Annotated in this window: 41 protein-coding genes and 1 pseudogene (1 of these 42 only partly in view); 30 read left to right on the forward strand and 12 right to left on the reverse strand. The window is 58.2% G+C overall.

The window, feature by feature from the left end; all coding sequences use genetic code 11:
• Positions 1 to 1,144, forward strand: partial view of an ABC-F family ATP-binding cassette domain-containing protein gene (locus tag HMPREF2920_RS05985; RefSeq protein ID WP_070438569.1) — the 3' portion only. The gene continues 584 nt to the left of window position 1, outside the view; the window shows 1,144 of its 1,728 coding nt (coding positions 585-1,728); its start codon lies off the left edge, out of view; the stop codon is at positions 1,142 to 1,144.
• A gap of 163 nt (positions 1,145 to 1,307) precedes the next feature.
• Here the strand turns inward: HMPREF2920_RS05985 and HMPREF2920_RS05990 are convergent, their stop codons facing one another.
• Both HMPREF2920_RS05990 and HMPREF2920_RS05995 read right to left on the reverse strand, forming a co-directional pair.
• On the reverse strand, positions 1,308 to 1,754 hold the full coding sequence (locus HMPREF2920_RS05990; protein WP_049170236.1) for an aa3-type cytochrome oxidase subunit IV: 447 nt from the start codon (positions 1,752 to 1,754) through the stop codon (positions 1,308 to 1,310).
• A 35-nt stretch (positions 1,755 to 1,789) separates the two neighbouring features.
• Complete coding sequence (locus HMPREF2920_RS05995) at positions 1,790 to 2,965, reverse strand: aa3-type cytochrome oxidase subunit II (RefSeq protein ID WP_049170235.1); 1,176 nt, start codon at positions 2,963 to 2,965, stop codon at positions 1,790 to 1,792.
• 498 nt (positions 2,966 to 3,463) lie between these two features.
• On the opposite strand from HMPREF2920_RS05995, the gene asnB reads away from it, so the two are divergent.
• Positions 3,464 to 5,389 carry an asparagine synthase (glutamine-hydrolyzing) gene (asnB, locus tag HMPREF2920_RS06000; RefSeq protein WP_070600873.1) on the forward strand — a complete coding sequence of 642 codons (1,926 nt, stop codon included), beginning with the start codon at positions 3,464 to 3,466 and terminating at the stop codon, positions 5,387 to 5,389.
• A 186-nt stretch (positions 5,390 to 5,575) separates the two neighbouring features.
• On the opposite strand, the gene HMPREF2920_RS06005 is transcribed toward asnB, so the two are convergent.
• Positions 5,576 to 5,917, reverse strand: coding sequence for a HesB/IscA family protein (locus tag HMPREF2920_RS06005; protein ID WP_005512007.1), 342 nt, complete (start codon positions 5,915 to 5,917; stop codon positions 5,576 to 5,578).
• Positions 5,918 to 6,226: 309 nt separating this feature from the next.
• Between HMPREF2920_RS06005 and HMPREF2920_RS06010 the strand changes: the two genes are divergently transcribed.
• The 4 genes from HMPREF2920_RS06010 (at position 6,227) to HMPREF2920_RS06025 (ending at position 9,614) form a co-directional block, all read left to right on the forward strand.
• A complete protein-coding gene (locus tag HMPREF2920_RS06010) occupies positions 6,227 to 6,991 on the forward strand; it encodes a DUF3043 domain-containing protein (RefSeq protein WP_016423034.1) in 765 nt (254 codons plus the stop codon).
• Between the two features lie 11 nt (positions 6,992 to 7,002).
• Positions 7,003 to 7,596 (forward strand): bifunctional adenosylcobinamide kinase/adenosylcobinamide-phosphate guanylyltransferase, encoded by a 594-nt coding sequence (locus HMPREF2920_RS06015; protein WP_049190511.1) that lies wholly within the window; start codon positions 7,003 to 7,005, stop codon positions 7,594 to 7,596.
• 102 nt (positions 7,597 to 7,698) lie between these two features.
• Positions 7,699 to 8,736: a nicotinate-nucleotide--dimethylbenzimidazole phosphoribosyltransferase gene (gene cobT, locus HMPREF2920_RS06020; protein ID WP_049190512.1), complete on the forward strand. Its 1,038-nt coding sequence runs from the start codon at positions 7,699 to 7,701 to the stop codon at positions 8,734 to 8,736.
• A 5-nt stretch (positions 8,737 to 8,741) separates the two neighbouring features.
• The gene (locus HMPREF2920_RS06025) at positions 8,742 to 9,614 is read left to right on the forward strand and encodes an adenosylcobinamide-GDP ribazoletransferase (protein ID WP_070549814.1); all 873 of its coding nucleotides are present in this window, start codon (positions 8,742 to 8,744) and stop codon (positions 9,612 to 9,614) included.
• Between the two features lie 548 nt (positions 9,615 to 10,162).
• Here the strand turns inward: HMPREF2920_RS06025 and HMPREF2920_RS06030 are convergent.
• A complete protein-coding gene (locus HMPREF2920_RS06030) occupies positions 10,163 to 12,265 on the reverse strand; it encodes a vWA domain-containing protein (RefSeq protein WP_080969607.1) in 2,103 nt (700 codons plus the stop codon).
• Positions 12,266 to 12,529: 264 nt separating this feature from the next.
• Positions 12,530 to 13,645 (reverse strand): branched-chain amino acid aminotransferase, encoded by a 1,116-nt coding sequence (locus HMPREF2920_RS06035; protein ID WP_049190520.1) that lies wholly within the window; start codon positions 13,643 to 13,645, stop codon positions 12,530 to 12,532.
• Between the two features lie 222 nt (positions 13,646 to 13,867).
• Between HMPREF2920_RS06035 and HMPREF2920_RS06040 the strand changes: the two genes are divergently transcribed.
• From HMPREF2920_RS06040 to HMPREF2920_RS06070, 7 genes are all read left to right on the forward strand, one after another.
• A complete protein-coding gene (locus HMPREF2920_RS06040; RefSeq protein WP_083308199.1) occupies positions 13,868 to 15,406 on the forward strand; it encodes a leucyl aminopeptidase in 1,539 nt (512 codons plus the stop codon).
• 173 nt (positions 15,407 to 15,579) lie between these two features.
• Positions 15,580 to 17,610 carry a 2-oxoglutarate dehydrogenase, E2 component, dihydrolipoamide succinyltransferase gene (gene sucB, locus HMPREF2920_RS06045; RefSeq protein ID WP_070854088.1) on the forward strand — a complete coding sequence of 677 codons (2,031 nt, stop codon included), beginning with the start codon at positions 15,580 to 15,582 and terminating at the stop codon, positions 17,608 to 17,610.
• A gap of 569 nt (positions 17,611 to 18,179) precedes the next feature.
• Positions 18,180 to 19,805 carry an inorganic phosphate transporter gene (locus HMPREF2920_RS06050; protein WP_016423042.1) on the forward strand — a complete coding sequence of 542 codons (1,626 nt, stop codon included), beginning with the start codon at positions 18,180 to 18,182 and terminating at the stop codon, positions 19,803 to 19,805.
• A 152-nt stretch (positions 19,806 to 19,957) separates the two neighbouring features.
• Entirely contained in the window at positions 19,958 to 20,761 is an 804-nt protein-coding gene (gene lipB, locus HMPREF2920_RS06055) for a lipoyl(octanoyl) transferase LipB (protein ID WP_049170215.1), read from the forward strand.
• 9 nt (positions 20,762 to 20,770) lie between these two features.
• On the forward strand, positions 20,771 to 21,829 hold the full coding sequence (gene lipA, locus HMPREF2920_RS06060; RefSeq protein WP_049189578.1) for a lipoyl synthase: 1,059 nt from the start codon (positions 20,771 to 20,773) through the stop codon (positions 21,827 to 21,829).
• Positions 21,830 to 21,922: 93 nt separating this feature from the next.
• Positions 21,923 to 22,702 (forward strand): DUF4191 domain-containing protein, encoded by a 780-nt coding sequence (locus HMPREF2920_RS06065; RefSeq protein WP_049170211.1) that lies wholly within the window; start codon positions 21,923 to 21,925, stop codon positions 22,700 to 22,702.
• Positions 22,703 to 22,969: 267 nt separating this feature from the next.
• Entirely contained in the window at positions 22,970 to 24,589 is a 1,620-nt protein-coding gene (locus HMPREF2920_RS06070; protein ID WP_172954657.1) for an aspartate:alanine exchanger family transporter, read from the forward strand.
• 2 nt (positions 24,590 to 24,591) lie between these two features.
• Here HMPREF2920_RS06070 and HMPREF2920_RS06075 read toward each other — a convergent pair whose 3' ends face one another.
• Positions 24,592 to 25,110 (reverse strand): RDD family protein, encoded by a 519-nt coding sequence (locus tag HMPREF2920_RS06075; RefSeq protein WP_016423046.1) that lies wholly within the window; start codon positions 25,108 to 25,110, stop codon positions 24,592 to 24,594.
• A 404-nt stretch (positions 25,111 to 25,514) separates the two neighbouring features.
• Between HMPREF2920_RS06075 and glnA (HMPREF2920_RS06080) the strand changes: the two genes are divergently transcribed.
• From glnA (HMPREF2920_RS06080) to HMPREF2920_RS06105, 6 genes are all read left to right on the forward strand, one after another.
• Positions 25,515 to 26,951 (forward strand): type I glutamate--ammonia ligase, encoded by a 1,437-nt coding sequence (glnA, locus tag HMPREF2920_RS06080; protein ID WP_048732575.1) that lies wholly within the window; start codon positions 25,515 to 25,517, stop codon positions 26,949 to 26,951.
• A 945-nt stretch (positions 26,952 to 27,896) separates the two neighbouring features.
• The gene (locus HMPREF2920_RS06085) at positions 27,897 to 29,069 is read left to right on the forward strand and encodes an ornithine cyclodeaminase family protein (RefSeq protein ID WP_048732577.1); all 1,173 of its coding nucleotides are present in this window, start codon (positions 27,897 to 27,899) and stop codon (positions 29,067 to 29,069) included.
• 72 nt (positions 29,070 to 29,141) lie between these two features.
• Entirely contained in the window at positions 29,142 to 30,599 is a 1,458-nt protein-coding gene (gene glnA, locus HMPREF2920_RS06090) for a type I glutamate--ammonia ligase (RefSeq protein ID WP_048732579.1), read from the forward strand.
• A gap of 160 nt (positions 30,600 to 30,759) precedes the next feature.
• The gene (locus HMPREF2920_RS06095; RefSeq protein WP_048732581.1) at positions 30,760 to 30,954 is read left to right on the forward strand and encodes a PspC domain-containing protein; all 195 of its coding nucleotides are present in this window, start codon (positions 30,760 to 30,762) and stop codon (positions 30,952 to 30,954) included.
• A gap of 52 nt (positions 30,955 to 31,006) precedes the next feature.
• Positions 31,007 to 31,297: a PspC domain-containing protein gene (locus HMPREF2920_RS06100; protein ID WP_070600876.1), complete on the forward strand. Its 291-nt coding sequence runs from the start codon at positions 31,007 to 31,009 to the stop codon at positions 31,295 to 31,297.
• A gap of 309 nt (positions 31,298 to 31,606) precedes the next feature.
• A complete protein-coding gene (locus HMPREF2920_RS06105) occupies positions 31,607 to 32,233 on the forward strand; it encodes a hypothetical protein (RefSeq protein WP_049192899.1) in 627 nt (208 codons plus the stop codon).
• 83 nt (positions 32,234 to 32,316) lie between these two features.
• Here the strand turns inward: HMPREF2920_RS06105 and HMPREF2920_RS06110 are convergent, their stop codons facing one another.
• Both HMPREF2920_RS06110 and HMPREF2920_RS06115 read right to left on the reverse strand, forming a co-directional pair.
• Positions 32,317 to 32,934 carry a DNA-3-methyladenine glycosylase I gene (locus HMPREF2920_RS06110; RefSeq protein ID WP_016423053.1) on the reverse strand — a complete coding sequence of 206 codons (618 nt, stop codon included), beginning with the start codon at positions 32,932 to 32,934 and terminating at the stop codon, positions 32,317 to 32,319.
• Between the two features lie 52 nt (positions 32,935 to 32,986).
• Positions 32,987 to 33,904: a 2-dehydropantoate 2-reductase gene (locus tag HMPREF2920_RS06115; RefSeq protein WP_070566896.1), complete on the reverse strand. Its 918-nt coding sequence runs from the start codon at positions 33,902 to 33,904 to the stop codon at positions 32,987 to 32,989.
• A 261-nt stretch (positions 33,905 to 34,165) separates the two neighbouring features.
• On the opposite strand from HMPREF2920_RS06115, the gene HMPREF2920_RS06120 reads away from it, so the two are divergent.
• The 9 genes and pseudogenes from HMPREF2920_RS06120 (at position 34,166) to HMPREF2920_RS06155 (ending at position 47,536) form a co-directional block, all read left to right on the forward strand.
• Positions 34,166 to 36,286 carry a glucose PTS transporter subunit IIA gene (locus tag HMPREF2920_RS06120; protein ID WP_016423055.1) on the forward strand — a complete coding sequence of 707 codons (2,121 nt, stop codon included), beginning with the start codon at positions 34,166 to 34,168 and terminating at the stop codon, positions 36,284 to 36,286.
• 65 nt (positions 36,287 to 36,351) lie between these two features.
• Positions 36,352 to 37,167: pseudogene (locus HMPREF2920_RS10925) on the forward strand (PRD domain-containing protein); the annotation flags it as partial.
• A gap of 177 nt (positions 37,168 to 37,344) precedes the next feature.
• The gene (locus tag HMPREF2920_RS10930; protein WP_224433282.1) at positions 37,345 to 37,611 is read left to right on the forward strand and encodes an HPr family phosphocarrier protein; all 267 of its coding nucleotides are present in this window, start codon (positions 37,345 to 37,347) and stop codon (positions 37,609 to 37,611) included.
• 88 nt (positions 37,612 to 37,699) lie between these two features.
• On the forward strand, positions 37,700 to 39,391 hold the full coding sequence (gene ptsP / locus HMPREF2920_RS06130; protein WP_049170190.1) for a phosphoenolpyruvate--protein phosphotransferase: 1,692 nt from the start codon (positions 37,700 to 37,702) through the stop codon (positions 39,389 to 39,391).
• Between the two features lie 467 nt (positions 39,392 to 39,858).
• Positions 39,859 to 41,262: a branched-chain amino acid transport system II carrier protein gene (gene brnQ / locus HMPREF2920_RS06135; RefSeq protein ID WP_070549801.1), complete on the forward strand. Its 1,404-nt coding sequence runs from the start codon at positions 39,859 to 39,861 to the stop codon at positions 41,260 to 41,262.
• A gap of 80 nt (positions 41,263 to 41,342) precedes the next feature.
• Positions 41,343 to 42,587, forward strand: a complete 1,245-nt coding sequence (locus HMPREF2920_RS06140; protein WP_049189588.1) for a dicarboxylate/amino acid:cation symporter — start codon at positions 41,343 to 41,345, stop codon at positions 42,585 to 42,587.
• A gap of 123 nt (positions 42,588 to 42,710) precedes the next feature.
• Positions 42,711 to 44,159: a threonine synthase gene (gene thrC, locus HMPREF2920_RS06145; RefSeq protein WP_049189589.1), complete on the forward strand. Its 1,449-nt coding sequence runs from the start codon at positions 42,711 to 42,713 to the stop codon at positions 44,157 to 44,159.
• A 135-nt stretch (positions 44,160 to 44,294) separates the two neighbouring features.
• On the forward strand, positions 44,295 to 46,031 hold the full coding sequence (locus tag HMPREF2920_RS06150; protein ID WP_224783788.1) for a thiamine pyrophosphate-binding protein: 1,737 nt from the start codon (positions 44,295 to 44,297) through the stop codon (positions 46,029 to 46,031).
• A 77-nt stretch (positions 46,032 to 46,108) separates the two neighbouring features.
• Positions 46,109 to 47,536, forward strand: coding sequence for an MFS transporter (locus HMPREF2920_RS06155; protein ID WP_070566899.1), 1,428 nt, complete (start codon positions 46,109 to 46,111; stop codon positions 47,534 to 47,536).
• Between the two features lie 29 nt (positions 47,537 to 47,565).
• Here the strand turns inward: HMPREF2920_RS06155 and HMPREF2920_RS06160 are convergent, their stop codons facing one another.
• From HMPREF2920_RS06160 to HMPREF2920_RS06170, 3 genes are all read right to left on the reverse strand, one after another.
• A complete protein-coding gene (locus HMPREF2920_RS06160) occupies positions 47,566 to 49,779 on the reverse strand; it encodes a hypothetical protein (protein ID WP_049189592.1) in 2,214 nt (737 codons plus the stop codon).
• Positions 49,780 to 49,877: 98 nt separating this feature from the next.
• A complete protein-coding gene (locus HMPREF2920_RS06165) occupies positions 49,878 to 53,060 on the reverse strand; it encodes a bifunctional [glutamine synthetase] adenylyltransferase/[glutamine synthetase]-adenylyl-L-tyrosine phosphorylase (RefSeq protein ID WP_049189593.1) in 3,183 nt (1,060 codons plus the stop codon).
• Between the two features lie 61 nt (positions 53,061 to 53,121).
• Complete coding sequence (locus HMPREF2920_RS06170; protein ID WP_005511085.1) at positions 53,122 to 54,462, reverse strand: glutamine synthetase family protein; 1,341 nt, start codon at positions 54,460 to 54,462, stop codon at positions 53,122 to 53,124.
• Between the two features lie 140 nt (positions 54,463 to 54,602).
• On the opposite strand from HMPREF2920_RS06170, the gene panB reads away from it, so the two are divergent.
• Both panB and HMPREF2920_RS06180 read left to right on the forward strand, forming a co-directional pair.
• Positions 54,603 to 55,412 (forward strand): 3-methyl-2-oxobutanoate hydroxymethyltransferase, encoded by an 810-nt coding sequence (gene panB, locus HMPREF2920_RS06175; RefSeq protein ID WP_224783789.1) that lies wholly within the window; start codon positions 54,603 to 54,605, stop codon positions 55,410 to 55,412.
• 30 nt (positions 55,413 to 55,442) lie between these two features.
• Positions 55,443 to 57,263, forward strand: coding sequence for a CYTH and CHAD domain-containing protein (locus HMPREF2920_RS06180; protein ID WP_070854089.1), 1,821 nt, complete (start codon positions 55,443 to 55,445; stop codon positions 57,261 to 57,263).
• 12 nt (positions 57,264 to 57,275) lie between these two features.
• Here HMPREF2920_RS06180 and HMPREF2920_RS06185 read toward each other — a convergent pair whose 3' ends face one another.
• Entirely contained in the window at positions 57,276 to 57,479 is a 204-nt protein-coding gene (locus HMPREF2920_RS06185; protein WP_016423068.1) for an SPOR domain-containing protein, read from the reverse strand.
• Between the last annotated feature and the right edge of the window lie 192 nt (positions 57,480 to 57,671).

Raw genomic sequence — 57,671 nt, forward strand, 5'->3', positions numbered from 1 at the left:
GCTCATTCGAAAGCCAGAGATTTTGCTTCTCGACGAGCCCACCAACCATCTCGATGAACGCGGTCGCCAGCTCGTGATTGACACCATCCAGAACCACCCTGGAGTGGTTGTGGTGGCAACACATGACCGCGACTTCCTGGATGCCGTTTGTACTGTAATTGGAGACTTGGTGCCGGGGCGCCCTGGTATTGGGCTGTTCCGTGGTAATTACTCCGACTACGCGAAGCACCGTCGCCACCAGCGTGAGCTATGGGAGCACCAGTGGCGCTCGGAGGAGCATGAACGCAATCGGTTGGAAGACACCATCGAGAATGGCGCTCGTGAGGTCTCACCGGGTCGGGAAATGACGGACAATAACAAGATGGCTTATGACCGCCGTGGCGGTCGTGTAGAGCGGCAAATCGCCCGCCGCGTGCGTTCGGCTAAGCAACGGCTGGAGGAACTCATTGAGGAAGGTGTGGAGCGTCCACCGGCACTACTGGGCTTTGATGCCCCGTTGACCGCACCCTTACCGACCAAGCGCGCTGCTTCGGGCAGCGATGAAGATTTTCACATCAAGATGCGCGGTGTGGTCGTCCCAGATCGAATTCGGGTTGGTTCACTGACTATTCGTCCCGGAGACAAGGTCGTGATCACCGGCCCTAATGGGGCCGGCAAATCTACTTTGTTTAAGACAATCATGGGGCAAGTTGAGACGCAGGCTGGCGAGGTACGTATCGGCGAGAACTGTCGAGTAGCCATGCTGGCTCAGGAACAAGACTGGGAAAACCCAAAGAAATCCGCCCGTGAGTTGTACGACCTTGCGCCCAATGCCCGCGTGCCTCTCGACGACTTTGGATTGCTTAGCCCTGAGGATGCCAATCGACCGGTAGGAAGCCTCTCCATCGGCCAGCAGCGCCGGGTGGCGTTAGCGTTGGTCGTAGCCAATCCGCCGGAGATCTTGCTGCTCGATGAGCCTACGAACCATCTGAGTGTGGATCTAATCGAGCAGGTCCAAGACGCGATCGCATCTGCAGAGGGCACAATTATTGTGATTACCCACGATCACCGCATGATCAACTCGCTCGAAGCGCGTCATCTGCAGGTGACTGACGGTGAGGTCATCGAACTACCTAAGGGGCAGAAACCCGTCGAATTCGCTTGATGCGGAATCATATATTGACTACAGATCCTAACCGACGAGGTAACACCAGTTAGGAATCCCCTCCCACTCGCCCAAACAAAAAAGTCTCTCCCACTAACGCCATTGTTAGTGGGAGAGACTTTTCGGTTATCTACGACTGTGGTTCAGTCTGATCGCACTCGGACTAGTGCTTCTCCGGCGGAGTGATGTACTGAGTGTTGAGCTTGGTGCTGGAGACGATCAGGATTACCGCGCCAAGGACAATCAGCCAGTAGGCCATGAATGCGATGCCGTAGCCCATGAGCAGGATGCCCATGGTCATCACGAATGGCCAGATCGAGCTAGCGGAGAAGAAACCGAGGGTACCTGCACCGTCGGCAATCTCTGCCTCTTCGAAGTCAGCCGGGGTGATGTCGGAGCGGCGCTCAGTGAAGTGGAAGTATCCACCGAGCATCAGAGTCATCAGAGCTGCGAGGACCAGGCCGGTTGCGCCAGCCCACTCGAGGCGACCATGGCTTTCGTTGATGACGTTACCGGTGTCCTGAAGGTACTGAGTGCCGAAGATGTAGACGACAGCCATGACCCCCAGGAACACGGTAAGTCCGTAGAAGAGCTTTGCTGCAGACTTCATTTGAGAACTTCCTTTAGGTAAGAATCTTGCTGGGTTTACTTGGCGGTCGCGTTCAGGTCAATGGTGTTAGCACCACGGTCACCCATGTCGCGGGTGTCGACACGACCAGAGTTGAACGGCGAAGTGGAGACTGCGAATGCCGGCTCACCGATGTGCTTCAGAGCATCAGCGTTAGTAGCTTCTGGGTTCTCCTGGCGGAACTTGATGTACTCGGTGAATGCCTCACGGGAGACAGCACGAATCTCGAAGTTCATCATTGCGTGGTAGGTACCACACATCTCAGCACAACGGCCGACGAATGCGTTCTTGACCTTGTCGCTCGGGTTGTCCTCCGGGCGGTTAGCCATCTTCTCCGAGTCGATCTTCTCAATCTGGAAGATACGGTTGGACTTGTTGGCCTCCGGGTGCGGGAACACGTCACGCTTGAAGAGGAACTCCGGAACCCAGAAGGAGTGAATCACGTCAGCAGACGCGAGGTCGAACTGGATTGCAGTGTCTTCCGGAACAACGAGGACCGGAACCTCTTCGGTGGTACCGAGGGTCTCAATCTCGTCATAGTGGAGGTAGTCGAGGCTCTCCTTGGAGCGACCGTGAACCGGGTACTCCTTCTGCTTTGCGCGATCCTCAGCGGACGGAACCTCGTGGCCGCCCTCGGTGAAGAACTGCTCATCAGCCGGCTTCTCAATACGACCGTTGTATTCCTCGCCGCCCATCAGGTCAGCGGAAATGTTGGCGTAACCGAACTTCCAGTTCCACTGGAAACCGGTGACGTCGACAGTGACCTCCGGATCCTTATCCAGGGCAGTCACCTTGTCCTGCGTCTGAACGGTGAAGAAGAACAGAGCCATCACGATCAGAATCGGCAGAATAGTCAGAGACAACTCAACCGGAACGTTGTATGCAGTCTGGCGCGGGAACTCGCCCTTGCCCTTCTTCTCAGCCTTCTTAGCTGTGAAGTTTGCCATCGAGTAAAAGGTGAAACCCCAAACAATGATGCCGATAATCCAAGCTGCAACCCAGGTCCAAACCCAGAAGTTACCCATGGACTGCGCTTCCGGGGTAACACCTTCCGGCCAACCAAAGCGGAGCAGCTTGAAGAAGCCGTTCTCCGGAGGATTAACATCACAGCCGGCAAGCAAGGCTGCGCTACCGGCGGCAACGCCGAGGACGCCGAGCTTACGGGCGACTCCGAACTTTCTACGCTGATTCACGTGTGTCTGCCTTCCTGATCCACACAATTTTCGATAACCGATTAAGGTTTCGTCCTACCCAAGCAGAGTAGTCGATTCTTAAGCTTTCTCCACAATAAATATGGCTGTGGGGTGCCTTTGAGTATATCTGCCCTAATAAAATACTGAGAAAGACCCGCCTATCGGGGGTGGCATTCTCACCAGTTACACCCTGTTGACGCTCCCAAGCGCTATGAATTTTTTAGTGTTTGCGCCACGAGCTGACGCACACACCGCTCCGCATAATCCCGCGCCGAGGACAGACACGGCGAGCTAAGACATTCTCCCTTTTCCCCAAAAGGCATTAAAGTAGGTGCAGCATTTCTATGTGGCGCCAATCTGGGTTCAACCCAACTACTCAGCCACGCGGCGGTCATTCACGGCCACCGGTTCAGACGACAGTCAGTCGCGCTGAGCCTCTAGCTACGAAGCCGTCAAAATCCACTAAGTGACACTAAGTGAAAGGTGCGCGCACGAAGCATGTGTGGTCTTCTCGGAATCCTGACTGCAAATTCTGACGCAGCGGAGCTCGTTCCCGTTGTCGAAAGGGCTCTGCCCTGCATGCGGCACCGCGGTCCTGACGATGCAGGCACGTGGCACGATGAGGACGCAGTTTTCGGCTTCAACCGCCTATCCATTATTGATATTGCTCACAGCCACCAGCCGCTGCAGTGGGGACCAGAAAATCAGCCGAATCGGTACTCCATGACCTTCAACGGCGAAATCTACAATTTCGTCGAACTTCGCGAGCAGCTGGAGAAGGAAGGTTACGCCTTTAATACCTCCGGCGATGGCGAACCTATCGTCGTTGGGTTCCACCACTGGGGAGCCGACGTCGTAAAGCACTTGCGCGGCATGTTCGGCATTGCTATTTGGGACAGCGTCGAGCGCAAGCTTTTCCTGGCGCGCGATCCGTTCGGCATTAAGCCTCTCTACTACGCCACCACCGAGCGCGGCACGATTTTCGGTTCTGAGAAGAAGTCCCTGCTCGAGGCCGCGCCGGAGATGGGCATCGATGCGAAGAAGCTGAATAAGCGTGCACTGGAGCACTACGTCGACCTGCAGTACGTGCCGGAACCGGAGTCTCTGCACACTGACATCGTCCGCCTGGAGTCGGGCTGCACTGCCATCGTTACGCCTGGTGGCGAAGTTAAGCAGACCCGCTACTTCAAGCCAAATTTCCCGATTCAGCCAGTGACTAAGGGCGCTGAGCAGGACATTTTTGACCGCATTGCCCGTGCGCTGGAGGACAGCGTCGAGAAGCATATGCGTGCCGACGTCACGGTGGGCTCGTTCCTGTCGGGCGGTATCGACTCCACTGCGATTGCAACTTTGGCTAAGCGCCACAACCCGAACCTGCTGACGTTTACCACCGGCTTCGAGCGCGAGGGCTTCTCCGAGGTCGATGTGGCTGCCGAGTCCGCCGCCGCCATTGGCGTCGAGCACATTGTGAAGGTCGTCTCGCCGGAGGAGTTCGCCGGGGCGATTCCGAAGATTATGTGGTACCTCGATGACCCGGTAGCTGACCCTGCACTGGTGCCGCTGTACTTCGTGGCTGCAGAGGCTCGTAAGCACGTTAAGGTCGTACTGTCCGGTGAGGGCGCAGATGAGCTCTTTGGTGGTTACACCATTTATAAGGAGCCGCTGTCGCTGAAACCGTTCGACAAGGTTCCCTCTCCCCTGCTGCGTGGTCTGGCTAAGGTCGGAGAAGCTCTGCCAGAAGGCATGCGTGGCAAGTCGCTGCTGCAGCGAGGCACTACTCCGCTGGAGCAGCGCTACTACGGCAATGCTCGTTCCTTTAACTTTGAGCAGCTGCAGGAAGTCCTGCCGTGGGCCAAGCAGGAATGGGACCACAGCGATGTCACGGCACCGATTTACGCGCAGTCTGAAGGCTGGGACCCGGTGACCCGGATGCAGCACTTGGATCTGTTCACCTGGTTGCGTGGCGACATTCTGGTCAAGGCCGACAAGATCACCATGGCCAACTCCCTGGAGCTGCGCGTGCCGTTCCTCGACCGTGTGGTCTTCGACGTTGCACAGACGCTGCCGGTGGACATGCGTGTCTCTCACGGCACCACCAAGTACGCACTGCGTCGCGCCATGGAGCAGATTGTTCCGGAGCACGTTCTCAACCGCCGCAAACTGGGCTTCCCGGTGCCGATTCGCCACTGGCTGGCAGGCGACGAACTGCACGGTTGGGCCGAGGACATCATCCGCGAGTCCCAGACTGATGAGTTCATTAATAAGGACGCCGTGCTCAAGATGCTCGCCGAGCACCACCCAACCGAGCGCGACCACTCCCGCCGCCTCTGGACCATCCTGGCCTTCATGGTCTGGCACGGCATCTTCATCGAAGACCGCATCACTCCGGACATCGAGCAGCGCGACTACCCCGTCGAGATCTAGTTCGCTAGTTCGCTTTACGACGGTTCCCGCGCCTCAACCCCATCCTGCCCCGGCAGGCTGCCACCATAGCTGGGGCAACCAATAGAAAAGGCTCGGACCTCACTCAGTTAACAAGAGTGAGGTCCGAGCCTTTTACTATCCGACGCTTTTCACAGCGTCTGCTGACAACTCTGCTCAGCTAATGACTTAGTTGAAGGAGTCACCGCAAGCGCAGGAGCCAGTGGCATTCGGGTTATCGATGGTGAAGCCCTGCTGTTCAATGGTGTCAGCGAAGTCGATGGTGGCACCGGACAGGTACGGAACCGACTGGCGATCAACGACCAGCTTGACGCCACCGAAAACTTCGGCGACATCGCCGTCGAGGCTGCGGTCATCGAAGTAGAGCTGGTAGCGCAGGCCGGCACAGCCGCCCGGAGCCACGGAAATACGCAGTGCCAGGTCGGTGGCACCTTCTTGGTCCAGAAGTGCCTTTGCCTTGGCAGCCGCAGCTTCGGTCAGGGTAACGCCAGTGCTCTGAGCAGTAGTCATAGCGCGTGTCCTCCTTGTTGAAGTGTTTAAGTATGCGAGTCGACCCCAAGGTCGGCTACGTCATTATTTATCACAACCTTACCGACCAGTCTTTAATTCCCAATTCTGGGTTCTCTTTTTCTTTCTCTTTTTCGGAAGTCTCTTTTTGCCGCCACATCGCAACCACACCACGGCTTCCCACGCCACAAGCGCACTCTTCCCGCCTGCCCCTGCGGCGGTCATCCCCAAAACCTCGCCCTTGCCCCGTCCCTGCCCCTCAACCTGCAACCTAATTAGGGAAGCACCTTGAAGACCTTATAATCTGGGGTCGTGAATCTACCGTGGAAAAAGAATGACAAAAAGTCCAAGGCAGCTGAGGCAGCTAACGCTGACGCAACCAACGCCGGAGACGTAGCCACCGACGCGACCGCATCCAGCGGGGCCAAGGGCACCGCTTCGGAGTCTCAGCAGCCCGAGAAGAAGCACAGCGGTGCTTTTACTCCCAAGAAGGGGCGCCCCACTCCGAAGCGCAACGAGGTTGAGCGCGAACGCGGCATCCGCCGTGGCCCGGTCGAGGCGCCGCTGACCGCTAAGGAAGCTCGCCAGCGCCGCAAGGAGCTCAAGGCTTCCATGTCCAAGGAAGAGCTCAAGGCCGCCAAGGCACGCGAGCGAGCAGAGCGACGTGAGCAGCGTCGCATTGCCGACGAGCGCATGGCCGCCGGCGATCCGCGCTACATGCTGCCACGCGACCAGGGCGCTGAGCGCAAGTTTGTCCGCGACTGGGTTGATTCCCGTCGCTTCCTCGCTAACGTGTTCCTCCCGTTCGCGCTGATTCTGCTGCTGATTATGATGATTGGCACTTCCCTGCCGAAGCTGGCCAACATCGCATCTCTCATCGCGATGGTTCTCATCATCGCCCTGATTATCGAGGGCATTTACATCGGCCGCCGTGCCATCAAGTTGACGCGTGAGCGCTTCCCGAAGACCACCGAAGGGGCCTGGGGACTGGGCTTCTACGCTTACTCCCGCGCTTCTCAGCCGCGTCGTCTGCGTACTCCGCGTCCGCAGGTCAACATCGGCGACGAAATCAAGTAGCCTCATCTGCCATGCGCACTTTGGTTCTCGGTGGCGCCCGCTCAGGCAAGTCCTCATGGGCTGAGCACGAGCTGCTGGCCACCGCCGCAGCCTCAACCGGCGGTGCCTCAGATGCTGCAGCCTCAACGGTGTTGCATTACATCGCAACAGCACGGCCCTGGCCCGGTGATAGCGATTTTCACTCCAGGGTCGAGGAGCACCGCATTCGTCGTCAAGCACAGGCAAAAGAGCACGGAGTGGCCTGGCACACGGTTGATGACGTCGATGCGGTGGAAGCTCTCGCGTCGCCGGAGCGGCGCATGCTGCTGGACGATGTCGGCACCTGGCTGACGCACATCATCGACGCGCAGGGGCTGTGGGAGGCGCCGAGGGGCAGCGTCGCGCCGTGGACGCACTCGCTTGTCGACGCCGTGCGCAACTTCCCCGCAGATTCCGACCTGTTCATTGTGTCGCCCGAAGTGGGCTTCGGTGTCATTCCCGAACACCGCTCAGGGCGGCTTTTCCGTGATGAAATTGGCCTTCTCAACCAACAGCTCGCAGCTGTCTGTGATCGTGTTGTCCTAGTTGTGGCTGGCTGCCCCATGGAAGTCAAGGCGGCGAACTAGATTCACTCCACGCCGCTTCCCCTATGACGGTCTGCCTAGCAATGCGAATAACTGTGCACCAATGGTCGGTAGACAAATCGTTTTCGGGTAGCGTTTGAGAGTATGAACGCGGATTATTTTGGACCGGTAGCACGCCCTGACGAAGAGACTGAACAGGCCGCCCGCGCGCGCCATGAGCAGTTGACTAAACCCGCAGGCTCACTTGGCCGGTTGGAAGAACTCGGCATTTGGATTTCGGCGTGTCAGGGAGAATGCCCTCCGCGTGACCTGGACGATTGTCGTGTTTATGTCTTCGCTGGTGACCACGGTGTTGCCCAGGGCGGGGTGTCCGCGTACCCGTCCGAGGTGTCTATTCAGATGCTTGCCAATATCGAGGCAAAGGGTGCCGGCGTGAACGCTATCGCTGACATCGCGGGAGCCACTGTTACCGGTGTGGACATTTCCCTCGACCACGATGCCGAAGGGCCATACCGTATCCGTCGCAGCTGTGGTTCTATCGACCGCGAGGATGCGATGAGCGAGGAGGAGGTCGATAAGGCCATCCGCACGGGCATCGCGATTGCCGACGCCGCCGTTGATGAAGGCGCTGACCTGCTCATTGCCGGCGACCTGGGCATCGGAAACACCACTCCAGCCGCGGCGCTGATTGGTGCCGTGACAAACTCCGAACCGGTGGTCGTCGTCGGCCGAGGCACTGGCATTGATGACGAGGGGTGGAAGCTCAAGGTCGCTGCCGTACGCGATGCCATGTTCCGCGTGCGTCGCCTGCGCAATGACCCGGTTGAGGTGCTCCGTCGTATTTCCTCGCCGGATATGACCGTGATGGCCGCGTTCTTGGCGCAAGCAGCGGTTCGTCGCACTCCTGTGATTTTGGACGGAGTGGTTGTCACATCCGCTGCTCTGCTGGCTGACCAGCTCGCTCCGGGCGCCCGCGATTGGTGGGTCGCCGGCCACAAGTCGGCAGAGCCCGCGCACGCGCTTGCCCTTCGACACCTGGATAAGGAACCACTTCTCGAATACGGGATGCGTCTTGGCGAAGGCTCCGGCGCCGTCGCTGCCCTACCGCTGGTCAAGTCCGGCGTATCGGTCCTGCGCAACATGGCTACTTTCGCCGACGCAGGCGTAAGCACCAAGGACTAATCGACTTGTCCGACAAAGCCGGCCCGTCTCGCCAGGACAACCTCGACGGCGATCCCTCTGCTCACGGCAATGCCGTCGCTGAGGCCATCACCACTGCCCTGTCCTGGCTCACCATCCTGCCCTTCAAAGGCGCGAGCGTGTTCGACCGCATCACCGGCCGTCGCGCCATCGCCGCACTGCCAGTAGCTGGGCTCGTTCCTGCCGCGGGTGCAGTTCTCATCACGGCGGCGCTGTTCGCAACGTCGTCGTCACGCACGCCCACGCTTTACGACGTCACCCCGATCCTCGGCGGCACCCTGATTATGGTGGCGGCACAGATGTTGACCCGCGCGATGCACCTGGATGGGCTGGCGGATGTGGCGGATGCCCTCGGCTCGTATAAGCCGCCGGAGGGGGCGCGGGAGGTGCTGCGCGATCCGAGCACCGGCCCAATGGGCGTGGGCTCCATCGTGCTGACGATGTTGACGACGACGACTGCTTTTGCCGTGATTGTGGCTAGTGTGCTGTCGCAGTGGTCTGCTGGTCAGATGTGGCCTGGTGTGGTTGCGCTGTGCTTGCCTTTTGTAGCCTCTCGCGCGGCAGCAACGACTGCCTGCTGGCGCGGCTTTCCGCCTTTTTCGAACAGCGGCTTCGGCTCTCTGACTGCCGGTACTCAGTCCACAGTCACGGTGACCTGCTGGTGGATACTGCTGCTCGCTGTGTCGGGCTGGGTGGTTGGGCTCGTGGGCGTAGTCGCTTGTGCACTGAGCTTTGGCGTTACACTGCTGCTGACGCGGCATTGCGTGAAGAGGTTTGGCGGAGTCAACGGCGACGTGTTTGGTGCGGTCATTGAGATAACGTGCGCTGTCTGTGCCGTGGCACTTGCCATAGGGTTCTAGCAGGGAAAATGCGCGCATTGCCCCCGTTGGGGTTTTCTTTAAAAAGAACTATTGACGGTCGCTTTGACGCGGACGTATTCTGAGGGCACACCGCCGGGAAGGCGGAGTACAGGAGGCTCGTTTCGGGGCTCGCCCAAATTATTTTGCGCCGACCGTTTGCCGGGGCGCCAAGAACGAGCACACCTTCTAGCCTCCCAGCTAATTAAAAAAGCGCGTCCCGCCGCAGCGATGCACGGGACGCGCTTTTCTTTGTTGGGGTGACACTCCCGGGGTTTAGGTTCAGCGGGGGCTAGTGACTGCGGTTATGTTAGCGACAGCGGGCCAATGCGAGTTACTGACTGCGTTTATGTCAAAAATGGTCCGAAAAATGGCTTGAAAGTGTCATAAACTCACACAGTTTCACATCTGCAGCCCTTAATTCTTGGAGTTGTCAGTTCTTGCGGCTAAGTAGCAAAAAATGTGCCCGCCAGCGATACGCCAAGCGGACACAATTTTCCTGTCTGCCCCCTGCCCCCCCTGCTCAGGAACTTCCTGATCTTACGGTTTGTCTACTCCTTGCGCTTCTTGTTCTGGTAGACGATTGCGCCGGCAATGCCGATAAACACGGCGACCACTGCTACAACGGTGCCAATGACCAACGGGCTCATGCCCTCATCTTCCATGTCCGACGAGGATGCGGATGCCTGAGAATCCGTATCCGAGGAGTCAGATTCATTCGACGCATCTTCTGACGAGTCCTTTGACGATTCCTGTTCCGGCTCTCCCTTGGCCAGAATCGGCTTATCGGATGGAGTCGGGCCGTTCTTGTCAGTCGGTCGCCAGTCAGGCCCCTTAGTTGGCTTGTTGTCCAGGAGGAATGCGAGCTGGAACGGCTGATCGATGCCACTGACCTCTTCATCCGGGCGATAGTTAGCCATTCGGACAGTCGCGTAGTAGTAGCCGGCGTTGGCTACAGGTCGTCCTCCAACATTAGATTCTCGGTTGTTGTATTCGACCGGACGATCTGTTGACAAGTTCAGGTCCTCGGAATCCTGATAAAAGTGCATTGTTCCATCCGCCACGGAAACCTCGAATGGATTCAACAGCGCAACTCCCATGGAATCGGCATTATCGCGCTCCGAATTTCCAGTGCGGGCAGCAATCACTGGTCGCTGACCCCACTCCACAGGGATCTTGTAGAACTTCTGTTCACCGGGCACGATTGTGTCAGAGATGGTATCCCCAGATTTAACTTCCGGCGCTTGGGCTGCGTTATTGCCACCGTTTACGGGCTTGGCCTCTCCAAAAGTGGCCTTTTTGTAGGCTTTGTCCCCAGTCGAGGAAGACCGTCCTTCATTTAGCTTGTCAGCATCCTGCTTCTTCAGCACTGGCTCAAACTGGACGCTAACCTCGACCTTCACCGGTTCATCACGATAGTCCGCTACTGAATCACCGTCATAGACCCACACGTTGTTTGCGACGAGCCACTTGGTTTGATCGCAACTGGATTCGATGCGGTCACTATCCCATGCAAGAATGCTTGCATCAGCCGAAGTTGGAGTCCACGAATCGGCACTAGCTTCGGCGCCAGTCAGCGACCCCATACGACCGTCGTCCTGGCATTTTCCGCCAGTTTCATTGATGATTTCGTCAACTTCAGTTCGGACATCCTGCTGGCCCTTACCCTCAGCATCGATATTCGCTAACACCTTTGAGGTAACAATCGCGTTGTGTCCCTTCGGCACCGCGATTCGGTAGTAGAGCGGGGTGCGGTCCTGGTTGGCGACCTCGGGCACCAGCGTGGTCTGGTACTTGCCCTCACCGAGCCACTTCGCGCCTTCCTTAGTCTCGGAGAACTCGAACGGAGTACCCGTAGTTTCGTAGCCCTGCACTGACCGCTGAGTCAAAAACTTCATGTGGTCTGCGAGCTGGGTGGCATCGTCCGCAGTCATGCTCTGTCCACCGGATACCTGCGCAACGCACTCAAGCTCAGCGCGAGCTTCTTCATCGACCTTGAAGCCCACTGTGTGAATCGTCAGGCCAACACCCTGCCCTGCCAGTTCCTTCGCAACCTCACACACCGGTGGCGGCGCGCAGGTGTCGATACCGTCAGAGACCAAAATAATTGACCGCTCACCGTCTGGGCCAAGCTCATCAGCCGCCTTACGCAGTGCATTGCCGATCGGCGTGTAGCCCTGAGCTTCCAACCCGGCAATCCTGCTCTTCAGGCCTTCTTTGTCGACCTTTTGGACAGGCGACAGCACCTCGATGTCCTGGCAACCACGTTCGCGGTTGGATTCATCACTGGATTCGCGCTGGCCATAAACCAGCATGCCAAGCAGCGCATCATCCGGGAGGGAGTCAATCAGCTCCGTGGATGCGCGCTTTGCCGCATCGAGGCGGGTGCCTCCGGCGTCGTCGGCAAGCATCGAACCAGACAGATCCATGATTAGCTCTGCTTTTGCTTCGCCCGTACCCCCTTCGCCCGTAGGAGCGGGCTGTTCCACCCCGGACGGCGAAGGCGAATCTTGGGCTGCCGCCACCGGAGCCGGAATCGCACTAAACCCAATCGTCCACGCAGCCAACAACAGAGCGACAACGATGGTTACCCTTAGGCGCTTTGAACTACTTGACGAAAAACTATCTTTAAAAAAGTCTTGAACTACCACCATCACAGCGCCTCAAACTGTTTTCCCAACTACAAAAATCAATCGTGTTGGTAGTTTTTCACAGTGACCCCGGTCACGCTAGAGGTGTTTTTAACGGCTAAACAAATGCCGTCTGAACAATTCATGAACCATGAGAAAATCGCACAGCCGTTGGGGAGCCAGCAAAGCAAAAACGCAGCCCCTGACCAGCGAATACTGACCAGGGGCTGCGAAAGTACTAATTCTAGTAACCACTATTAAATTTTTCTTAACCGACCTACGCCGAAACTAAGCCTCAACGAGCTTGTAAATCCAACCGTGGGTGTCCTCAACCTCGCCGTGCTGGATACCGGTCAGCCGCTCGCGCAGCTTCATGGCCCACTCACCGGTCTCGCCGCCGTTGATCTCGAACTCGCCCTCAGCGGACTTCACAAACCCGACCGGGGTGATGACTGCAGCAGTACCGCAGGCGAATGCCTCGCCCATAACACCGGAGGTGGCATCATTCTTCCATTCCTCGGTGGAAATGCGACGCTCCTCGACATTCATGCCCAGATCCTGAGCAGCCTGCAGCAGCGATGCCCGAGTAATGCCCGGCAGCAGCGAACCAGACAGCTCTGGAGTCACCAGCCGAACACCAGCGTCAGCAGTCTCATCCGGGTAGATGAACGCCAGATTCATGCCGCCCATCTCCTCGATGTACTTGCGCTCGACAGCGTCCAGCCACACAACCTGGTCGCAGCCCTTTTCCTCTGCCTGCTGCTGAGCCGCCAGCGAAGCTGCGTAGTTACCTGCGAACTTCGCAGCACCGGTGCCGCCCGGCGCGGCACGCACGTACTCGTGGGAGATCCACACGGTCACCGGGTTAATGCCACCGGAGAAGTACGCGCCGGCAGGTGAAGCGATGAGCAGGAAGGTGTAAGAGTTCGACGGGTGCACGCCCAGGGTGCTCTCGGTGGAGAACATGATTGGACGCAGGTACAGGGATTCTTCGCCACCAGCTGGCGGCACCCATGCTGCATCGGCTTCAACCAGCAGGCGAATTGCCTCGAGGAAGGTCTCCTCCGGCAGCTGCGGCATTGCAATGCGGTCAGCGGAGCGCTGGAAGCGACGGGCGTTCTGCTCCGGGCGGAAAGTAACAATGGAACCATCCGGCATGCGATACGCCTTCAGGCCCTCAAAAATCGACTGCCCGTAATGCAGGACCGAAGAAGACGGCTGCATTTCAATCGAACCGTATGCCTGCAGCTTGGCGCCATGCCAGCCTTTGTCTGCAGTCCAGTCAATTCGGACCATGTGGTCGGTGAAGTGCTTACCGAAACCAGGGTTGGCCAAAATCTCCTCGCGCTCGGCATCAGAGAGTGGATTCGGGTTACGTTCGATTGCAAATTCCAAAGCAGACATGTCTTTCATCCTAAACCGTCGAGGATCGAGTCGTATCAATACTCGCCCCCGAAAGACCGTGTTAGTCAGGGCAATGTCAGCGTCGCGGGCACTAGGCGCGGGTACATTCCAATAGTCGTGGCGCTGGCTCGTCAGTCCGCTGTCCAGGGGTGAAGGACACGAACCGGCAAATAGGGATACGGTGGTGTACCACATAGTACGACTACAAGGAGATGCAACTACATGTCAGTCCCCGCTAACAATGATTCGGCACAGCTCGGTGCCTCTCGCAACGCCGCTGTTTTGTCCAATTACCTGCCGGCTATCGGCACTCGCGTGGTCATCGCTGCCGACAACTCTCTGCCCGCGGACGCCGACGCGGTCCTCGTCGCGCTTATCGACGGCGAGGATGGCCTCGAGCTGGTCGCACCCGAGGCCATCGGTTCGGTTGCAGAGCAGCTGCTCGCCTCCTTTGAGGCAGTCTCCGCCAGCGCTAAGGCCGAGTCCGTGACCACCATCCCGGCTCCTGCTGGCCTGGATGTCGACAGTGTCACGGGCGTTGGCGTGGGTTCTGAGGACCTGGATGCCGAGGACATCCGCCGTGCCTGCGGCGCCGCTGCGCGCCGTATGACCAAGGCCAAGGTGGTCTTTAACACTCTCGGCGCCATCGATCCGCAGGCTGCAGCCGAGGGCTTTGCGCTGGGCGCTTACGCTTACTCCGGTCAGAAGAGCGACGAAGAAAGCAACGAGGCCACCCAGAAGGTGGTTGTGTTGGGCGCTGATGACGACGTCGTAAAGCGCGCTTCGGCAATTGTAGATGCCGTTGCCACCGCGCGTGACTTCGTCAATACAGCATCGTCGCACCTCTACCCCGAGACGTTTGCTGACGCTGCTGCAGCGCTGGGCCGTGCCGCGGGGCTCGAGGTCGAGGTGCTTGACGACGACGCTCTGCGCGCCGGCGGTTTCGGAGGCCTCAATGCCGTGGGTGGTGGATCCTCGCGCGGGCCGCGCCTGGTACGCCTGATCTGGAAGGGCGATGAGTCGGCAGAGAATTCGCTGGGCCTGGTCGGTAAGGGCATCACCTTTGATACTGGCGGTATTTCGCTGAAGCCGGGCGCCAGCATGGAGAACATGATCTCCGATATGGGCGGCGCTGCGGCTGTTATTGCCACAGTCGTCCTGGCTGCTCGCCTAGGTGTATCCACCCCGGTGACCGCAACTGTTCCAATGGCGGAGAACATGCCGGGTGGTAAGGCGTACCGTCCGGGCGACGTCATTACGCAGTACGGCGGTAAGACCATTGAGATTCTGAATACCGACGCTGAGGGCCGCCTCGTACTCGCAGACGCCATTGTCCGCGCCTGCGAAGACAAGCCGACTCACCTGATTGACACCGCTACCCTAACCGGTGCGCAGCTGGTCGCTCTTGGCGAGCGCACCCCGGGCGTCCTGGGTAACGACGAGTTCCGTGACCGTGTTGCAGAGCTGTCTCAGAGCATTGGTGAAAATGGTTGGGCAATGCCGATTCCAGTTGAGCTAGCAGAGGCCCTGAAGTCGCCGGTGGCTGACCTGCGGAATGTCACGAACTCTCGCTTTGGCGGTATGAGTGTTGCAGCTGCATACCTGCGCGAATTCGTTGGCGAGGATGTTGAATGGGTTCACATCGACGTTGCCGGTCCGGCCTTCAACACCACCGGGGAGTATGGTTATACCCCGAAGCGGGGCACTGGTGTTCCGGTTCGGACGATGTTCTCTGTGATTGAGGATTTGGCAACGAAGTAGCCGGTCATCCGACTGCGCCCCGCCCGGCTGGAATCCTGGCTGGAATGAGCTATTCCACGCACCAGTCGAAAGCGGGCGCAGCCCACGGGGCAAGCAGAGTTTTCAACCTGTAAGCTAATTTGTAATAACCGTCTTAAAACGAGATTTCTTAACTTTTCGAGGAGTGCACAAACATGGCGACCTCTATTGAGATGCCGGAGCTCGGTGAATCAGTTACCGAAGGCACCATTACCACCTGGCTGAAGAAGGTCGGCGACACCGTCGAGGTCGACGAACCGTTGCTCGAGGTTTCCACCGACAAGGTCGACACCGAAATTCCATCTCCGGTCGCCGGTGTTCTCACCGAGATTCTCTTTGAAGAAGACGACACCGTCGATGTTGGCGAGGTCATCGCAAAGGTCGGCGAGCCGGGCGAAGAGCCGGAAGGCGCTGACGATTCCGCTGAGGAGACCGAGGAAGAGGCTCCGAAGGAAGACGCTGAAGAGCCAAAGAAGGAAGCACCGAAGGCTGCCTCCGGTTCCGCTACTGACGTTGAGATGCCGGAGCTCGGCGAATCCGTCACCGAAGGCACCATCACCACCTGGCTGAAGAAGGTCGGCGACACCGTCGAGGTCGACGAACCGTTGCTCGAGGTTTCCACCGACAAGGTCGACACCGAAATTCCTTCCCCAGTCGCAGGCACCCTGCTCGAGGTCCTCTACGACGAAGACGACACCGTTGACGTCGGCGAAGTCATCGCTCGCGTTGGCGATGCAGACGCTGCTCCGGCCGCCAAGGAAGAGGCCGAGGAGGCATCTGCCGCAGTCGAGAAGGACGAGGAGCCAGTAAAGGCTAACGAGGAGACTGAGGAAGACTCCACTGACGTTGACGCTGGCGACGCTACTGACGTTGAGATGCCGGAGCTCGGCGAATCCGTCACCGAAGGCACCATCACCACCTGGCTGAAGAAGGTCGGCGACACCGTCGAGGTCGACGAACCGTTGCTCGAGGTTTCCACCGACAAGGTCGACACCGAAATTCCTTCCCCAGTCGCAGGCACCCTGCTCGAGGTCCTCTACGACGAAGACGACACCGTTGACGTCGGCGAGGTCATCGCTCGCGTTGGCAGTGGCCAGCCAAAGAAGGCTGCACCGAAGAAGGAAGCTCCAAAGGCTGAATCCAAGCCGGAGCCAAAGAAGGAAGAGCCAAAGGCAGAGTCCAAGCCGGAGCCAAAGAAGGAAGAGCCGAAGAAGGAGACTCCGAAGGCTGAGGCTCCGAAGGCTGAATCCAAGCCTTCCGCTAACAAGGACGTTCCTTACGTCACCCCGCTGGTCCGCAAGCTGGCTGACAAGCACGGCGTTGACCTGACTAAGGTCGAGGGCTCTGGAATCGGCGGCCGCATTCGTAAGCAGGATGTTCTGCGCGCTGCCGAGGGCGGCCAGGAGACTACTGCTGAGTCCGGCTCCAACTGGTCCACCAAGGGCGTTCGCCCTGAGCTCGCTGAGCTGCGCGGCACCACCCAGCGTGTCAACCGCATCCGCGAGATCACCGCTGCCAAGACCCTCGAGTCTCTGCAGACTTCCGCACAGCTGACCCAGGTCCACGAGGCCGATATGACTGCCATCTGGGATTTGCGCGCTACTAAGAAGGCTGAGTTCGGGAAGAAGCACGGCGCAAAGCTGACCTTCCTGCCATTCTTTGCAAAGGCAATCGTTGAGGCTCTGGTCAGCCACCCGAACGTCAACGCTTCCTGGAACGAAGAGACCAAGGAGATTACCTACCACGAGCAGGTCAACCTGGGTATCGCTGTCGATACCGAGCGGGGTTTGCTCTCCCCGGTCATCCACAACGCTCAGGATATGTCCCTGCCGGAGCTGGCTGCTGCTATTGCGGACATCGCAGACCGCGCTCGCAACAACAAGCTGACCCCGAACGACCTGTCCGGCGGCACCTTCACCATTACCAACATCGGCTCCGAGGGCGCTCTGACCGACACTCCGATTCTGGTTCCGCCGCAGGCCGCAATGGTCGGCACCGGCGCGATTAAGAAGCGCGCAGTAGTCGTCACCGAGAATGAGGCAGATGCCATTGGTATTCGCGCCATGGTCTTCCTGCCAATTACCTACGATCACCGCCTGATCGACGGCGCTGATGCAGGTCGCTTTATGACGACCGTTGTTGACCGCCTCGAGGTTGCTAACTTCGAATCGGATCTGCAGCTCTAAGCAGCTTGCTCCCTTCCTGGGGTAGTAGCGCCGCGGGAATCTAGCTGGCTTGCTAGCAGGAGGTTCTGCCTCTTCCCTGCCCGCGTTAGTCGCACTTTGCGGCTGACGCGGGTATTTCTTTTGCCGCATTCGTCCCGCAGTTGAACCTAATCAGCGATTCCTTCAAATGCGCAGGCCCCCTATTCTTGGCTAGTGCTCAGATTTCACGTAGCCACACATAGCTAGCAAAGGCTCCATCGGCACAAAGAATTAACGTGCTGTTATTGCGCCGTTAAGCCATTAGCAGACAGCGGGAGGGTCGAACCGAAAGCAAAGCTGCAAGTAGCAAATGCGCATACTTTTTGTCCTGCCGAAATGCGAGAACACCACACACCCCCGCACACAGTTCCGGCTATCGCTTTCAGCTACACCGACGAGAGCTGAAGATAGCGATAATTAAATTCATTATTTGTTAACCTCGCCGTCACCTAGTTAGCAATTAGCCTTTACCAATCTAAGAAATCATTAGACAGCAGGCTTCTTTGGCGTGCCTATTTTTGCTCTCTGTACGTAACTTAGAAAGGTGGAGCATGTCCTCGGCTCCAGCGAATACTAGTTCGTCGACCGGGACCACATCATCTGAGCAATCGAGCTCCTCAGATAAGTGGTGGCACCTCTTCTTCGGCGGGCTTCTCGCAATCAACATCGTAATTTTTGTCTTCTGGGCTTATGACTTTGTGGGCCCGCAGGCAAATACGGCAATCCTTCTGATTACCATCGCGTTCGCCGTCTTCATGGCGTTCAACATCGGCGGTAACGACGTTGCTAACTCCTTCGGTACTTCAGTCGGTGCCGGCACCCTGAGCATGAAGCAGGCGCTTGTTGTCGCTTCAGTCTTTGAGGTTTCGGGCGCCGTCCTCGCTGGTGGCGAGGTTACTGACACCGTCCGTTCCGGCATTGTGGACCTGAACGCAATCCACGGTTTGGACCCGATGGAGTTCGCCTTCATCATGATGTCCGCGCTTCTCGGCGCGGCAGTGTGGCTCCTCGTTGCCACCCGCATGGGTTGGCCAGTTTCCACTACCCACTCCATCGTCGGCGGTATCGTCGGTGCCGCACTGACGGTCGGTTTTATCACCGGCAAGGGTGGCTGGAGCATGGTCCAGTGGGATCAGATCGGTCAGATCGCCGTTTCTTGGGTCCTCTCTCCGCTCCTCGGCGGTTTGGTCGCGTTCCTCCTGTTCGGCGGCATTAAGAACTCGATTCTCGTCTACAACGACAAGGCTTCCAAGCAGCTGCAGGCCATCCACCAGGAAAAGGCGGACCTCAAGGCGCAGCACCGCGACGACTTCGAAAAGCTCCCTGAGCACGATCAGATCTCGTACACCAACGCGATGCTTCGCGACGCGACGACGATGCGTGACAACGACTGGACTCCGGATGACCTGGAGTCTGAGTACTTCCGCAAGCTCGTCCACATCGAATCCAAGGTTGATGATGTCCGCGCTCACCGTGCGCTGGAAGCTTGGGTTCCGGGTCTAGCAGCCCTGGGCTCTATTGTCATCTCCGCGATGATGCTGTTCAAGGGTCTGAAGAACCTTCACCTAGGGCTTTCCAGCCTGGACAACTTCCTGATTATGGGCATGATCGCCACCGCAGTGTGGCTTGCCGTTTACATCTTCGCGCGTACTTTGAAGCGTCAGGATTTGGATCGTTCCACCTTCCTGCTGTTCAGCTGGATGCAGGTCTTCACCGCTGCTGCGTTCGCTTTCTCCCACGGCTCGAACGACATCGCTAACGCGCTTGGCCCGTTCGTGGCAATTCTGGATGTTCTCCGTACCAACGAGATCTCTTCCGAGTCCGGCGTCCCGCTGGCAGTCATGACCACCATGGGTGTCGCTCTCATCTCCGGTCTGTGGTTTATCGGCCGCTTCGTTATCAAGACCGTCGGATCCGGCCTGACTGAGATCCACCCAGCATCGGGTTTTGCCGCAGAGCTTTCCGCTGCTGTGGTCGTTATGATTGCTTCCCTGCTGGGTCTGCCGGTTTCCTCCACCCACATTCTGATTGGTGCCGTTCTCGGTGTCGGTATCGTTAACCGTGCCGCTAACTGGAACCTGATGAAGCCGATTGGTTTGGCCTGGGTTATTACCCTTCCGGCCGCTGCAGGTATCTCGGCAATCACCGTTTCCATCCTCCGCGTCGTCTTCGGCTAAGCCCACAAAAGCACGCCACTTTTACCCCGGTGGTCACTTTCTAGTGACCACCGGGGTATTTTTACGTCTGGCGCTATCCAAGTAAGTTTGGCGCTATCCAAGTAACAAGTAATCTGAGGCCTACAGAATTTCGGCGTATCCTATAGGCCACCATGACTGCCCCAAGAAAACCTTTTACTCGCGCAGATAAATCCATTCGGGAATCAAGCTCCGACATCGAGATTCAACATCTCGGCCTTGTCGACTACGAAGAGACCTGGCACCTACAGGCAGACCTTGCTGCCAAGCGTGCGAAAGACCTAATTCCAGATCAGGTTCTCGTGCTTGAGCACCCGAGTCTTTACACAGCAGGAAAGCGCACCCAGCCGGAGGACCGTCCTACCAATGGGTTGCCGGTCGTCGATGTCGACCGCGGTGGCCGCATCACCTGGCACGGCCCGGGCCAGCTTGTGATGTATCCCATCATCAAGCTCGCTCAGCCGGTCGATGTGGTGGACTACGTCCGCAGACTGGAAGAAGCCCTCATTCAAACCGTTCGCCGAGCCGGCATCGCGGCTGCTGGCCGCATCGATGGCCGCTCGGGGGTATGGGTTCCCGCATCAAACGGACTGAGCGACCGAAAGATTGCGGCACTGGGAATCCGCGTGACCCATGGTGTAACCATGCACGGACTCAGTCTGAACTGCGACAACTCTATGGAGTTCTACAACTACATCATCCCGTGTGGCATCTCCGATGCTGGAGTGACCACCCTATCCCGGGAGCTTGACCGAAATGTTAGCGTGTCAGAGATGACAGAGCCGCTTCTGGCAGATTTGCAAGATGCTTTGGAAGGCCGTTTGACCGTTGCCGACCATTCCTTCGGCTCCGCGCCCGACCCCACGAAGGACCTGCCACACCGGGTGAAGCACAACTCCACCACCGGCATATTCGAGTACTCATCAACAAAAGAGTAGGATGAAACTGTGACTGTTAAGCCAGAAGGACGTAAGTTACTGCGCGTCGAGGCACGAAATGCCGAGACCCCTATCGAGAACAAGCCCCGGTGGATTCGCAACCAGGTTCGTCCGGGCCCCAGCTACAAGGACATGAAAAACCGTGTCTCGGGTGCCTCTTTGCACACGGTCTGTCAGGAGGCTGGCTGCCCGAACATTCACGAATGTTGGGAAGACCGCGAGGCCACCTTCCTCATCGGCGGCGATAAGTGCACCCGCCGCTGCGACTTCTGCCAGATTAACTCAGCCAAGCCCGACCCATTGGATAAGGATGAGCCGCGTCGTGTTGCGGAATCCGTCCGCGAGATGGGTCTTCGTTACGCCACTATCACCGGTGTCGCCCGCGACGATCTGCCCGACGGTGCATCCTGGCTCTACGCTGAGACCTGCCGCCAGATCCACGAACTCAACCCGAATACCGGAGTCGAGCTCCTTGTCGATGACTTCCGTGGCGACGAATCTGCAGCACAGCAGGTATTCGACGCCAAGCCCGAGGTTTTCGCCCACAACGTGGAAACGGTGCCGCGTATCTTCAAGCGCATCCGCCCCGCATTCCGCTACGAGCGTTCCTTGGAACTCATCACTCGCGCTCGCGAAGCTGGGCTAGTTACCAAGTCCAACCTCATCCTGGGCATGGGCGAATCCTACGACGAGATCATCTCCGCTATGCAAGATTTGCACGATGCCGGCTGCGATATTCTGACAATCACTCAGTACCTCCGCCCCACTCCACTGCACCATCCAATTGAACGTTGGGTTAAGCCGGAGGAGTTCGTCAAGCTCTCCAAGACCGCTGAAGAGATGGGCTTTGCCGGCGTCATGTCCGGCCCGCTGGTCCGCTCTTCCTACCGCGCTGGACGGCTCTACGCCCGCGCACTGGCGCACCGCGGTCAGGAGCTGCCTGCGCATCTGTCCGCGCTTGCCGACGACAACGACAACAACCTCGCGCTTCAGGAAGCCTCGACTCTGCTTGACCGCTATGGCGCATCGGAGGATACGCCAGTCACTTCGGCTATTCCGGCTTCCTAGAGGCTGACGGCCACAGCGCCGTCGTAAAGCGAAACGGCGCTACGGCGCGGTCTATTGCCTAAAACTACATCGCATGCCCTAAAGTTGGTGATTATGGCGACCAATGATGCGAAAGAAATGAAGAAGGCGAACCGCGCCGCCAAGCGCGCTCAGCGTAAGCAGACTCGTAGCCAGATGTGGCAGGCGTTTAAGCTGCAGCGCTCGCGGGACAACAAGCTCGTGCCTTACATGGCACTGGGCTTCTTCGGTCCGATCATCCTGCTGTTACTGATTGGTCTGCTCATTGGTGGAGTCTGGCCCTGGATTCTGACGATTATTGGTATTTCGATCGGCTTTATGGTCGCGATGTACATCTTCTCTAAGCGTCTTGAGGCCTCCTTCTACACAGAGGCGGAAGGCCAGGCCGGCGCTGCAGCGTGGACGCTGGACAATATGCGTCAGGGCGTTGGCTATGTCTGGCACGTCAAGACCGGTGTTGTCGCTAATCAGCACATGGATGCTGTTCACCGTGTTATTGGTAACGCCGGTGTTGTGCTGGTCGGTGAAGGTGATCCGAACCGCGTCAAGCAGATGATTGCTCGTGAGAAGAAGTCGCTGGCACGCATTGCGGGCGAAGCGCCGATTTACGACATGATTGCTGGTAGCGACGAGGGCCAGGTCCCGCCGAAGAAGCTGCAGCGCGAACTCATGCGTTTGCCGCGCAACCTGAATAAGGATCAGGCCAACGCTCTGAATGAGCGCATCCAGTCGATGGACCGTATTCGCGATGCGCGCGCGAACATGCCCAAGGGTCCAATGCCGAAGGGCGCTAACCCACAGGCCGGCATGAACCGTCGTGCGCGCCGTGCCGCCAATCGCGGCAAGAAGCACTAGAGGTTTTAGCTAGGTTTCACCAGGGTCGGTTGCTCGGGCAACCCGCCGAGGGGCAATCTAGGTTGAAGCAGAAAAAAGGGGCTTTCGGGCCCCCTTTTTTTGTGCTTTAAAGCTTTAAAACGATGCCTAAAGCCATGTCTTCACACACAGTTATTGATGTCTTGTTGAAGTGATTGCTCTCACTTATCACGCTGTCAGCAAAGGTCGTATCCTTGCTGGAAACAATGCTTAATGAAGATTACTGCTAGTTGTGCCACCATGGGATATGTGCAACTCTTGGCTGAAAATGAACTCTTAGCGCTTCTAGTGATTTTGTTTCTTGGCCTGGCAATTGGCCAGATCAAGATCTTCGGCTTCAAGCTTGGCGTGGCTGCCGTCCTCTTCGTCGGCCTTATCCTCGCGACTATTGAGCCGGAAATTCAAATCTCCCCGTTGATTTACATCGTGGGCCTGGCATTATTCGTCTACACCATCGGGTTGGAGGCGGGCCCCGAGTTCTTCAGCTCGTTACGCTCGCGCGGTATCAAGCACAACCTGTTCGGCATTGGTGTGCTCGCAGTTGTCACTATCGAGTCTTTCTTGCTGATCAAGTTTTTGCCTATCGACCCGGTGGAGGGCGCAGGCGCCTTCACAGGCGCCCTGACCAACACCCCGGCTATGGCCGCAATCGTCGATGCTCTTCCTAGCCTCATTTCGGATAAGGGCGAGCTGGCCGCTGCCCACGATATGCCGGTGATTGGTTACTCCCTGGCCTACCCAATCGGCGTGCTGGCAGTGATTGCCTCTATCGGTATTATGTCGAAGGTCTTCCGCGTCGATCACGACCAGGAAGCTATTGACGCAGGTGTCGCCGCGCTTCCGCTACATACTCGGGACATCAAGATTCTCAAGGACGACCTGCCTTCCATCACTGACCTTCCGTCGAAGTTCGGTTTGGACATTACGGTTTCGCGCATTGAGTACAAGGGCCACCTCTACATTCCGTCTCCGGGTGACACTGTCTCCGTCGGCGATATTATTTCCGTCGTCGGTACAGAGGAAGAAATTGCTCGTGCCGCCGAGTACATTGGCGAGCTTATGCCGGGTGATCCGACACACGACGGTCGCCTGGACTTCCGTCGCATCTTCGTCTCTGCATCTGACGTGGTCGGTGTACCCATTGCGGAACTTCAGACTCGCATGGACGGCATAATCATTACGCGTATTCGCCGCGGCGACCACGACATCGTCGCAGAGCCAAACATGCGCCTAGAGCTTGGTGATCGCGTCCGCGTAGTTGCACCGCCAGAGAAAATCAAGGACGCAACAAAGTTCTTCGGCGACTCCTACAAGAAGCTTTCCGACGTCAACCTCTTGCCCCTCACCCTTGGGCTTACGCTGGGTGTCTTGGTGGGTCTCATCAAGATTCCGCTTCCGGGCGGCAGCTCGCTCGCCCTGGGATCCGCTGGTGGTCCACTGGTTGTGGCGCTGATTCTGGGTGCTGTCGGTCGCACTGGCCCGTTGGTCTGGCCTATCCCCTACTCGGCCAACCTGGCGTTCCGCACCATGGGTCTAGCACTGTTCCTGGCAGGTATCGGCACCACTGCCGGTAAGGGATTCCAGGCTGCGTTGTCTGACCCGGCATCACTGACAGTTCTGGGTCTTGCCGCCATCATCGCGTTTAGCTCCGCACTGTTGACCCTCATTGTCGGTCACCGTGTGCTGAAGATTCCATTCGGCCAAACTGCGGGTATCCTCTCGGGCTTGCAGACTCACCCGGCAGTGCTCTCATACGTCAACGACCAGGCCAAGAACGAGTTGCCGGCAATGGGATACACAACGGTGTATCCAATGGCCATGATCATGAAGATTATTCTCGCCCAGGTCCTGGTCGTGTTGGTGCTATAGCGCTAACCCAAAATGACGGCCGTGCCAGTGGCACGGTCGTGCATGCCGCGCATATCCGAGTCGGTGATTGCTGGCGGCAGCAAGAAAAGAGTAAGCAAGCTGCGGAAGAAGGCACGAACAAAGCCAACTCGCTCGCCGGGCTTGTCCACGCGAGCGACACCCATCTTCATCATCCACTGGCCCGGAGTGCGGGCGAACAGCCAAACCGACACCGTGCCAATAATGAGGAAGACAACTGGCGAATAGGTCGCAAGGAATGACTGCCAGGCGATAAACGAATCCCCGAACTGGTCAATCTGCGCCTCGCTCGGGCCGAAGAACATCGAAAAAGCGCCGGCAATCATCAAGGAAATAATCCAGTCAATGAGAATGCCGCCGACGCGACGCATCAACGTCGCTTGCGATCCTGGGCCATCGGGGGCAAGACCCAATGCCTGGCCGGGATAGTCCGAGAGCTTGTCCGGATTATCGAACTCTCCCGGAATCTGAGGGCCATCTAGCCAACTGTGCTTTTCTTCCATGTGTTCATAGTCTAATGCAGCAATCCGGCTATCAAATCACGGGCTGGGACAGCCATTCAGCGCGTGCGGGGGTAATCCGGGGGCGATGTTGCGTCGCCTTTTCCATTTTCTTATCAGCACGGGAGCTAAAGGCGCGTCGTAAAGCGTGTGTGACATGAATGCGCAGGGTATTGCCTTGTTTCCACAAATAGATAACCTGCTCCCTATTTGCGTAACCTGTTCCGTATTGGCGAATTTCTCACGCACCATGCCAGAAATTCGTGGTTCTAATTCCAGAATGAATGCGTGGTTCGTTAAGCTTGAAGGCGTCAACCGGCCAGTCCTTGACAGCGCGGCAGGTGCACGAAACATCGTGCAAGAATTCCCTACTGCGTACTAAACAAGGCCAACTAAGGAGACCGCACATGTCCTTCAAAACTCCCGAGGAAGTAGTCGCGTATATCAAGGAAGAGGGCGTCGAGTTCGTCGACGTCCGCTTCACGGATGTTCCCGGCATCGAGCAGCACTTCACCATCCCGGCATCCGCATTTGACGAGGACGCGATGGCCGAAGGCCTGGCATTCGACGGTTCCTCGATTCGTGGTTTCACTTCCATCGACGAGTCCGACATGGCACTGCTGCCCGACCTGAGCACCGCGCGCATTGACCCGTTCCGCAAGGCAAAGACCCTGAACGTCAAGTTCTTCGTCCACGATCCGTTTACCCTCGAGCCGTTCTCCCGCGACCCGCGTAACGTCGCGAAGAAGGCGGAGGAATACCTCATCTCTACCGGCATCGCCGACACCTGCTTCTTCGGCGCTGAGGCGGAGTTTTACATCTTCGACAACGTCAAGTTCGAGACCGACACCAACCGCGGCTTCTACGAAGTTGATTCCATCGAAGGCTGGTGGAACCGCGGCAAGGACCAGAACCCGGACGGCTCTGCAAACCTGGGTTACAAGACCCGTCTAAAGGGCGGCTACTTCCCTACCGCTCCGTACGACCACTACCAGGACCTGCGCGACAAGATGTGCCTGAAGCTCGCTGACGCCGGCTTCGACCTGGAGCGCGCCCACCACGAGGTCGGCACTGGTGGCCAGCAGGAGATCAACTACAAGTTCAACACGATGTTGCACGCTGCAGACGACCTGCAAACCTTCAAGTACATCATCAAGAACACCGCCTGGGAAGAGGGCAAGTCCGTCACCTTTATGCCGAAGCCGCTGGCTGGCGACAACGGCTCGGGCATGCACGCTCACCAGTCGCTGTGGAAGGACGGCAAGCCACTGTTCCACGATGAGGCCGGTTATGCAGGCCTGTCGGACATCGCTCGCTGGTACATCGGCGGCATCCTGCACCACGCAGGTGCGGTACTGGCCTTCACCAACCCGACCCTGAACTCCTACCACCGCCTGGTCAAGGGCTTCGAGGCTCCGATCAACCTGGTCTACTCGCAGCGCAATCGCTCTGCCGCTGTTCGCATTCCGATCACCGGCTCCAACCCGAAGGCAAAGCGCATCGAGTTCCGCGCCCCGGACCCGTCGGGCAACCCGTACCTTGGCTTCGCTGCCATGATGATGGCCGGACTGGACGGCGTGAAGAACCGCATCGAGCCGCACGCTCCGGTCGACAAGGATCTCTACGAGCTCCCGCCGGAGGAAGCTGCCGACATCCCGCAGGCTCCGACCTCTCTCGAGGCCGCACTCGAGGCCCTGCGCAATGACCACGAGTTCCTGCTCGAGGGCGATGTCTTCACCGAGGACCTCATCCAGACCTACATCGACTACAAGTACGAAAACGAGATCGAACCGGTTCGCCTGCGCCCGACTCCGCAGGAATACGAAATGTACTACGACTGCTAAAGTTTTCGCTTCACGACGGCCACAGCGAGCAGCCCCCATTGCTCCTAGTGGCCGCCTAGCTGCTTGAAGTCAATAGCCAAAACCGTCTGACCACAGTAAATGTGGCCAGGCGGTTTTTCGTTGCGGCCATGCTGACTGCGGGCGCCTGGGCCCGCATACGCGCGCGTATGTGAGCACGAATTTGTGCGCGGTTCCGGGCCACTCCCCTGAACAGGGTCATACACCACCACAAAAGGGCCGCGACCCCTGCACGAGTAGAGTTGCACACTCTCCGCCCCAGTCTTATCGATGCAATATTCACTTGTCGATGCGCTATAGCGTGGCCATAAGTGAACAGCGCATCGACAAGTGACAGGGTGGGGAGGATACCGTGCGCATAAGTGCCGGACAGCCGTCGACAAGTGAAGGAAAATCATCGATAAGTGCCAGGAAATTGGCCATACGTGCGAGGGTGTCGCTAGGGACAACACGAGGGACGGATGCGAGGGACACCGCAAGGGGGCGGACACCAAGAGCGGATGGGGCATGCTGCGAAGGTAGGACGCCAGGCAATCACGCCCGTTGAACCAGAAATGTGTCGCAACTTAATGACATGTGACAAAGTTCATAAACATTGATGCGTGGGAGGATAATTCACTCATCTGTAATCGTTCTCAAAAAGTATCAATTGTGCATGTCGAAGTAGTTATTACGGGCAACTTATTGACGGAAATTGGGCTCTGTCGCTGTGACCGTCGTAAAGCGGGAATGTCGTGCTGAAAACTGCGTAAACGCCCCTACGCTGTGGTTTTTCCGTATGGTGGTACGCCATACCCCTCGGAAATGGCGACTCGAGAGCCCACGCCGAGGCGATTTGATTGATTCTGGAGAGCATGCATCTGGAATTTCTTAAGCAGAGCCGCCGCATAGGGTGGCCGATGAACATTAAGAAGGATTTGAGCATTCTTGACTAACGAAAACGCTGCCAACCCAGAAAACTCAACTCGCATTGATTTTCTCTACCTCAGCGAACCGGACATGGTTGAAGCTGGTGTCACGGATTTCGCCAAGTGTGTTGAGACCATGGAAGAAACCCTGATTCTGCTGGCTGACGGCGACTACCGCATGGCCGGTGCTTCCGCTAACTCCCACGGTGCCCAGATCAACTTCCCGGATAACCCAATCCATGAGGGTATGCCGGCAAATGGCCCTGACCGTCGTTTCATGGCAATGCCCGCTTACCTCGGTGGTCGCTTCAACGGCGCAGGTGTGAAGTGGTACGGCTCCAATGCCGATAACCGCCAGAACGACCTGCCACGTTCGATCCACCTGTTCATTCTCAACGATGCAATTACGGGTGCCCCGAAGGCTGTCATGTCGGCAAACCTCCTGTCGGCATACCGCACTGGCGCTGTTCCGGGTGTCGGCGTCAAGCACCTTGCCGTCGAAGACGCCGAGGTCGTTGGCATCATTGGCCCGGGTGTTATGAGCCGCACCATTCTCGGCTCTGCCATGTCGCAGCGTCCGGGCATTAAGAAGGTCAAGGTCAAGGGCCGCTCCCAGGCCTCGACTCAGAAGGCTGTCGATTGGATTAAGAACGAGTTCCCGCAGCTGGAAGAGGTCCGTATCGTCGAGACCGAAGAAGAGGCCATCCGCGACTCCGACATCCTCATCGCCGGCACCTCGACTTCCTCCGATGGTCCGGCCGGTTTCCCGTACTTCAAGAAGGAGTATCTGAAGCCCGGCGCGCTGCTGCTCATGCCGGCCGCTGCACGCCTCGACGACGACTTCGTGCGTTCCGACGACTGCAACCTCGTCGTTGACTACACCGGCCTGTACGAAGAGTGGTTCAACGAGAACGGCCCAGACGTGACCTATGAGCGCTTGCTCGGTATTCCGGGTAACCGCTGGTGGGACATGAAGGAAGAGGGCACCCTTCCCGCCGAGAAGCTTGTCAACATTGGTGATATCGCTTCCGGTAAGGCTCCGGGTCGCCAGAACGACGAAGAAATCTTCTGCTACTCCATCGGAGGCATGCCAGTCGAGGACGTCGCCTGGGCCACCGATGTCTACGACAACGCCCTGGCAAAGGGCATCGGCACCAAGCTGAACCTGTGGGATGTTCCGCTGCTGAAGTAGTAGTGACCAGTAATTTCAACACCACGATTAGTAAGCTCAACAAGCTAGACGCGAAGTAGGCGAGTTTTACCAATGGGTAAGTTCAAACCCAGCAGTGACCAGACAACTCCGGAAGGAATCCAACGATACATCCGGGACAATGACATTCGCTGGGTAGACGTCCAGTTCACCGACGTTCCCGGCATCGAACAGCACCTAACCGTTCCGGTATCCGAGTTTGATGAGGACTCAGCCTACGAAGGCCTCGCCTTCGACGGTTCATCCATTGCGGGTTACACCTCGGTGGATAATTCCGACATGATGCTGCTGCCAGACCTGGACACGGCTTTCATCGACCCGTTCCGTAAGTCGAAGACGCTGAACATGAAGTTCTTCGTCCATGACCCGCACACCCGCGAGCCGTTTAGTCGCGACCCGCGCAATATTGCCCGTAAGGCCGAGAACTACCTGAACGAACTGGGCTTCGCCGATACCTGTAATTTTGGCGCTGAGGCAGAGTTCTACATCTTCGACTCCGTCCGCTACGACTCCAGTTCAAACAAGTCATTCCACGAGGTGGATTCGGTTGAGGGCTGGTGGAACTCCGGGGTGAAGGTAAACCCGGACGGATCGCGCAACCTCGGCCACAAGGTGCGCACCAAAGGCGGCTACTTCCCTACTGCTCCGTATGACCACATGCAGGATCTTCGTGACGAAATCGGCGAGCACCTGCAGGATGTTGGCTTCCATGTTGAGCGCTCCCACCACGAGATGGGCTCCGGCGGTCAGCAGGAGATTAACTATCGTTTCAATACCCTGCTGCACGCCGCCGATGACATGCAGACTTTCAAGTACGTGGTGAAGAACACCGCCAAGTTCAACCAGAAGTCCGCTACCTTCATGCCGAAGCCGTTGGCCGGCGATGGCGGCTCTGGTATGCACATCCACCAGTCACTGTGGAAGGATGGCAAGCCACTATTCCACGATGAAAACGGTTACGGCGGCCTGTCCGACATGGCGCGCTACTACATTGGCGGCATCTTGAAGCACGCCGGTGCAGTCCTGGCTTTCACCAACCCGACAATGAACAGCTACCACCGCCTGGTTCCGGGATTCGAGGCTCCCGTCAACTTGGTCTACAGCCAGGAGAACCGCTCGGCCGCCATCCGAATCCCGATTACCGGCGCAAACCCGAAGGCCAAGCGCATCGAGTTCCGCGCTCCGGACCCGTCGGGCAACCCGTACTTGGCTTTCACCGCCGCAATGATGGCTGGTCTCGACGGCATCAAGAACCGCATCGAGCCTGGCAAGCCGATTGACAAGGATCTCTACGAGCTGCCACCAGAGGAACTCAAGGACGTCCCCACCGTCCCGCATTCGCTGGAGGGTGCGCTGAAGGCGCTGGAAGAGGACCACGAGTTCCTGCTTGCCGGCGATGTCTTCACACAGGATCTCATCGACGCGCATATCCGCTACAAGTTCGAGCAGGAGATTATGCCGGCACGTCTGCGCCCGACGACGCAGGAGTTCGAGCTCTACTACGACTGCTAGCATTCGCCCCGTAAAGCTCGCTTGACGACGCCCACACCGCTACCCCACCTAACCGTCTTGGGGTAGCGGTGTTTTTAGCTGGGGCATACTTTTTAGTCGGCACATTTAGTAGAGCTAGCACCACTGCGAACTAGACGGATCAGGGCTACCCTTGATTGTTATGAACAACAAGTCACTGACCCGTTCCACCAATAACAAAATGGTTGCAGGTGTGCTCGGTGGGTTCGCTGAGTATTTCAACTGGGATGCGACTTTGCTGCGCGTTATATTTGTCGCGTCTTTCCTGATGCCTGGTCCGCAGTTTCTTCTCTACCTCGCAGCATGGATTATCATGCCGAAGGAAACTTACGTATAAGCGCGGTCGACCGAAAAATACCTAAATAGCCATACCTTGGAGTATTTATCTAATGAGCGACGCCGCTCCCGAAAAACCCACCAAGAAAATTTACCGCTCGCGTAATGACCGCCTCCTCGGTGGCGTCCTCGCAGGAATCGCGGAAAGCCAAGGCTGGGATATCACTTTCACACGAATGGTCTACATCATCCTTCCCTGCGTTGGATCGATGATTGGCTGGAAGATTAGCGCTGGATTCCTAGCTCTTTACCTCTTAGCCTGGTTCGTCCTGCCAGATGGCGAGTACACGCTTGACGACGATGCCCGCGGCTCCAACCACGCAGAGAAAGAAAATAAGCAATAAACGTCAAGCTTAATAAGATTGATACCTTTCCGTTACTCGCAACGCCCTCACCAGCACTATTCCAATTTCGCAATCACGCAAATTCGGTAACAAATAGAGCATAGAGTGCACAGATTCGCGCCATTTGACTTGCACAGGCCCCAGAATTACCTAGTGTTCTTTCTGTACGGCTTTGAAGCCACACCATCTTCGAATGTCCGATATTCAAAAGAATTGTCAATTTCTCTTTGAATTTAATTCGGACAAATAGTGGAAGATGCCAATAATTGAATAGGTAACTTAGTTAGCTCTCAAGAAAGTGGTTTTGAAATGCAGAACAAGAAGATGACCCGTATCGCTACCGCAATCGTTGGCTCCGCCGCTCTTCTCGGCGGCCTGGCTGCATGTTCTTCCGATGACGCACAGGATGCTGCTAACAACGCCAAGGATCAGGCGGGCCAGGTAGCAACCGACGCCACTGATAAGGCTGGCGACGCTATGGACGGAGCTAAGGACAAGGCTGGCGAGGCTGCTGATGGCGCTAAGGACAAGGCTAACGAGGCTATGAACGGTCTGGGGCTGGGCGACGCTGCTGGCGAGGATGTGGCAGAGGCTGACCTGCCTGAGTCCATCACCGAGGCAGCTTCTTCCTTCACCTCCCCGTACGATTCTGAGGCTGGCGAGTTCAAGTCCGCTAAGAAGGTCGGCGACGCGGTTGCCGCTGAATACGAGAACGTCACCTTCGTTGAGTCCCCAGAGACTAATGGTGCACAGCCGCTGATCGGTAAGATTCGCGAGACCTGGGTTGCCAACGGTGCACTGGAAAACGAGATTGGTCTGCCGACCGCACCGGAGTCGGAGATTGAAAACGGCTGGGAGCAGCCGTTCACTAAGGACACCATGAAGTGGACCTCTGAGGACGGCCAGAACTACTCCGACTCCTACGAGAACAAGTAGTTCTACACGAACCGAAAGATTTTGAGCGTGCCGGGTGGCACGCTCTTTTTCTTTCCCCCTAGCTAGTTAAATCCCCCTTTCCCCTAGTCAAAAACGCCAGAGGCACCGCGCCGATGTGCGCCAACAATGTTGATATCGACAATCCCCACGGCAGCCATTGATGCAAAGACCGTGGTGGGGCCTACGAACTTAAAACCAGCTTTCTTCAATGCCTTGGCAAGCGCCTTGGACTCCTCGGAGTAGCTGGGCACCTCTTCGATTGAACGTGGCTCGGGAGACTTCTCCGGTTTAAACGACCACATCAACTCGGCTAAGCCGCCGTTTTCACGCAGAGCAATCGTCGCCGCGGCGTTATTGATTACCGCGGTAATCTTCCTGTGATTCCGAATGATTCGTTCATCATTCATCAATCTTTCGACATCTTCGTCATCGAAATCAGCAACCGCATCGGGGTCGAAGTTCGCGAAGGCTTCCTGAAACGCGGGCCGCTTCTTCAGCACTGTCTCCCACGACAACCCCGCCTGAAATACCTCCAGGCTGAGCCGTTCGAATAGTCCTTGCTCATCGCGCACCGGCATCCCCCACTCGGTGTCGTAGTACTCTCTCAGCAGCTCACTGTGAGCAGCCCATGCCGGTCGAGCCAATCCATCCTCACCGATGATGAGCCCATTGTTTTCCGTGTAGTCCGATCCAATTTTCATCAGTCTTTCCAATCCCCCAATTCCGGTTTGACTTAGCTGAGCACCGCAGCTCTTAATTCTTATGCTTGTGTTGACGCCCAACCAGAGCGCCATACACCAGATCCAGCGTCGGCGTTTCCACTTTCGCCTTCTGCCCCATCCGGCGGATTGCGCCAATCTGGGCATCGAGCTCATTGGTAAGTCCCGCGGTGTAGTCGCGCTGCATCGACGAGGTGTTGTTGTACCCTTGATCATCAGTAAAGGCCAAGGTCCGCGACACGATGTCCTCTGGCAGCGCAACGCCGCAGGCTCGACCGACTGCCTCGGTTTCTTCAAACATCCGCGTCAAGCTGTCGCGCATTTCCGAACGCAAGTAACCAATCGGACTATCAGCCAGGGCACCTAGGGCACCGAGGTTAGCCACGAACATCGCTTTTGCCCAGATATCGACCCAGATATCCGGGAGCTGTTCGCCACCGAGCCCAGCCGTGTGCAATGCCTCGATAACTTCCCCGACCAGGTCATTAGTGGAGCCATCGAATGTGCCGATGTTCAGGCTCATCGGTCCTGGGCGGAAGGTAACTTCCGCCGGGCCAGTGTGGATAAAGAAACCGCGGATAACACCCGGGAACACCTTGTCCTCACCGAACCGCCCCGCTGCCAAATAAGGGATTTCCACCGAGTTATGGGTGGTCACAACCGCGGCTCCAGCCGGAACTTGTGGGAAAGGATCGTTGCCCGGCAGCGCCTTGGTTGCCGCAATCACAACATCGACGCCGATGCCATCGGCAGTGAGTTCGTCCCAGTTGTCGGCTGCCTTAACAGGGATAGTGCTGCGTTCCCCGTGCTCGTCGATAAGCGTGAGCCCCACCTCACGAAGACGTGTCAGGGTCTCACCGCGGGCGAGAAAGACAACATCATAACCCGCTTGCACGAGGCGACCGCCAAACCAGCCGCCCACAGCTCCTACACCTAAAACTCCAATCCTCATAGCTGCCACCTTACGACTTCCGTGTTGAGCGCGAAGGAAGTTGCATTCGGTTGTCCACAGGCAATCCGGGCTATCCCCAAATGTGAAAATTGGACTTGAATTACTACCTTGTCAAAACTATGTAAAGCGGAGTAGGGTCGAAATCAATAGATATCAACCCAGGGTTGTTACTCTTTTGAGGCAAGACCTGAGGCCCACAGTTTGTGGTGCCTCGGGTCTTTTTGCGTTTAACGGCCCTGCTTACTGTGAAGGAAGGTCACGATGGGGTCGTCAAAAGATTCCAGCGCGAGGGCAATAGTTGAAAACCTCGGTGGACCCGGAAACATCACAAGCATGACGCACTGTGCGACGCGTCTGCGTTTTGAACTCGGTGATGTCTCCAAGATTAACGAGGACAAGATTGACAAGGTGCCGGGCGTACTCGGTGTCGTTCACCAGGGCGATAACCGCTACCAGGTCATCTGTGGCGGTGGCGTCGAATCGATGTACACGGCAATTAAGCATCTACCGGAAATGAAGGGCGCCGGCGCAGTCGCCACTAAGTCCGACGCAGACGTTAAGGCAGAAGCTCGCTCGAAGGCACGCGGCAAGTACTCCTGGTTGGACAACTTCTTCGAGTACCTCTCCGATTCGTTCCGCCCAATCCTGGGTGTGCTGTTGGGCGCATCGCTGATTATCGCTATTGCCGCGGTTCTCGACGGTCTGAACATCGTCGACTTCCGCGCTGAGGATAAGTCCGCTACTTGGATCTTTGTTGACGCCATGTGGCGCAGCGTCTTCTACTTCCTGCCAATCATGGTCGCCTACAACGCAGCGAAGAAGCTGCGGGTAGATCCATGGCTGGGCGCAGCCATCATGGCTGCCCTAATGACGCCGGAGTTTATGAGTCTGCAGGATACCGATCGCTTCTCGGACACCATCAAGACAGTCAACGAGGAACTCGGTACCGAAACTTTCACCGCCAACATCTTCGGCCTGCCAATGCAGCTCAATGACTACGGCGGACAGGTCTTTGTACCGCTGATCATGGTCGCCATCCTGGCAGTGGTCTACCACGGTTTGAAGAAAATCTTCCCGGAGAATGTGCAGATGGTCTTCGTTCCGTTTATCTCCATGTTGATTATGATTCCGCTGACCGCTTTCCTCATCGGCCCACTGGGAATCTGGCTGGGTAACGGCATCGGCTCCGGCCTGGCATGGATGAACTCGAACGCACCGTTTGTGTTCGCAATTCTCATCCCGATGCTCTACCCGTTCCTGGTGCCACTGGGTCTGCACTGGCCACTGAATGCGCTGATGCTGGTCAATATCCAGACTCTCGGCTACGACTTCATCCAAGGCCCGATGGGTGCCTGGAACTTCGCCTGCTTCGGAGCAACTGCCGGTGTGCTGGTTCTTTCCATGCGCGACCACGACACTCAGATGCGCCAAACTGCAACGGGTGCACTCGCTGCCGGTCTCTTCGGTGGTATCTCCGAGCCGTCCCTCTACGGTATTCACCTGCGCTTCAAGCGGATTTACCCGCGCATGCTGCTCGGCTGTTTCGCCGGCGGTCTGACTATCGCCATCCTGTCGGCTCCGTTCGGTGGTGTGACAACCAACGCTTTCGTCTTCACCTCCCTCATCACCACTGTCGTGTTCAAACCGATGTGGGTCTACCTGATTTCCGTCGCCGTGGCATTCTTCGTCGCCATGTTCGCCATCATTCTCACCGACTACCGCACGCCGGAAGAGAAGGCTGAGGCCGAGGCCGCACGCGCCGCAGAGCTTGACGACGAGCCCAGCGACGCCACCCCACACGCTGCCACCAGTGGCTCCGATTCGGCTCCAGCTGAGGCTTCCGGTGACGCTGGTACCAACGCCGAGGCTGCCGCACCGGCTGCTGCGGCAGCTGGCGCCGGTGGTGTCGCAACTGCCGTTGATACCAAGCCTGTACAGGTGCAGGCCCCGGTTGCCGGTGAGGTTGTCAGCCTTGCTGAGGCCGGCGACGCGGTCTTTGCCTCCGGTGCTCTCGGTGACGGTGTCGGTATCAAGCCGACCAGTTCTACCGTGGTCGCACCCGTATCGGGCACGTTGATGACTGTGGCAAAGACCGGTCACGCCTTCGGTATTAAGACCGATGACGGTGTAGAGGTACTCGTCCACGTCGGTATCGACACGGTCAAGATGGCCGGTGAAGGCTTCGATGTCCAGGTTTCCAAGAAGCAGCACGTCGAGGCCGGCGATGTTCTTGCCGAGGTCGATTTCGACAAGGTCAAGGAAGCTGGCTACCCAACCACGACACTGATGACCATCACCAATACCAAGAAGCTAACCAAGGTTTCCCCGGTCACCGGCATCTCTGTCCAAGCCGGCGACATGGTCATCGAGGTTCAGCCATAATTGATTTCTAGAAGGCATACCGGCCTGAAATCCCTCAACTTATGGAGGAGTTCACGGTTACCGACATGGAAATCCTGAGAGTATTCAATAACAACGTGGTCCTGGCCAAGGACGCGACCGGCGAGAAAATCATCACCGGCCGCGGAATTGGGTTCAAGGCTCGCCCGGGACAGCCGGTTGATTCGAGCAAAGTAGTCCGAATCTTCGTCCCGGCAGAAGGCCGCGATCCGGACCATATTGCCACGATGCTCACAGAAATTCCGCTGGCTCACATGACTCTTGTGACCGATGCGGTAACCGCAGCCGGCCTGCCGGAATCAATGACGAAGAACGCTTCCCTCCTTGTGGCGTTGGCCGATCACATTGGTTTCGCCATCATGAGGGCAGCTAACGGGCAGCGAGCCGATTACCCGCTGCTCGCGGAAGTCAGCCAACTTTATAGTGAAGAATACGCGCAGGCGCAGGCGATTTTGTCGCATATCAATCGCGCCCTCAATGACCGTCGTATAGCGCCATTGCCCCGCCCAGAAGCGGTGGCGATTACGTTACACCTGGTCAATGCTGGTTTTTCTACGGGTGATTTGAGCTTCACCTACACCATGACGGGCGTGCTGCAGCAGCTGCTCACAATCATTGAAAGTGATTTTGGTATCACGCTGGAGCCAGAGACTGTCAATGTAGGGCGCTTCATCACGCACCTGCGCTACTTGTTCGTCCGGATTGCCAAGCATGAGCAGTTGAAAGATCACTCCTCCGCTATTGGCCAGGCCATCCGTGACTCCGCCCCAGAGGCGTTTCGCTGCGCACAGCGTATCTCCGCAGTCATTGAACTGCGTCTGGGGTCGGGGCTGACGGAAGACGAAGTTTCCTACCTCACCCTGCACATTGCACGCATTGTGCAGGCAGCGGCTGTATCTCCCACCGCCTCCAGGGCTTCCCGGAGCGTGCGCGACGTTGATGACAAGCAAGCACCAGCGGGCGGCGCACTCGCGGTGGGGTGTACAGGCACTGTGCCTGAGTCAGAAAATTTCACATATTCGACCCGAAAGGATTCAACCATGATTACTCGTACCGCTACCATCGGTTCCTCCGTAGGCCTGCACGCTCGCCCGGCTTCCCTGTTCACTCAGGCTGCTGCTGAGTACGACTACGACATTGTCATTTCCCTTGACGACGAAGAGGCCGATGCCGCCTCGATCCTGGAGGTCATGACCCTCGGCGCTAAGCACGGCGACGAAGTCACGCTGAGCTGCGAGGACGACTCCGCAGCTGCAGCTCTGGACGAGCTTGCAGCCATGCTCGAGCGCGACCTTGATGCCGAGTAAGCCCAGCTAGAACGCTCCTGGATAACACCACGGCACACCACGACCGACGAGTATCCCCGCAGAGGTCCCGAAAAGGAGATCGGAAGCAATGAACGAGCAGCACACTGTCATCTATGGCATCGGTGTCTCGACCGGTACGGCCAGCGCTGAAGTAGTAAAGGTACTCCCCGCCCCGGGAGTTGATACTCAAGAGCCGTCGTCGACCGATCCCGTCGCCGATGGTGAGCGCGTCCGCGCGGCGATGGCCAACGTCGCAGAGTCGCTGAAGAAGCAGGCTGAGCACTCCAGCCCGCAGGCACGTCCGATTCTGGAGGCCACTGCGCAACTGGCTTCCGATAGGGCGCTCGCCAAGGCCGTGGTGAAGAAACTCAAGGCGGGTTCCGGCGTCACCCAGGCCGTTCACGATGCCGTTGAGGACTACGCGCAGCTCCTAACCAGTCTCGGTGGCTACATGGCTGAACGTGTCACCGACCTCTACGATGTTCGCGACCGCACAATTTGCGAGCTGCGTGGCCTGCCAAAACCGGGCGTCCCGGATGTCTCCACCCCAACTATTCTGCTTGCCGACGATCTCGCGCCCGCCGAAACCGTGGGTCTTGACCCCGAGTTGGTCGTAGGCATTGCCACCGCTGGTGGCGGGCCGACCAGTCACACGGCTATCCTCGCAGCACAGCTGGGCATTCCAGCCGTCGTTAAGGCGAAGGGCGTCATGGAACTCGAGGCCGGAACCTTCGTCGCCATTGACGGCGGCGCCGGTGAGGTGATTGCGAATCCGACCGCCGATGAGGTCGCCGCGTTGGAAGAGCGCGCTCGACGCCGGGAAGCAGCCCTAGCGCAGTCTGTGGGCGCAGGCAAGACCGCTGATGGTTACCCGGTGAATCTGCTGGCCAACATTGGTACCGCGGAAGATGGTGAGTCTGCGGCAGCGCAGGATAATGAGGGCACCGGCCTGTTCCGTACTGAGTTCCTTTTCCTCGACCGCGACAAGGCTCCGAGTTTGGAGGAACAAACGGAAACCTACACTCGTGTGCTGAAGGCATTCGGTGAGCGACGCGTGGTTGTGCGCACGCTGGATGCGGGTGCGGATAAGCCGCTGAGCTTTGCCGACCTAGGCGAGGAAGAAAACCCGGCGCTGGGTCGCCGCGGACTGCGCCTGTCGCAGGCTCGGGAAGATTTGCTGGATACGCAGCTGGATGCACTCGCCGCTGCGTTTGACGCCACCGGGCGCAAGGCTGACCTACGGGTTATGGCTCCGATGATCGCAACGGTCGAAGAAACAAAGTGGTTTGCGGACAAAGCGCGTGAGCGTGGCCTGCCGAAGGTCGGCATCATGATTGAGGTCCCCGCAGCAGCGATTCGTGCGAAGCAGCTGCTGTCCATTGTGGACTTTGCCTCCATTGGTACTAACGACTTGTCGCAGTACACTATGGCGGCCGACCGTATGCAGGGGGCTCTGGCGGATTTCCTATCTCCATGGCAGCCGGCTGTGCTGCAAATGATTAAGTCCGCATGCAAGGGCGGCAATGCTACCGGCAAGCCCATTAGTGTCTGCGGTGAAGCCGGCGGTGACCCGCTGCTGGCACTGGTCCTGGTGGGCCTCGGCGTGAGCTCGCTGTCCATGGCTTCCAAGAAGGTGCCGGCCGTCCGCGCCGCTCTCCGCCTCCACGACCGCGCTACCTGCCAGCAGATGGCAGCATACGCTGTCGATGCCGAAACTGCGGCCGATGCGAAGGCCGCAGTGACCGCGCTGGTGGATCCGAAGGTGAAGGATCTGCTGTAGAGCGACGGAATTAGCACTAAGCCTGGCGTACACACGCTGTCAGCGTAAACGTGTGCGCCAGGCTCTTTCTCTTATGTTCGCTGCCCCATCACAGGCAGCAAATTTTCTGGGAAATTTCTTGATTTTCTCTCTCTCGAACGCCCCATTAGGATAAATAGAGTGCCTTCGTCGGCACCACCAACGCCGTCGAAGCCCCTTAATAATTCCAATAAAGACGGCTCATACAAGCCGCAACTTAATTCACGCATCAGGCTCCACCCAGCCCGTGAAAATTCACAATTTCACATTAAGAGTGTCAGTTTTCGACATCGTGGCCTTTCATCTACATGGGCACACGAACTGCAATTGCGCTGTTGTAACGGGCGTTTGCGCCACCGCAGCACAGGCAACAACGGCGTCGCCACAGCAGCTTGCAGCATCGCCCTTGACCTTACGGGCGACACTAATTTAGAAAGAACACAATTCTCATGACCAAGTCGAGCGGAGTGGAGTCCCCGAAGTCTTTCGCTTCCATTATCGTTGTTACAGCTCTCATGCTGTTTTCGATGTTCTTCGGCGCGGGCAACCTCATCTTCCCGCCGAAGCTCGGAGTGGATTCCGGTACCAATTTTGGCCCCTCAATCACCGGCTTCCTGCTCACCGGTGTGGCGTTGCCAGTTCTGGCCATCATCGCCATCGCCATTTCAGGCAACAACCTGCGTGACCTAGCGTTTCGCGCGGGCCGCATCTTTTCCTTAGGCTTCCCGGTAATCGCATACCTTTCCATCGGTGCTTTCTACGCTCTGCCGCGTACCGGTGCCGTGTCGTACGAAACCGGTGTCCAGCCGATTTTCGGCAGTGATTCACTGGCCGTCGCTGCGGCCTTCTACTTTGTTTTCTTCGGTATCGCCTTAGCACTTGCGTGGAATCCGAATGAAATTGTGTCCAAACTGGGCAAGATCCTCACCCCGGCTCTGCTAATTCTCTTGGTTGTATTGGTTGGAATGTCGGCATTCAAATTCGATGCCGCTCCGGCTGCGCCAATTGAGAAGTACTCCTCTACCCCATTTGCCTCCGGCCTGGTCGAGGGCTACCTCACAATGGACTCCATCGCCGGCCTGGCATTCGGCATCATTGTCATTTCTGCCCTCCGCGTCAGCGGTGTCCCAGAGGGCAAGCGTATGGTTCGCGGCACAATGATCTCAGGCCTGTTCGCCGGCATTTTGCTGGCCATCATCTACTTGGGTCTGGGCTATGTCGGCCAGGTGCTGCCGAATGCCGCCTCCTTCGATAACGGCTCGGGCATTCTCGCAGAGGCTTCCAAGCTGGCCATGGGCCAGGTCGGACAAATCGTCTTCGGCCTCATCGTTCTGCTCGCATGTATGACCACGGCTGTCGGCCTGATTGCCGCCACCAGCGAGTTCTTCAACCTGCTACTTCCGGGCATCAGTTACAAGGCATGGGCGATTATCTTCACGGTCATGTCCTTCGTAATGGCAACACAGGGGCTGTCTCAGGTACTGGCGATTGCCGCGCCAATCATCACCTTTATTTACCCGCCGGCTATCACGCTGATTGCACTGACTCTTCTCGACCCGGTCATTTCCTACTCCTTCAAGCTGCATTACACCTACCGCCTGGGCGTCTGGGTTGCCACCATCTGGTCGGGTATCTCGGTGCTCTCCGGTTTGGGTGTCGGTGGTTCTGCTTTGGCGGACTTCCTCAGTCTCGTACCTGGTCAGACCATCGAGTTCGGATGGTTCCTGCCAACTCTGGCAGCGACGGTAATTGGTTACGCAATTGACGTCGTCACGCGAAAGCAGCGCGCAAATCGCCCGGCGAGTGTGCTTGCCGACGAGACCGTTGCAGAAGAGGTAGCCGAAAAGGCGTAAAACCACACCCGGTTATTTGCGTTGCATAACGTAAATACCGCACGCTAGAGAAGTAAATTCCATCCGAACAAGGATTGACTATGAGTACCCGAATGCGTTTTACGCAAACGCTCCTATTCCGCGTTATTGTCGCGATTATTCTGGGCATTGTCTGCAGCTTTTTCTTCCCGGAATGGCTGGCTCGAATTTTTGTCACTTTCAATGGCCTCTTTGGTAACTTCCTGGGCTTCTTTATCCCGGTGCTGATTTTTGCCCTCATCACGCCGGCGATTGCCAGCCTGGGCCGCGGCGCCGGAAAGTGGCTGGGTATTACCACTGCTATCGCCTACGGCTCGACGGTGTTTTCAGGCTTGCTGGCCTACGCCGCCACCCAGGGGCTCTACCCTTGGCTGCTCGGCGCTGACCAAGCCGGCGCATCGGTGGATATTGATGAGGGCGCGCTGGAGAGCTTCTTCAATGTGGAGATGCCACCGCCGTTTGACGTCATGACCGCCCTGTTGCTGGCTTTCACGGTCGGTGTGGCGATGACCACCGTGAAGTCGGACTCGCTCTACCGCGGTGCGACGCAGCTGCGCGACGTGATTATGAAGATCATCTCGGCGTTTATCATCCCGCTGCTGCCGATTTACATCTTTGGCATGTTCCTGTCTATGGGCATGAACGGCAACCTGACCACGACGCTGTCGATGTTCTTCAAGGTGCTGCTTCTGGCAGTCATCGGCACCGTGCTCCTGTTGGCAATCCAGTTCTCCATCGCTGGCGCCATCGCTGGCCGTAGCCCGTGGACGTCCCTGAAGAACATGCTGCCGGCTTACGTCACCGCACTCGGCACCTCCTCCTCGGCCGCTACCATTCCGGTGACGTACAAGGCCGCGCTGAAGAATGGTGTCTCGGAGAAGGTCGCTGGCTTTACCGTGCCGCTGTGCGCAACCATCCACCTGGCCGGTTCGATGATGAAGATCACGCTGTTCGCGTTTGCGGTGATGTTCATGGCGGACAAGCCGCTTTCGCCGGGCATGGCCATCGGCTTCATTCTCACTTTGGGTATCACCATGATTGCGGCTCCGGGCGTTCCGGGTGGCGCAATTATGGCCGCGGTCGGTGTGCTGCAGTCCATGCTGGGCTTCGATCAGGAGCAGGTCGCTTTGATGATTGCCGCCTACATCGCCATCGACTCCTTCGGTACCGCATGTAATGTCACTGGTGACGGTGCAATTGCCATGATTGTTAACCGCTTTGCCAAGGATGATGTCATCGACCGTTCCGAAGAGCTCAGCTTCGACGCTGAAGAGGCCAATTCCGCATCTTCCACAACCGAGGCCTAACTGGCTTCGGTGCATATGTAAAAATTAAAGAAAACATCCACCGGTCAACCCCGTCGCAATCTTTCAAAAGGCCTTCTTATGGGCCGATGCGGCGGGTGTTGGCATACATGTAAGGGGCCCGCCTTGGACTTCATTTCGACTCGCGACCCAGAGCGCACGCCGCACAAGTTCTCAGACATTCTCCTGGGAGGTCTCGCTAACGACGGTGGCCTCTACCTGCCGGTCGAGTACCCACAGGTTGACGATGCCACTTTGACGCGTTGGCGCTCCGTGCTTGTCGACGACGGTTACGCAGCCTTGGCTGCAGAGGTCGTCAGCCTTTTTGTGGACGACATTCCACTGGAGGATTTGCGCGGTATCTGTGCACGGGCGTACACCTACCCGAAGTTCTCCGATCCGGATATTGTGCCGGTGACGAAGCTGGAAGATCAGCTCTACATCGGTCACTTGTCCATGGGCCCCACAGCGGCATTCAAGGATATGGCGATGCAGCTGCTCGGTGAGTTCTTCGAGTATGAACTGGCTCGTCGTGGCGAGACCCTGAACATCCTCGGCGCCACCTCTGGTGACACGGGTTCCTCGGCCGAGTATGCAATGCGCGGCCGTGAGGGAATCAGCGTGTTCATGCTAACTCCGGCTGGTCGAATGACCGCGTTCCAGCAGGCTCAGATGTTTGGTCTGCAGGATGCCAACATTCACAACGTCGCCCTCGACGGTGTCTTCGACGATTGCCAGGACATCGTTAAGGCGGTCTCCGGTGACTTGGAGTACAAGGCCAGCCGCCACATTGGCGCAGTCAACTCCATCAACTGGGCTCGCCTGATGGCTCAGATCGTGTACTACGTCTCCTCGTGGATTCGTGTCACTGGCGGCAACGGTGCTGAGGCGAACAACGCGCAGAAGGTCAGCTTCAGTGTGCCGACCGGCAACTTCGGTGATATTTGCGCCGGCCATATTGCGCGCCAGATGGGTGTGCCAATTGACCGCCTGATTGTGGCTACCAATGAAAACGATGTCTTGGATGAGTTCTTCCGCACGGGTGCCTACCGCGTGCGCAGCGCTGCGGAGACTCAGGCTACCTCTTCCCCATCGATGGATATCTCCCGCGCGTCTAACTTCGAGCGTTTCATCTTCGATCTGCTGGGGCGCGATGCTGAGCGCACTGCAGACCTCTTTGGTGTCAAGGTCAAGGAGGGCGGCTTCTCTCTTACTGCTGATCCGATCTTCCCGGAGGCTTCTGCCCAGTACGGTTTCCTCTCCGGTCGCTCGACTCACGCTGACCGCGTCGAGACCATCAAGGACTGCTGGGAGCGCCTAGAGGTCATGGTCGATCCGCACACCGCTGACGGCATCCACGTCGCCCGCGGCCTGGTAGACCAGGTATCCACCCCAATTGTCTGCCTGGAGACCGCTCTGCCGGTAAAGTTCTCCGAGACCATCCTGGAGGCCACCGGACGCGAGCCGGACTGCCCGGAGCGTTTCGCGGACATCATGAATGCCCCGCGCCGCGTTACTGAGCTGCCGAATGATGTCGATGTGGTGAAGAAGTTCATCGACGACAACGTGGCTTAAAACCGGGCATAGCCCAACCTCCCCCCCATCCGCGCAGCAGCGATGTGGAATAGTGCCCTCTTTTTTAAGGGCAAACGGCATTATCTTGGGCTATAGGGCTGTTATTACCCCCGTGATTACCTCACAATTGTTCACATGAGTTTCACTCGAGTTAATAGCCGTCCTATGCCCCACGCGCCCGCATCTTCCCCGCAGGAAGGTTCCCAAAAGACAACCACGGTCTCGCGGGCGCTGGCCGACACACTGGCCCAGCACTGCGACCACTGCTTCGGTCTCATCGGCAACGCGAACTCCCACTTCACGTCAGCCCTTACTGAATCGGGATTCGGCTACTCCTCCGTCCGACACGAATCGGCTGCTGTCGGGGCCGCCGATGCATTCCACCGTGCAGGTGGAGGGCTTGCCATCGCGACCGCCACTTGCGGCGCAGGATTTACCAATGCGCTAACCACTCTGGCCGAGGCTCGAGTAGCCCGTATTCCGCTAATTTTTGTCGTCGGCACGCACCCGGAACGCCCACGTCCCTTTGACCTTAATCAGGCGGCGCTCCTCGACGCCCTCGACGTCTGTCATCGCACCGTTACTCCCGAGTCCGCGCTTGACGACGCAAACTTTGCGGTCCAGCACGCACTGAGTTCTCGGCAGCCTGTCGTGCTGCTGCTCCCCTATGACATCCAAGAAGCACCGATTACGGCATCTGCGTCTGAAACACAGTCGACTAATCAGGAGCATCTGCACACCGGCCGACCAGAATGGTTGGAGTCAACTGTCGCGTCGCTGGCCGAGGAACTGCAAACTGCCCGTCGCCCACTCATTATTGCTGGTAGAGGTGTGTTGCTCTCTGGTACCGCAGATCTAGTTCGCCGCATCGGGGACGGTGCGGGGGCACTGTTTATGCACTCAGCGATGGCTCGTCATGTGCTTTCCAGTCCGTGGCAGATTGGCACCGTGGGCGGTTTTGCGCACGCGTGGCAGGTGGAGCTAGCTCGACAGGCCGATGTGGTGCTGTTCCTGGGAGCAAGCTTCAACGCTTTCCAAAACCGTGGCGGCAACATGTTTGCACCGGACGCGAAGATTATCCAGGTTGTCGACGAGCCCCATCCCGCTGCTCAGCCGTCGGTGACACCGCTATTGGCTAAGTTGGAGGAACTTCTGCCCGTACTGGCAGAGCAGCTGGAGAAGTCCCGGGGGTCGTCGTCAAGCACATGGCGTGCGGAGTTGAAGACACTGCCGACGACAGCGGAGGTCGAGTCGCTGACGTGCGCGGATGGCCGGTTGGATCCGCGGGCGTGCCTGCAGTATCTGAATCGTATCCTGCCCAATCAGCGCGCTGTGTGTACTGACGGTGGCCATTTCCTGGGGTGGGTTCCGAAATATCTTGATGTGCCTGGTCCGCAGCAGCAAGTGATTGTGGGCACGGCGATTCAGTCAATTGGTTTGGGCATGGGGTCACTTGTCGGCCTCGCGGCGGCACGCCCCAAGGACTATTGCGTGCTAGTCGCCGGTGACGGTGGCGGCACGATGGGTATTGCGGATTTACCTGCGGCGATTGAGCAGCTGCGGCGTGGTCGTGGCGGTTGCGTGGTGTTCATTAACGATGCTGCCTATGGCGCGGAGCTGCACCAGTTTGGCGATGTCGGGTTGGACACCTCGTCCATGGAGATTGCCGACTACGACTTCGCCGCAGTCGGACGTGCCTATGGCGCTCACGGTTTCAGTGTCGGCGAACCTGAGGACTTTGCCCAACTCGACGCCTACTTCCATGACGTTTCCAACTCCGATGAGGCTTCCGTTGCCGTAATTGATTTCAAGGTCTCACGGCTGGTGGTCGCGGACTTCGTGAAGGAAGTTCTGGCTAAGGCACAAAGGTAGTTTGCCGCAGGCATGATCGGGGCCATCTAGGCCCCGGTGCGACCCCTCTTCAGGCCGGTTGGTTGATGGGGTCTACAATGTGGCGAGTGGTAAAGCAGCGTAACGGTAAAGATAAGATTTCATCAACAGATCAGCCCGCCACAGCGGTGGCAAAGGACCCGCGCGAGCACGTCACTGGCCGCGCGATTGCCGTCTGGCTGGCGGCGCTGATTACCTACATCGTTGCCATCGTCGGCCGCACCTCCATGGGTGTCGCTGGCGTCGAGGCGCTCGATCGCTTCCATATCAACGCCTCCCAACTCGCGCTGTTCACCGCCGTGCAGGTTGGCGTCTACGCCCTGGCGCAGATTCCGACGGGCATCATCATTGACCGCGTCGGCGCCAAGAAAACGATGGTCGTGGGCGCACTGATCATGGCGCTAGGCCAGGTCATCATCGCGTTTACGACATCGTATCCGCTGGCTGTCATCGCTCGTGTGTTCATCGGCGCCGGCGATGCCACCGCATTCCTCGGTGCGATGCGACTGCTTCCCGCGTGGTTCCCACTGCGCGTCACTCCGCTGTTCACGCAGCTCACGGCTGGTCTTGGCCAGCTCGGCCAGTTCATCTCTGCGGTCCCGTTCCTCGCGATTCTGCACGCCGCGGGGTGGGTGCCCGCGTTCTTGTCGCTGAGCACCGCGGGTCTTCTCATCGCTATCGTAGGCATGATCGCGCTTGCCGACGTCCCGGAGAACTCCTCCACAGCCAAGATGTCACTTCGTAAACGCCGCGCCGCCGAGAAGGCCGCGAAAACGGCTGCCGATGGCGGAGCCTCTGCCGCAGCCGATGAGAAACTAACTATCGGCCAGACTCTGAAGATTGTGACCACTCACCCGGTGTGCTGGCAGGGTTTCTTCACTCACTGGACTGGTTTGATGCATCAGTGCATCTTCACATTGCTGTGGGGCATGCCTCTGATGATGCTAGGTATGGGTCTTAAGCCCTCCGAGGCCAGTGTGGTGCTGGTCGTTAACACGCTGTCAGTAATTATCGCCGGGCCGTTGATGGGCATGGTCTCGGCACGCACCGGCCGCGACCGTATCAAGGTTGTTGTCGCAATCGCGTTTATCAACATGGCCGTCTGGCTTGTGTTCCTGGCACCGAGCAACCCACCAGCGTACTGGGCAATTATCGTAGTCAACATCCTAATGGCCGGTCTTGGTGCAATGTCCAACTTCGGCTTTGACTCAGTGCGCGAAGAGGTCGATCGCAAGGTACTCGCCACCGGCACTGGGTTGGCGAATATGGGCGGTTTTGTGGCCACCATGCTCGCTGCACAAGGTGTCGGCTTCCTGCTGGATATTGCAGCTCCCGATGGAAATTACACCTGGGAGACCTTCCGCATTGGCTGGTTGGCTGTCGTCGGTGTGTGGGTGATTGGTTTCGTTGGCCTGCTGGTTGCAAAGCGTGCGGCGGCACGCTTTGTCGCCCAGCAGAGCCGTTTTGAGCTGGAACCTACGGAGTAGGAACTACAGGAAGTCGAGAGACGGAGCGGCTAGAACAGCGAAAGCTGCTCTGGTCCTTCCAGTCCCTCCGAGTCATCCGAGTCCTCCGATCGCCCAGAGGAGTCTGCGCGGCCGCTATCCGCCGTGCGTTCGCTGCCATCGGTCTGAGCACCATGGGAAGCGCGCTCACCGGTGTCAGTTTCGGAGGCTGCGTTCTCCGGGACGTCGTCAAGCGAAGGCGTTGATGCTACGGCCTCACGCTCATACATTTCCTGCAGCTTCTCGGTCTTGGTAATGCGGACTAGCTCGGCGTAGATGACCAGCTTCATAGAACTATTGACCAGTGGCCCCAGCTGGGAAAACAGGACATCGACGTCGCCGTCAACCGCGAGGCAAGCGCGACGCAGGCTCTCCTCGGAAATAATCCAGCGAGAAGTTTCCGCGCAGGTTTCGCGGTCGCCGATGAAGTCCAACGCGAGGGCAACCTGGTTGCTGGCGACGCCATCCAATGTGGCAGCCAGGCGCTCGTTAGGTGCGGCATCCTTGAACAGGCGGGCAATCTGGACTGCCTCCGCCGTCGGCACCTGGCCAGCGGCATACTCAGCGATGAGTTCGGCCATGCGCTGAGCACCGACGTGCTGATCAGTCAGCCAGATGTCGTGCAAGGCATACATGATGGCCATGGCTTGCCAGGAGGCGTGCCCATGATAGAGAATACCCAAGATGCCGGCCTGCTCCAGCAGCCAACCGACCATCGCTTCCCCATCGGCGCCATTGCGAGCGCAGAGGTTGTCGACATTCCAAGCCATATGCCCTTCGACGCAGCAGCCATAGAACTTCTGATCTTCCTCCAGCTGCGCGGCCAGTGACACTACTTCACGCGCGGCATACGGGTAGCCGTAGGCAAGGGTGGCATGCGACAGATCATCGACGCCCATGGTCACCCACGGAAACTCGCCGTGCCACGGACCGCGACCAACGAGGAAGCCCGCCGCGAGATACGCCCATCGGGTCGAGGCATCAGCGTTGTACCAGTACTGCAGTGCGCGCGGCGTCGGATGCCCGCTGTCAGCGTGAATCAATCCCGCGTTGACCAGCATCTCCACAATCCAGGGCGCCGCGAAAGCACTCGCCCCTATTGACGCTGCGAAGTCCTGAATCCACAGCAGGCTCGATTCCTCATACATGTGCAACGGGTCCTTCAGACGTCCGTCGCCGCTGCCCGCAGCATCCATAAACGCCGAAGCAAACGCCACCGCAGCCACCGAAGCTTCGGTCAATTCCTTTGACTCCAGCGTTGCCGGGAAAGACTCCGTCGGATGCGGCTTACGAATCGACCACATGTCGCCCTTGAGCGCCAACGCGACTGCGCCCACCAGGCGGGCAACCACTGTCGATTCGTTGCGTGCTTCCGATTCTTGCTCAAATGTCGGCATCGCCGGTTCTTCTAGCACAGTCAGCAGCAGACGCTCTTCGGCCCAGCGCACCGCGTCGGCACGTAGTTCAGACCACATATAGGAGGGCAAGTACTTCTCGTCGGTTGCCATCCAGCGCAGCTCATTGCGAATATCCACCGGAGCTGTCATCACCAGAGCCCGCACCTTCACCGGATCGCAGAGGAAGCCTGCAATGAGCTCCACCTGGCGAGCCTGCACATTCCGCACCGTTAAATCGCTGGCGTTCAGGGCTCGCGGTGTGCCCTCTCCCGGCGCGTTATCCGGCTCCAGCCCCATGCGCTCCATACGGCGACTCAGCACATCCGCTGGCATATTCGCCACTAAGTCGGCGACGCGGAAGCTAAGGCTCGGTTCCGCCGGGAACACCTCCGAAATATGTGGCGGCACATGCCACACGCCCGCCGGTTCCTCCCACACGAGCCCCTGGCGCTGGCCACGGCGTAGCACATGCTCAAGCTGCTGCTTGCCGACGCGACGACGCTTGCGGTCAACGCCCTTCGGCGTATCGTGCGCCATCACGTCCGCATCCGATGCCCAATAGGCCACTTCTGTGAGGGTATCCAGCGATGCGGAATCCTCCAGAATATGAACCAAGTGGGCCACATCGAGAACATCGGGATCACAAAAAGACAGCGCCGTATGCGCTGAATCCTGTGACATCAGCAATTCCACCGCCTCTTGCCCAGCAGCTGAGGTATCAGCGGCTGGGCACGTGCGGCTCAATAAAAAACGCAGGTCAGTGCCATCGAGGTTGAGAATGAAATCCTCATACCTAGGGCGTACCGAGTAATCGACGTTGCGTTCCATAGCCCACCATTATGCCCGGTCGCCGTGCTAAGACAAAGGCTGCACCCCGCTGCCACATATTGAGCCTCGCAGCGAGGTGCGGCAGACCTCTGCCCGGCCTACTCGTGGTCGGGGTTCTCCTCACCCCAAAACACACGATTGACGACACGGCTGGAGTGACGAGTCAGACGCAAATAGTGCTCAATAAAACCGTTGGAATCCGATGCCTCCCACCCCGCCGCACCGGCGACCTGAGTCAGCTGACGCCCCGGCTGGGGCAGCTGATCCGTGCGCTTACCACGGGTGAGCACCAGCGCATTGCGAGCATTCGTCGCCATCAGCCAGGCATCCCGAAGTGCGTCGGTATCCTCCGCATCTAGAATTCCGCGGTCTTTCAGCACTTCCAGACACTCCAGCGTCGACGTGTTGTGCAACTCCGGCACCTCGTGGGCATGCAGCATGATTAGCAGCTGCACAGTCCATTCGATATCGGTCAGTGCACCGGAACCGAGTTTGGTGTGGGTACGGCGATCGGCTCCGCGAGGCAGTCGCTCGGAATCAACACGCGCTTTCATACGACGGACATCGCGGACCATCTTGGCATCAGCTCCGCCCTGTGGGTACCTCAGCGGATCGATGGCCTTAAGGAAGCGGGTGCCCAGGTCTTTGTCGCCGGCAATCCAGGTAGCCCGTAGCAGTGCCTGAATCTCCCAGGTTTCACCCCAGCGCTCGTAGTAGGTCACATAGGAATCCAGGGTCCTGACAATCGGGCCCGAGCGTCCTTCTGGGCGCAGGTCCACGTCGACCTCCAATGGCGGGTCCTGGCTTGGCTTTGCCAGCCGACGACGCAACGAGTCACAAATCCTGGTTGCCCACTTGACCGCCTCGGAATCGTCGACAAGCGGCGCTCCATCGGCGTCCTTGCGGGGTTCACAGATGAACATCACGTCGGCATCGGAGCCGTAGCCCAGTTCAGCACCGCCGAGTCGCCCCATACCGATTACGGAGATAATGCCCGGGACCTCCGAGTCAGGATGCTCCAGCGACCACGCACGGATTTCGGCGGCGAGGGCAGCTTCGAGTACGTTGTCCCACACCATCGACAGAGAATGACAGACCTCTTGCACATCCATCAGTCCGAAGAGATCTGCGGAGGCAATGCGCGCGAGCTCTGCACGGCGCAACGCACGTGCCACACCAATGGCCTTAGCTGGACTGTTGTGACGAGCAGCCGCTGCGACCAGCGCACGCCCGACTGCATCGGAGTCGGTATTCAGTAGCTTCGGCCCGGACGCGCCGTCGCCGAACCGTTTAATTACGTCCGGCGCACTCATAATCAGATCAGACGCGTACGGCGAAGAACCGAGCACCCGCATCAACCGCTGGCCGACGACGCCCTCATCGCGCAGCGTACGCAGGAACCACGTTTCGTCGTGGAGCTTCTCAGAGAGCTTGCGATAATTGAGCAGACCCGCGTCGGGGTCTGGCGTCGACGATAGCCACTCCATCAGCGTCGGTAGCAGCATCGCCTGAATACGCGACTTGCGCGAGGTGCCCGCCGCCAGCGCAGAAAGATGCTCGTAGGCGCGATCCGGGTACTGATAGCCCAGCGCGGCCAGCTGGCGCTTTGCCGCATCGGCCGATAGCTGCAGGGTTCCAATGTCCTGCTCCACCACGGAGTTCAGCAGTGGACGGTAGAAAAGCTTGTTGTGCAGGGAGCGGATCTGTGAGCTGGCCAGTCGAACCTGCTTGGCCAGCGGTTTGCTGGCATCGGTGCCGCCCTCACCGACGATGCCAGAGGCGCGACCGAGCCACTGAAGAGCTTCGGTGTCGTCGTCGGCAGGCAACAAATGCGTCCGCCGCATCTTTTGCAGCTGCAGGCGGTGCTCCAGCAGACGGACGAACTCGTAGGCGTTAATCAGCGCGGCACCGTCTTCGCGACCGATATAGCCAGCCTCGACAAGTGCGTCGAGTGCCATCACAGTTGGCAGCACGCGGAGGCTATCGTCATAGCGACCATGGACCAGCTGCAGCAGCTGCACCGCGAACTCGACATCACGCAGACCACCGCGACCGAGCTTGAGCTCTCGGTAGCGAAGCTCTTCGGGGACGTTTTGGACCACACGGGCGCGCATGCGTTGAACATCATCGACGAAGGATTCCCGCTGAGAGGCGGTCCACACCATCGGAGCTAGAGCATCGATGTATTCGCGGCCCAGCTCGATATCGCCTGTCATCGGCCGCGCCTTCAGTAACGCCTGGAACTCCCAGGTTTCAGCCCACCGCTTGTAGTAGGCGACGTGGGAATCCACGGTGCGTACGAGTGCACCCGACTTACCCTCCGGTCGGAGATTCGCGTCGACCTCAAAGAAGCAGTGGCAAGAAATCCGGATAAATTCGCTGGCCAAACGGGTGGCTCGGGCATCCGCCGGCTCTGCGACGAAAATGACATCCACATCGGAGATGTAGTTCAGCTCTTCCGCACCGCACTTGCCCATGGCGATTACGGCCAGGCGTGTTGAGACCGGCGACGAAGGAAAGACCTGTTGCACCGCGACAGAGAGTGCAGCCGTCAACGCCGCATCAGCCAGATCACTGAGTGCCTCCGAGACCTGACGGAATGGGACTTGTGGCTGTCCCGGACGGCGAGGGCCCCGTGGGTACGTGCCAGCCAAGTCGTAGCACGCAATACGCATAATCAAGTCGCGGTAGGCGCACTGCATCGCAACTTCGGCCTCACGGCCGGTTAGCTTCGCACGGTACAAACCGGGGCCTTCAAGCGTGGCGGGCGCAACGACGGGGTTGCGATACTCGGGATCCTCCTGCTTTTCCAGACTGGCCTCATCAGTGAGTTCGATGACCTCGGGCACAGCCCCGACGCTGGAGAGCATCTCGCGGAACATGTCTGCCTCAGTTGGAAACTCAGCTTGGAGCAGAACCCACTTTTCTGGGTGTGCAACCAGGTGATCGCCCAGTGCACTCGAGCCGCCGAGCAGCGCAAACATACGCGTACGTAGCGGCACCTGCTCGCGCATGGCTTCATCGAGACCGGACCAGGTGGCCCAGTTCTCCAGCTTTCCCTGCTGCTCCAGCTCGTCGAGAGCGCCTTTCAGCCGCACTAGCGCCATAAGCGCCAGCTTGGGGTCGCTGGCTCCGGCAAGACCCCACAACAGATGTAGGGACTCCTCGTTGTACCACCCCAAATCTTCCAGGTCAGCCCGCGTCCGATCGTCATTACGCAAGCCCAGCGCTGCGGGCCGCGGCACTGATTGGCGAGATGTGCGAGGTCGATTCATCACCATTGAAACTGGTCACCCAAAAAACAAATTAAAGACGAAAAAGGAAGGGGGCGGTACGGGGAAACTAGTAATCCAGAGTTGTGCGCAGCTCCCACTGCGTCACCTGACGCTGGAACTCGCGCCACTCGCGCCACTTATTGAGCAGGAAGAACTCGTAGACATGGTCACCGAGAGCATCGGCCACCAGATCGGAGCGTTCCATCTCCTGCAGCGCCACCTCCAGGGATGTCGGCAAATCGCGGTAGCCCATCGCACGTCGTTCCCGCTTGGTCAACTCGGAGATGTTGTCCTCTGCCTGCTCCGGAAGCTGGTAGCCCTCCTTAATTCCCTTCAAACCGGCGGCCAAAATCACCGAGTAAGCAAGATACGGGTTACAGGCCGAGTCCAAGGAACGAATTTCCACCCGGCGCGAATGTGCCTTACCCGGTGAGTACATGGGCACACGCACGAGAGCCGAGCGGTTGGCCATGCCCCATGTCGCGGACGTCGGAGCCTCATCGCCAAATGCCGTGCGCTTGTAGGAGTTGACCCACTGATTGGTCACAGCGGAAATTTCGCTGGCGTGAGTCAGAATGCCGGCAATGAAACCCTTTGCGGTGTCGGAGAGCTGGTTTTCATCATCCGGGTCGTGGAATGCATTAGTGTCCCCTTCAAAGAGGGAAATATGAGTGTGCATGCCATTGCCCGGCAAATCCTGGAAAGGTTTCGGCATGAATGTCGCCTGCACACCGTTTTTCATTGCGATCTGCTTAATGATGTAGCGGAAAGACATCACGTTATCCGCCATAGTCAGCGGATCGGCGTAGCGCAGATCGATTTCCTGCTGACCCGGCGCATTTTCGTGATGGGAGAACTCCACAGGGATTCCCATGTCTTCCAACACCGTGATCGCTTCTTGGCGAAAGCGGGGTGCGCGGTCGTAGACCGCCTGGTCAAAGTAACCGCCATTGTCCGTTGGCACCGGCGGCTTTCCATCAGTAGCCAGGCTCTCTACTAGGAAAAACTCAATCTCCGGGTGGATGAACGCGTGGAAGCCCTCGTCGGCAAGCGCCTTAATTTGGCGGCGCAGCACCTGGCGTGGATCTGCCCACGACGGCTGACCATCGGGCATGACGATGTCGCAGAACATGCGCGCGGACGTGATTGTGTCTTCTTTATGCAGACGCGGCATGACCTGGAACGTCGAAGGATCCGGTTGCGCGATAGTGTCAGCCTCGGAAACGCGGGAAAAGCCCTCCACCGCGGAGCCATCGAAACCAATGCCCTCTTCAAAGGAGCCCTCGAGCTCAGCCGGTGCGACGGCAACGGACTTCAGATACCCCAAAATATCGGTAAACCAGAGGCGGATATAACGGATATCTTGCTCTTCGATTGCGCGGAGGACGAATTCCTGCTGACTGTTCATACTTTCCAACGTTACCCAGGTGCCCGGATTCGCGGTACACATTTTGACCATCCGGCGTGGCTAGCCAACTGCCGCGCCCGTGTCATAACCGCTGCCCTCGTGGCCTCGAATTGCGGGTGACTATGGCATGCTCTATTGACATGAGCGGAAAAAAGATTCGTCTGAATAATCTGGCCGAATGGAAGGCTGAGTCTCGCCCCTGGGCAATGCTGACTTGCTACGACTACTCCACCGCGCGCGCTTTTTCCGCCGCCGGTGTCGAGCTGCTGTTGGTCGGCGACTCTGCAGCAAACGTTGTCTACGGCTACGACACCACCACCGAGATCTCGCTGGAAGAAATGATCCCGCTTGCTCGCGGTGTCGTCCGGGGCGCTGGCAACGCACTTGTGGTTGCCGATTTACCCTTCGGCACTTACGAGGCCTCCGATGAGCAGGCCGTGCTGTCCGCCGCGAAGATGATGCGCGAAACCGGCGCACACATGATCAAGATCGAAGGTGGCGTGCGTATCGCCCCGCGCATCCGTGCGCTGGTCAACGCCGGCATTCCGGTCATGGCGCACATCGGTTTCACCCCGCAGTCCGTCAACGCGCTGTCCGGTTTCAAGGTCCAGGGGCGCGGTGCGGGGGCGGACCAGCTGCGTGCCGACGCCCATGCGGTAGCCGATGCTGGTGCCGCGGCCGTGGTCCTTGAGATGGTGCCTGCGGATCTGGCCACCGAGATTACCCGCGAGCTATCCATCCCAACCTGTGGCATTGGCGCTGGTAACCAGTGCGATGGCCAGGTTCTCGTCTGGCAGGATGCCTTTGCAGTTCCGGCCGATGGCCGCAGGCCGTCGTTTAGTTCGGTGTTCGAAGAGGTCGGCGAGATGCTGACCAAGGGAGCGAAGCAGTATGTCGACCAGGTGCACTCCCGCGAGTTCCCTACTGAGGCGCAGAACTTCTCGGGTTAGCTCTTCGATTCGGGGGTAGGATTAGTGGTTATGGCATCTAAGTCTGGTTCTAAGTCCAAAACTCCAACTGCGGCGTTGGAGGTGGAATCTAAGTTCTCAGCTACCCCAGAAGTGGTAGCCCCATCGTTCGATTTCGTTCCACAGGTTGGCTCCACCACCACTGAGGTGCGAAATCTCTCCGCGATTTACCTGGACACGGCGGACCTGCGTCTGACCCGGTCCAAGCACACTCTGCGTCGCCGCACGGGCGGCCCCGATGAGGGGTGGCATCTGAAGGCGCCGGGTACCGGCGGTCGCCTCGAATATGGCGTTGGCCTGGAAGAGGGCTCTGTTAACGGTGAAGGCCGCGATGCTGACTACATCGTGCCTACCGAGTTGCTTGCCCCCGTGCGCGCAATTGTGCGCAATCACCCGCTGCAACCAATCGCGCAGGTAGACAATGAGCGCCACGTCACCACGGTGTTTGCCCTCGATGGCACGCCCATGGCGGAGTTTGCGGATGATCACGTCACGGCGACTTCCTTCCTCGATGGCGGCGAAACCACTACTTGGCGTGAGTGGGAGATTGAGCTGCTCGGGGATTGGGCAAATCACCCGGACGGTAAGGCCGTAATGGCAGCGATGTCCAAGGTCGCTGAGGTGGCTGGCGCCGTGCCGTCGGAAAGCCCTTCGAAGTTGGCGACGGCGTTGGGTGACTCCATCGACTCCGCTCCCCTGCCGCCGGTTCCAGCGAAGCTGCCGAAGGGTACTCCGGGGCGCACTGTGGTCGATGCGCTGGCCGCTAACGTGGCCAAGATGGTCGAGTACGACCCGAAGGTACGCCGCGATGAGTTTGACTCGGTGCATCAGATGCGCGTCGCCACTCGTGAGCTGCGCAGTCATATGCAGACCTTCCACGGCATTGTTGTGGGCGATAAGGTCGCTGAACTGGAGGGCAACCTCAAGCAGCTGGCGGGTGTTCTCGGCGTGGCTCGTGACGCTGAGGTCGTCGCTATGCGCTGGGAGGAGCTGCTGGCCAATCGCGAAAGCGCCGCTTTGGGCGAGGAGCTGCGTGCGAATCTCGTCGAGGATGTCCAGAAGGACTACGACCGCGCTCATCAGCGCGTCATTTTCGCACTCAATTCAAGCGAGTACCTGCAACTTCTCGACGATCTCGATGAGTTCCTCGCCAATCCGCCAATTGCCGCAAATGCGGACGAGGCCGAGGCTGGGGAAAAGAAGTCTAAGAAGAAGGACGAATCGCTTGTCGACGGCGCGGAGAACGCAGCCGCAGAGGATACGTCGGCAGCTGGTTCCGAGGTCGCGGCTGAGGCTGATACTGCCGCCGATGCAGCAGCTTCCACGACCTCAGACAAGGCCGAGCCGGAGAAGGTAGCGGCACCGAAGGAACTCGACACCACTGCGGTGCTGCTTGATCACCTGCGCAGCGCGTTTTCGAAGTTCCGTCGTCGCCACAACCTGGTACTCGATGGCCGCGAGGATGCTGACCTGCCAGAGGCAGATTTGGACGAGCGTTACCACGATGTCCGCAAGGCTGCGAAGAAGCTCCGCTACAGCGCGGAAGCTGCTCAGAACGCGGACCTGCCGACCGAGAAGCTCTACGCTGCTTGCAAGAACCTGCAGTCGGTTCTCGGTGACTTCCAGGACACCTGTACTGCGCGCGACTTCGTACTGGCTCGCGCTAAGCGTGCCTCCCGTGCGGGCAGGGACACCTTCGGCTACGGCGTGCTTTACCAGATGGAGTACTACGACGGCCTGAAGGCCCTGGCTGAGTACGACGATGCCGTGGCAAAGGTTTTCAAGGCCTTCCGCAAGATGGAAAAGAAGATTAAGAAGGGCAAGAAGGCCTAAAGGCGTAGAGCCTTATTTTTCAGCTACTCCCCAGTCGTCATCTTCTTCATCCCAGTCGTCGGCCGCCTTGTTGCGCTCGGCGACTTTTTCCATGGCAGCGCGGGCTTCCTCTTCGGAATCGTAGGGGCCCATTCGGTCGTCCCAACCGGTTTTCTTTCCCTGAAACACCGTGCCCGTCGACGGCTGGTAGTACCACTTACTGCTGTTGTCGCTCACGATTTTTCTCCTCTTCCACATCGAGAACTTGTCGAGTTATCAAGCGGTTCTGCCACCGCCAACTCCACACATAAGCAAACTTGCAGAGAGACAACCATTTACCTGCCATGTGCGCTGCGGCGACATAAAATCCCAGTATATAGGTTTGTCACTGTCCCCCGACCCGGGTATTATCGACGGAATTGTTCACCT

This window comes from Corynebacterium sp. HMSC075F02 (genome assembly GCF_001838335.1).
Taxonomy (GTDB): Bacteria; Actinomycetota; Actinomycetes; order Mycobacteriales; family Mycobacteriaceae; genus Corynebacterium; species Corynebacterium jeikeium_D.

Bases quoted from the DNA above. Each gene is read 5' to 3' on its own strand.
- HMPREF2920_RS06030 (WP_080969607.1), bottom strand. From the start codon at position 12,265: ATGGTGGTAGTTCAAGACTTTTTTAAAGATAGTTTTTCGTCAAGTAGT.
- HMPREF2920_RS06035 (WP_049190520.1), bottom strand. From the start codon at position 13,645: ATGTCTGCTTTGGAATTTGCAATCGAACGTAACCCGAATCCACTCTCT.
- HMPREF2920_RS06065 (WP_049170211.1), top strand. From the start codon at position 21,923: ATGGCGACCAATGATGCGAAAGAAATGAAGAAGGCGAACCGCGCCGCC.
- glnA (WP_048732579.1), top strand. From the start codon at position 29,142: ATGGGTAAGTTCAAACCCAGCAGTGACCAGACAACTCCGGAAGGAATC.
- HMPREF2920_RS06100 (WP_070600876.1), top strand. From the start codon at position 31,007: ATGAGCGACGCCGCTCCCGAAAAACCCACCAAGAAAATTTACCGCTCG.
- HMPREF2920_RS06140 (WP_049189588.1), top strand. From the start codon at position 41,343: ATGAGTACCCGAATGCGTTTTACGCAAACGCTCCTATTCCGCGTTATT.
- HMPREF2920_RS06165 (WP_049189593.1), bottom strand. From the start codon at position 53,060: ATGGTGATGAATCGACCTCGCACATCTCGCCAATCAGTGCCGCGGCCC.
- HMPREF2920_RS05990 (WP_049170236.1), bottom strand. From the start codon at position 1,754: ATGAAGTCTGCAGCAAAGCTCTTCTACGGACTTACCGTGTTCCTGGGG.
- HMPREF2920_RS06180 (WP_070854089.1), top strand. From the start codon at position 55,443: ATGGCATCTAAGTCTGGTTCTAAGTCCAAAACTCCAACTGCGGCGTTG.
- HMPREF2920_RS06160 (WP_049189592.1), bottom strand. From the start codon at position 49,779: ATGGAACGCAACGTCGATTACTCGGTACGCCCTAGGTATGAGGATTTC.
- glnA (WP_048732575.1), top strand. From the start codon at position 25,515: ATGTCCTTCAAAACTCCCGAGGAAGTAGTCGCGTATATCAAGGAAGAG.
- HMPREF2920_RS06105 (WP_049192899.1), top strand. From the start codon at position 31,607: ATGCAGAACAAGAAGATGACCCGTATCGCTACCGCAATCGTTGGCTCC.
- HMPREF2920_RS06115 (WP_070566896.1), bottom strand. From the start codon at position 33,904: ATGAGGATTGGAGTTTTAGGTGTAGGAGCTGTGGGCGGCTGGTTTGGC.
- HMPREF2920_RS06170 (WP_005511085.1), bottom strand. From the start codon at position 54,462: ATGAACAGTCAGCAGGAATTCGTCCTCCGCGCAATCGAAGAGCAAGAT.
- HMPREF2920_RS06005 (WP_005512007.1), bottom strand. From the start codon at position 5,917: ATGACTACTGCTCAGAGCACTGGCGTTACCCTGACCGAAGCTGCGGCT.
- HMPREF2920_RS10930 (WP_224433282.1), top strand. From the start codon at position 37,345: ATGATTACTCGTACCGCTACCATCGGTTCCTCCGTAGGCCTGCACGCT.
- HMPREF2920_RS06050 (WP_016423042.1), top strand. From the start codon at position 18,180: ATGTCCTCGGCTCCAGCGAATACTAGTTCGTCGACCGGGACCACATCA.
- HMPREF2920_RS06150 (WP_224783788.1), top strand. From the start codon at position 44,295: ATGAGTTTCACTCGAGTTAATAGCCGTCCTATGCCCCACGCGCCCGCA.
- ptsP (WP_049170190.1), top strand. From the start codon at position 37,700: ATGAACGAGCAGCACACTGTCATCTATGGCATCGGTGTCTCGACCGGT.
- HMPREF2920_RS06155 (WP_070566899.1), top strand. From the start codon at position 46,109: ATGTGGCGAGTGGTAAAGCAGCGTAACGGTAAAGATAAGATTTCATCA.
- sucB (WP_070854088.1), top strand. From the start codon at position 15,580: ATGGCGACCTCTATTGAGATGCCGGAGCTCGGTGAATCAGTTACCGAA.
- HMPREF2920_RS06110 (WP_016423053.1), bottom strand. From the start codon at position 32,934: ATGAAAATTGGATCGGACTACACGGAAAACAATGGGCTCATCATCGGT.
- HMPREF2920_RS06095 (WP_048732581.1), top strand. From the start codon at position 30,760: ATGAACAACAAGTCACTGACCCGTTCCACCAATAACAAAATGGTTGCA.
- HMPREF2920_RS06120 (WP_016423055.1), top strand. From the start codon at position 34,166: ATGGGGTCGTCAAAAGATTCCAGCGCGAGGGCAATAGTTGAAAACCTC.
- lipB (WP_049170215.1), top strand. From the start codon at position 19,958: ATGACTGCCCCAAGAAAACCTTTTACTCGCGCAGATAAATCCATTCGG.
- HMPREF2920_RS06040 (WP_083308199.1), top strand. From the start codon at position 13,868: ATGTCAGTCCCCGCTAACAATGATTCGGCACAGCTCGGTGCCTCTCGC.
- cobT (WP_049190512.1), top strand. From the start codon at position 7,699: ATGAACGCGGATTATTTTGGACCGGTAGCACGCCCTGACGAAGAGACT.
- asnB (WP_070600873.1), top strand. From the start codon at position 3,464: ATGTGTGGTCTTCTCGGAATCCTGACTGCAAATTCTGACGCAGCGGAG.
- brnQ (WP_070549801.1), top strand. From the start codon at position 39,859: ATGACCAAGTCGAGCGGAGTGGAGTCCCCGAAGTCTTTCGCTTCCATT.
- panB (WP_224783789.1), top strand. From the start codon at position 54,603: ATGAGCGGAAAAAAGATTCGTCTGAATAATCTGGCCGAATGGAAGGCT.
- HMPREF2920_RS06015 (WP_049190511.1), top strand. From the start codon at position 7,003: ATGCGCACTTTGGTTCTCGGTGGCGCCCGCTCAGGCAAGTCCTCATGG.
- HMPREF2920_RS06075 (WP_016423046.1), bottom strand. From the start codon at position 25,110: ATGGAAGAAAAGCACAGTTGGCTAGATGGCCCTCAGATTCCGGGAGAG.